This is a genomic window from uncultured Dechloromonas sp. (assembly GCF_945957265.1).
GTDB lineage: Bacteria > Pseudomonadota > Gammaproteobacteria > Burkholderiales > Rhodocyclaceae > Azonexus.
In genome coordinates this window covers 1-51,384 of the sequence record NZ_CAMFKO010000031.1, presented here as the reverse complement: position 1 = coordinate 51,384, position 51,384 = coordinate 1, and the positions used below count along the sequence as shown (strand labels likewise).

At 63.2% G+C, this 51,384-nt stretch carries 49 protein-coding genes, 1 tRNA gene and 1 riboswitch; of the genes, 38 read left to right on the top strand and 12 right to left on the bottom strand.

All coding sequences use genetic code 11. The features are described from left to right. The 6 genes from Q0P59_RS15140 to flgB all read left to right on the top strand — a co-directional run. The coding region (locus Q0P59_RS15140) for a CusA/CzcA family heavy metal efflux RND transporter (protein ID WP_295007740.1) at positions 1-2,009 on the top strand (2,009 nt) is incomplete at its 5' end. Positions 2,010-2,096: 87 nt separating this feature from the next. Beyond that, positions 2,097-2,402, top strand: a complete 306-nt coding sequence (locus Q0P59_RS19695) for a zinc ribbon domain-containing protein (protein ID WP_366090903.1) — start codon at positions 2,097-2,099, stop codon at positions 2,400-2,402. An 18-nt stretch (positions 2,403-2,420) separates the two neighbouring features. Then, on the top strand, positions 2,421-2,639 hold the full coding sequence (locus Q0P59_RS15135) for a hypothetical protein (protein ID WP_027456347.1): 219 nt from the start codon (positions 2,421-2,423) through the stop codon (positions 2,637-2,639). Next, positions 2,636-3,580, top strand: coding sequence for a cation diffusion facilitator family transporter (locus Q0P59_RS15130; RefSeq protein ID WP_027456346.1), 945 nt, complete (start codon positions 2,636-2,638; stop codon positions 3,578-3,580). Before Q0P59_RS15135 ends, Q0P59_RS15130 begins: the two co-directional genes overlap by 4 nt. A gap of 28 nt (positions 3,581-3,608) precedes the next feature. Beyond that, entirely contained in the window at positions 3,609-4,034 is a 426-nt protein-coding gene (locus tag Q0P59_RS15125; RefSeq protein ID WP_295007736.1) for a hypothetical protein, read from the top strand. Positions 4,035-4,170: 136 nt separating this feature from the next. Next, the gene (gene flgB, locus Q0P59_RS15120; RefSeq protein WP_084019511.1) at positions 4,171-4,800 is read left to right on the top strand and encodes a flagellar basal body rod protein FlgB; all 630 of its coding nucleotides are present in this window, start codon (positions 4,171-4,173) and stop codon (positions 4,798-4,800) included. 195 nt (positions 4,801-4,995) lie between these two features. On the opposite strand, the gene Q0P59_RS15115 is transcribed toward flgB, so the two are convergent. The 4 genes from Q0P59_RS15115 to Q0P59_RS15100 all read right to left on the bottom strand — a co-directional run bounded on the left by Q0P59_RS15115 (position 4,996) and on the right by Q0P59_RS15100 (position 9,583). Then, positions 4,996-5,571: a hypothetical protein gene (locus tag Q0P59_RS15115; protein WP_295007733.1), complete on the bottom strand. Its 576-nt coding sequence runs from the start codon at positions 5,569-5,571 to the stop codon at positions 4,996-4,998. Positions 5,572-5,623: 52 nt separating this feature from the next. Beyond that, positions 5,624-6,787 carry an inovirus-type Gp2 protein gene (locus Q0P59_RS15110; protein WP_295007731.1) on the bottom strand — a complete coding sequence of 388 codons (1,164 nt, stop codon included), beginning with the start codon at positions 6,785-6,787 and terminating at the stop codon, positions 5,624-5,626. Positions 6,788-7,065: 278 nt separating this feature from the next. Continuing rightward, a complete protein-coding gene (locus tag Q0P59_RS15105) occupies positions 7,066-8,640 on the bottom strand; it encodes an AAA family ATPase (RefSeq protein WP_295007729.1) in 1,575 nt (524 codons plus the stop codon). Positions 8,641-9,019: 379 nt separating this feature from the next. Next, positions 9,020-9,583 (bottom strand): hypothetical protein, encoded by a 564-nt coding sequence (locus Q0P59_RS15100; RefSeq protein WP_295007727.1) that lies wholly within the window; start codon positions 9,581-9,583, stop codon positions 9,020-9,022. Positions 9,584-10,042: 459 nt separating this feature from the next. Here Q0P59_RS15100 and Q0P59_RS15095 point away from each other — a divergent pair, with 459 nt between their 5' ends. The 11 genes from Q0P59_RS15095 to Q0P59_RS15045 all read left to right on the top strand — a co-directional run bounded on the left by Q0P59_RS15095 (position 10,043) and on the right by Q0P59_RS15045 (position 22,991). After that, complete coding sequence (locus Q0P59_RS15095) at positions 10,043-12,622, top strand: response regulator (RefSeq protein ID WP_295007725.1); 2,580 nt, start codon at positions 10,043-10,045, stop codon at positions 12,620-12,622. A 42-nt stretch (positions 12,623-12,664) separates the two neighbouring features. Continuing rightward, entirely contained in the window at positions 12,665-13,273 is a 609-nt protein-coding gene (gene gmk, locus Q0P59_RS15090; protein WP_295007723.1) for a guanylate kinase, read from the top strand. 15 nt (positions 13,274-13,288) lie between these two features. Beyond that, positions 13,289-13,495, top strand: coding sequence for a DNA-directed RNA polymerase subunit omega (rpoZ, locus tag Q0P59_RS15085; protein WP_295007721.1), 207 nt, complete (start codon positions 13,289-13,291; stop codon positions 13,493-13,495). Between the two features lie 21 nt (positions 13,496-13,516). Then, complete coding sequence (locus Q0P59_RS15080; RefSeq protein WP_295007719.1) at positions 13,517-15,658, top strand: bifunctional (p)ppGpp synthetase/guanosine-3',5'-bis(diphosphate) 3'-pyrophosphohydrolase; 2,142 nt, start codon at positions 13,517-13,519, stop codon at positions 15,656-15,658. Continuing rightward, entirely contained in the window at positions 15,655-16,905 is a 1,251-nt protein-coding gene (locus tag Q0P59_RS15075; RefSeq protein ID WP_295007717.1) for a D-amino acid dehydrogenase, read from the top strand. Before Q0P59_RS15080 ends, Q0P59_RS15075 begins: the two co-directional genes overlap by 4 nt. Continuing rightward, positions 16,902-17,663 carry a TatD family hydrolase gene (locus Q0P59_RS15070; protein WP_295007744.1) on the top strand — a complete coding sequence of 254 codons (762 nt, stop codon included), beginning with the start codon at positions 16,902-16,904 and terminating at the stop codon, positions 17,661-17,663. The genes Q0P59_RS15075 and Q0P59_RS15070 overlap by 4 nt, the downstream gene beginning before the upstream one ends. Before the next feature lie 126 nt (positions 17,664-17,789). After that, on the top strand, positions 17,790-18,056 hold the full coding sequence (locus Q0P59_RS15065) for a chaperone NapD (protein ID WP_295007715.1): 267 nt from the start codon (positions 17,790-17,792) through the stop codon (positions 18,054-18,056). A gap of 10 nt (positions 18,057-18,066) precedes the next feature. Continuing rightward, positions 18,067-20,607, top strand: coding sequence for a nitrate reductase catalytic subunit NapA (gene napA / locus Q0P59_RS15060; protein ID WP_295007742.1), 2,541 nt, complete (start codon positions 18,067-18,069; stop codon positions 20,605-20,607). 87 nt (positions 20,608-20,694) lie between these two features. Further along, the gene (gene napG / locus Q0P59_RS15055) at positions 20,695-21,567 is read left to right on the top strand and encodes a ferredoxin-type protein NapG (protein WP_295007713.1); all 873 of its coding nucleotides are present in this window, start codon (positions 20,695-20,697) and stop codon (positions 21,565-21,567) included. Beyond that, the gene (napH, locus tag Q0P59_RS15050) at positions 21,564-22,469 is read left to right on the top strand and encodes a quinol dehydrogenase ferredoxin subunit NapH (RefSeq protein WP_295007711.1); all 906 of its coding nucleotides are present in this window, start codon (positions 21,564-21,566) and stop codon (positions 22,467-22,469) included. Before napG ends, napH begins: the two co-directional genes overlap by 4 nt. A gap of 30 nt (positions 22,470-22,499) precedes the next feature. Further along, positions 22,500-22,991: a nitrate reductase cytochrome c-type subunit gene (locus tag Q0P59_RS15045; protein ID WP_295007709.1), complete on the top strand. Its 492-nt coding sequence runs from the start codon at positions 22,500-22,502 to the stop codon at positions 22,989-22,991. A gap of 58 nt (positions 22,992-23,049) precedes the next feature. Here the strand turns inward: Q0P59_RS15045 and rpoH are convergent, their stop codons facing one another. The 3 genes from rpoH to Q0P59_RS15030 all read right to left on the bottom strand — a co-directional run bounded on the left by rpoH (position 23,050) and on the right by Q0P59_RS15030 (position 25,663). After that, entirely contained in the window at positions 23,050-23,910 is an 861-nt protein-coding gene (gene rpoH, locus Q0P59_RS15040; RefSeq protein WP_295007707.1) for an RNA polymerase sigma factor RpoH, read from the bottom strand. A gap of 145 nt (positions 23,911-24,055) precedes the next feature. After that, positions 24,056-25,102: a methyltransferase gene (locus Q0P59_RS15035; RefSeq protein WP_295007705.1), complete on the bottom strand. Its 1,047-nt coding sequence runs from the start codon at positions 25,100-25,102 to the stop codon at positions 24,056-24,058. A 6-nt stretch (positions 25,103-25,108) separates the two neighbouring features. Continuing rightward, positions 25,109-25,663, bottom strand: a complete 555-nt coding sequence (locus Q0P59_RS15030) for a glutathione peroxidase (protein WP_295007703.1) — start codon at positions 25,661-25,663, stop codon at positions 25,109-25,111. 140 nt (positions 25,664-25,803) lie between these two features. Between Q0P59_RS15030 and Q0P59_RS15025 the strand changes: the two genes are divergently transcribed. From Q0P59_RS15025 to Q0P59_RS14995, 7 genes are all read left to right on the top strand, one after another. After that, a complete protein-coding gene (locus tag Q0P59_RS15025; protein ID WP_295007701.1) occupies positions 25,804-26,565 on the top strand; it encodes a hypothetical protein in 762 nt (253 codons plus the stop codon). Positions 26,566-26,605: 40 nt separating this feature from the next. After that, on the top strand, positions 26,606-27,496 hold the full coding sequence (ubiA, locus tag Q0P59_RS15020; protein WP_295007699.1) for a 4-hydroxybenzoate octaprenyltransferase: 891 nt from the start codon (positions 26,606-26,608) through the stop codon (positions 27,494-27,496). Next, positions 27,493-28,956, top strand: coding sequence for a 4-hydroxy-3-polyprenylbenzoate decarboxylase (gene ubiD / locus Q0P59_RS15015; RefSeq protein WP_295007697.1), 1,464 nt, complete (start codon positions 27,493-27,495; stop codon positions 28,954-28,956). The genes ubiA and ubiD overlap by 4 nt, the downstream gene beginning before the upstream one ends. Positions 28,957-28,987: 31 nt before the next feature. Then, a riboswitch (cobalamin riboswitch) is annotated at positions 28,988-29,177 on the top strand. Between the two features lie 84 nt (positions 29,178-29,261). Further along, on the top strand, positions 29,262-29,429 hold the full coding sequence (gene cbpA / locus Q0P59_RS15010; protein ID WP_295007696.1) for a modified peptide precursor CbpA: 168 nt from the start codon (positions 29,262-29,264) through the stop codon (positions 29,427-29,429). Next, positions 29,426-30,796: a peptide-modifying radical SAM enzyme CbpB gene (cbpB, locus tag Q0P59_RS15005; protein WP_295007694.1), complete on the top strand. Its 1,371-nt coding sequence runs from the start codon at positions 29,426-29,428 to the stop codon at positions 30,794-30,796. Before cbpA ends, cbpB begins: the two co-directional genes overlap by 4 nt. Before the next feature lie 59 nt (positions 30,797-30,855). Next, a complete protein-coding gene (locus Q0P59_RS15000; protein ID WP_295007692.1) occupies positions 30,856-31,359 on the top strand; it encodes a GNAT family N-acetyltransferase in 504 nt (167 codons plus the stop codon). Beyond that, entirely contained in the window at positions 31,356-31,760 is a 405-nt protein-coding gene (locus Q0P59_RS14995) for a hypothetical protein (RefSeq protein ID WP_295007689.1), read from the top strand. The genes Q0P59_RS15000 and Q0P59_RS14995 overlap by 4 nt, the downstream gene beginning before the upstream one ends. A 26-nt stretch (positions 31,761-31,786) precedes the next feature. Here the strand turns inward: Q0P59_RS14995 and Q0P59_RS14990 are convergent, their stop codons facing one another. From Q0P59_RS14990 to dacB, 3 genes are read right to left on the bottom strand one after another with little or no spacing between them, the layout of a single operon-like run. Next, the gene (locus tag Q0P59_RS14990; protein ID WP_295007687.1) at positions 31,787-32,395 is read right to left on the bottom strand and encodes a YitT family protein; all 609 of its coding nucleotides are present in this window, start codon (positions 32,393-32,395) and stop codon (positions 31,787-31,789) included. Then, positions 32,392-33,114: a hypothetical protein gene (locus Q0P59_RS14985; protein WP_295007685.1), complete on the bottom strand. Its 723-nt coding sequence runs from the start codon at positions 33,112-33,114 to the stop codon at positions 32,392-32,394. Before Q0P59_RS14985 ends, Q0P59_RS14990 begins: the two co-directional genes overlap by 4 nt. Further along, complete coding sequence (dacB, locus tag Q0P59_RS14980; protein ID WP_295007683.1) at positions 33,107-34,546, bottom strand: D-alanyl-D-alanine carboxypeptidase/D-alanyl-D-alanine-endopeptidase; 1,440 nt, start codon at positions 34,544-34,546, stop codon at positions 33,107-33,109. Before dacB ends, Q0P59_RS14985 begins: the two co-directional genes overlap by 8 nt. A gap of 142 nt (positions 34,547-34,688) precedes the next feature. Between dacB and Q0P59_RS14975 the strand changes: the two genes are divergently transcribed. From Q0P59_RS14975 to ppk2, 14 genes are all read left to right on the top strand, one after another. Beyond that, entirely contained in the window at positions 34,689-36,836 is a 2,148-nt protein-coding gene (locus Q0P59_RS14975; protein WP_295007680.1) for a diguanylate cyclase, read from the top strand. A gap of 197 nt (positions 36,837-37,033) precedes the next feature. Next, a complete protein-coding gene (gene groES, locus Q0P59_RS14970; RefSeq protein ID WP_295007678.1) occupies positions 37,034-37,324 on the top strand; it encodes a co-chaperone GroES in 291 nt (96 codons plus the stop codon). Between the two features lie 46 nt (positions 37,325-37,370). After that, entirely contained in the window at positions 37,371-39,023 is a 1,653-nt protein-coding gene (gene groL, locus Q0P59_RS14965) for a chaperonin GroEL (protein WP_295007677.1), read from the top strand. Positions 39,024-39,237: 214 nt separating this feature from the next. After that, a complete protein-coding gene (locus tag Q0P59_RS14960; RefSeq protein WP_295007675.1) occupies positions 39,238-39,543 on the top strand; it encodes a DUF485 domain-containing protein in 306 nt (101 codons plus the stop codon). A gap of 1 nt (position 39,544) precedes the next feature. After that, positions 39,545-41,221, top strand: a complete 1,677-nt coding sequence (locus Q0P59_RS14955; protein ID WP_295007673.1) for a cation acetate symporter — start codon at positions 39,545-39,547, stop codon at positions 41,219-41,221. A 323-nt stretch (positions 41,222-41,544) separates the two neighbouring features. After that, positions 41,545-42,216: a response regulator transcription factor gene (locus Q0P59_RS14950; protein WP_295007671.1), complete on the top strand. Its 672-nt coding sequence runs from the start codon at positions 41,545-41,547 to the stop codon at positions 42,214-42,216. Then, a complete protein-coding gene (locus Q0P59_RS14945; protein WP_295007669.1) occupies positions 42,176-43,699 on the top strand; it encodes a sensor histidine kinase N-terminal domain-containing protein in 1,524 nt (507 codons plus the stop codon). Before Q0P59_RS14950 ends, Q0P59_RS14945 begins: the two co-directional genes overlap by 41 nt. An 81-nt stretch (positions 43,700-43,780) precedes the next feature. Then, positions 43,781-43,856 (top strand) — tRNA-Phe (locus Q0P59_RS14940). A gap of 130 nt (positions 43,857-43,986) precedes the next feature. Then, complete coding sequence (locus tag Q0P59_RS14935; protein WP_295007667.1) at positions 43,987-44,598, top strand: paraquat-inducible protein A; 612 nt, start codon at positions 43,987-43,989, stop codon at positions 44,596-44,598. Continuing rightward, positions 44,595-45,251: a paraquat-inducible protein A gene (locus tag Q0P59_RS14930; RefSeq protein ID WP_295007664.1), complete on the top strand. Its 657-nt coding sequence runs from the start codon at positions 44,595-44,597 to the stop codon at positions 45,249-45,251. Before Q0P59_RS14935 ends, Q0P59_RS14930 begins: the two co-directional genes overlap by 4 nt. After that, on the top strand, positions 45,223-46,743 hold the full coding sequence (locus Q0P59_RS14925) for an MlaD family protein (protein ID WP_295007662.1): 1,521 nt from the start codon (positions 45,223-45,225) through the stop codon (positions 46,741-46,743). Before Q0P59_RS14930 ends, Q0P59_RS14925 begins: the two co-directional genes overlap by 29 nt. Before the next feature lie 2 nt (positions 46,744-46,745). Continuing rightward, positions 46,746-47,336: a PqiC family protein gene (locus Q0P59_RS14920; protein WP_295007660.1), complete on the top strand. Its 591-nt coding sequence runs from the start codon at positions 46,746-46,748 to the stop codon at positions 47,334-47,336. Positions 47,337-47,418: 82 nt separating this feature from the next. Beyond that, the gene (locus Q0P59_RS14915) at positions 47,419-47,874 is read left to right on the top strand and encodes a histidine phosphatase family protein (protein WP_295007658.1); all 456 of its coding nucleotides are present in this window, start codon (positions 47,419-47,421) and stop codon (positions 47,872-47,874) included. Positions 47,875-48,012: 138 nt separating this feature from the next. Beyond that, complete coding sequence (gene ppk2, locus Q0P59_RS14910; RefSeq protein WP_295007656.1) at positions 48,013-49,131, top strand: polyphosphate kinase 2; 1,119 nt, start codon at positions 48,013-48,015, stop codon at positions 49,129-49,131. An 81-nt stretch (positions 49,132-49,212) separates the two neighbouring features. Here ppk2 and Q0P59_RS14905 read toward each other — a convergent pair whose 3' ends face one another. Both Q0P59_RS14905 and lpdA read right to left on the bottom strand, forming a co-directional pair. Beyond that, a complete protein-coding gene (locus Q0P59_RS14905; RefSeq protein WP_295007654.1) occupies positions 49,213-49,704 on the bottom strand; it encodes a thioesterase family protein in 492 nt (163 codons plus the stop codon). 168 nt (positions 49,705-49,872) lie between these two features. Next, positions 49,873-51,384 (bottom strand): dihydrolipoyl dehydrogenase (lpdA, locus tag Q0P59_RS14900; RefSeq protein WP_295007652.1); only part of this gene is annotated, 1,512 nt, incomplete at its 5' end.

Genomic DNA, 51,384 nt, shown 5'->3' with positions numbered 1-51,384 from the left:
CCAACCTGATGAGCCTCGGCGCTCTTGACTTCGGGATCATCATCGATGGTGCAGTTGTCATTGTAGAGAACTGTGTTCGCCGTTTGGCCCATGCCCAGGCACATCACGGGCGACCGTTGACCCGGACCGAGCGCTTCCACGAAGTCTTTACCGCTTCGAAAGAGGCTCGCCGAGCGCTGCTATTCGGTCAGCTCATCATCATGATCGTCTATCTGCCGATCTTCGCGCTGACCGGGGTCGAAGGAAAAATGTTCCATCCCATGGCCTTCACCGTAGTCACCGCGCTCGTAGGTGCCATGATCCTCTCCGTCACCTTCATTCCCGCTGGCGTTGCACTGTTCATTGGTGAAAAGGTGGATGAAAAGGAAAATTTCCTGATGCGGGCAGCCAAGCGCTGGTATGAGCCAGTTCTGGCTGGCGTCATGGCGAACAAGCCGGTGGTGCTGGTCTTCACGGCGGTCATGGTTCTTCTCTCAGGCTTGGTCGCTACGCGCATGGGGAGCGAATTCGTACCGAGCCTGAATGAAGGCGACTTCGCGATTCAGGCACTGCGTATTCCGGGAACCAGCCTTTCGCAGTCAGTGGCCATGCAGCAACAGTTGGAAAAGCGGCTCAAGGCGGAGTATCCGGAAATCGACAGGATTTTCGCGAGAACCGGGACGGCCGAAATCGCCTCAGATCCGATGCCACCCAATATTTCGGATGGCTACATCATGTTGAAACCTGAAGCGCAATGGCCAGAGCCACGGAAATCTCGGGACGAACTGCTGGCCGCTATCCAAAAAACCGTTGGAAAACTGCCGGGGAATACCTATGAGTTTTCCCAACCGATCCAATTGCGTTTCAATGAGTTGATCTCCGGTGTACGCAGCGATGTTGCCATCAAAATATTCGGTGATGACATGGATGTTATGAACGATACGGCCAGCAAGATTTCCGCTGTATTGGAGAAAATCCCAGGCGCTTCCGAGGTCAAGATCGAGCAGACGACGGGCTTGCCTATGCTGACCGTGAATATTGACCGGGACAAAACGGCGCGCTACGGACTCAATATTGGTGATGTCCAGGATGCGATCTCGACAGCGATTGGTGGTCGAGAGGCTGGAACCATGTTTGAAGGTGACCGACGCTTCGATATTGTCGTACGTTTGCCGGATAGCCTGCGTTCGGATCTCGAATCGTTAAAGCGTTTGCCGATTGCTTTGCCGAAGGGGGCTTCCGCTGGCAACGGGGTTGATGTACGTACGACCTACATCCCATTGGGGGAAGTCGCCAGTCTCGAGCTCGCACCGGGTCCGAACCAAGTTAGCCGGGAAAACGGCAAGCGTCGCGTTGTTGTTAGTGCCAATGTTCGGGGACGAGATATCGGCTCCTTTGTTGGCGAGGCGCAGAGCCGTCTAGCCGAGGTCAAGATTCCGAGCGGCTACTGGACGGCCTGGGGTGGAACTTTTGAACAACTGGAGTCTGCCTCGAAACGTCTCAAAATTGTGGTGCCCGTGGCCTTGCTGTTGGTATTCACGCTGCTGTTCGCGATGTTCGGGAACGTGAAAGATGGGCTGCTGGTGTTTACCGGCATTCCGTTTGCGCTGACAGGCGGCATTGTCGCACTCTGGCTAAGGGACATTCCGCTCTCGATCTCGGCAGGCATCGGTTTTATCGCCTTGTCCGGTGTGGCGGTACTGAACGGCTTGGTGATGATTTCCTTCATCCGTAATTTACGTGAAGAGGGGCGCTCTTTGGATGATGCCATTCACGAAGGGGCGCTGACTCGATTGCGCCCCGTGCTGATGACGGCATTGGTCGCCTCGCTCGGTTTTGTCCCCATGGCGATTGCAACAGGTACCGGTGCGGAAGTCCAACGCCCGCTTGCCACCGTGGTGATTGGTGGAATCCTGTCGTCGACGGCGCTGACGCTTCTCGTGTTGCCGCTTCTATATCGCCTTGCTCACGGCAAAGATGCCGATGAGGAGGACTTCACGAAATCGATAGACGAGCCATCTGAGGCCTAGCGTTTTCTGTTCGTGACCGGGGGCTCCGTGCCAGATTCGGCATAAACCGTCGGTCACCCATTCTTCCACTCAACTACGGAGGCTGTTATGGGATTCTTTGAAAAACTCTTGCGAGGAGTCGCCGGTTCGCATGGCGGAGATCATCATGGCCGTGAACGGAATAGCGGACATCATGGCTGGGGGAATAGTTACCCCTCAAATTCAGCGCCGCCCACCAATAGCGCTGCCGGTGGCCCCTCATGCCCGAAGTGCGGCTCCGCGACCAACCCTGGGGGACGCTACTGCGCCCAATGCGGCACAGCCTTGGTGCCCGGCAATTGTGCGGACTGCAATGCGAACCTCGCCCCGGGCACTAAGTTTTGCCCGAATTGCGGCAAGGCGCAGCAGTCCTGAGCTTGGTGCCGTCTCCTCATGTTTAAGCATTTGATCCACAGCCACCTTGAATTCCAGCTTCTCATGCTCGGCCTGGGGATGATGCTGACTTTTCTGGTGCTTTACGGATGGTTTTGCTGGCGGGAAGAGCGGCGCCAAAAGACACCAAAGTATTCAAAAAACCTTCAGTTCCGTCTCCAGGCGATGAAACAAAAATTGAAGCGCTGCCACCACAACGATAAAGGGCGGGTCCCATGAGTACAAGCCACACACACGGCATCCCGAGCACTGAGAATGAGCGCGCCCTGCGCTTTGCCCTGGCGCTGACCGGCTGTTTTCTAATTGCCGAAGTTATTGGCGGCGTATTGACTGGCAGTTTGGCCCTCATCTCGGATGCCGCTCACATGCTGACCGATACTGCCGCGCTCGCTATCGCATTGGCGGCCATTCGTGTTGCCCGTCGCCCGGCCGATCGTCGCCGAACCTATGGCTATCACCGCTTTGAGATTCTGGCGGCAGCCTTCAATGCCATGCTGCTGTTTGCCGTGGCGCTCTACATCCTGGTTGAGGCATACCGGCGATTCACCTCTCCGCCCGAAATCCATTCGGTTGGGATGCTCGTCGTCGCCAGTATTGGCCTCATCGTCAATCTGATCAGCATCCGCCTGCTGAGCGGGGGACAGTCAAATAGCCTCAACGTAAAGGGAGCCTATCTCGAAGTGTGGAGTGACCTTCTGGGGTCGGTCGGCGTGATCGTGGGCGCGGTGGTGATTCAGCTAACCGGCTGGTCCTGGGTAGATCCACTTGTGGCTGTAGCCATTGGCCTCTGGGTTTTGCCACGCACCTGGATCCTACTGAAGGACAGTCTGAACATCCTGCTCGAAGGTGTGCCCGAGGGCATCGATTTAGGAGAGGTGGAGCAGGCCATGCTGGCTGTGCCAGGCGTACTCGGCATCCATGACCTGCATCTCTGGGCGCTGACGACCGGCAAGACCAGCCTGACCGCGCATGTGGTTTACGACCAGACCTACTCCCCCGAGAAAACTTTGATGCCCGCCTTGCAGACGGTGTTAGCTAACCGCTTCAAGGTGGTCCACACGACGCTGCAGTGCGAAACAAAACCCTGTGCGCACCAACCGGAAGGTTGCACCTACGTCGGCAGCACATCCGAGCACGACGATAACCCAAATTTTCATTAACCGATTTATCAACTGACATGGAGCTCCCATGAAACCTTCCACGGTACTCTCTGCTTTACTCTTTGCTTGCTTCGTCAATCTGGCATCCGCTGCGGACGACCATAAGGGCCATGCCCATACCGAGAAACCGGGCCAGTCCCACGCCCATGACGCAAAGCCACAGCATGGTGGCGTCGTATCGGTCATCAAGGACATCAACTACGAGTTGGTGGCGAAGGCTGACTCCCTCACGCTCTACGTGACCGATCACGACCAGCCTGTCGATACCCGGAATGCGTCAGCTACCATAACGCTGCTGTCTGCATCAGACAAGACCGAAGCCAAATTGCTGCCAGCAGGAAGTAACCAGTTGCGTGCCCAAGGAGCCTTCAAGATCCAAGCCGGCACAAAGGCTGTCGCCATAGTCAAACTCGGCGACAAGCCTGGCCAGAGTGTACGTTTCGTCTTGAATTAGGCGAGATGCTCACCTTACCGTCCATTTGTTCACTGACAGCCCAGGCAAAGGGGCAGCGCAATGCGTGGGCGGTACCCCTTAGGAAATCGGACACAGCCAATAGCTCCCACGGCCGCATTTCATCCAACGAGTTTCTATGTCTGAGATTTCAGCTTTGTTCCCGGTAAGGCCGGGGGGATTTATTGGAAATGCAGCGCCTCGCATCTCCGACGCAGGTGAAACTCAAAGCTCGGCAACATTTTCAAGCATCCTTGAAAACGCCGTCGCACGTTCGGCGGCTGCCAATGTTGCCTTAAGCGACAATCTCGACCCCGCCGGGAAATTGACTCTTGGCACAACCCATTCATCTCACTTACCAGCGAACGAGAACGGCTTAGGCAAGAAAAACGAGGATTTCCAACAAAAAATGCTCGGAATAAGGGCCTATAGGCAGCAAATTCTTGCGTCTAATATCGCCAACGCTGACACCCCTGGCTACAAAGCGATGGATATTGATATTGCTGAGGCCGCTGGTGGCGAGCAATCTCCTCCTCTTCAATTGAACGCCTCCTCGCCGGGACATTCGAAGGGCAATTCTTCTTGGCAGTCGCCACCCGTAAGCCTGAAATATCACGTTCCTTCTCAGGCTGCGGCTGACGGAAATACCGTTGAAATGGATGTTGAGCGCCAGAAATTCGCAGAGAACTCATTGATGTATCAATTCTCCCTTGACCGGGTTGGTGGTGAGTTCAAGCACATGAAAGAGCTATTTCAATCACTGAAATAACAGGGGGGCTTTTGTGTGTCGGTCTCGTTTCATTTTTCAACCCCGGGGCATTACCTAACGGAACGACGAACCCCTGAGTCACGTTTTTGAAAGCCTTTGGGCAGAAATTGTCAGGAAGAAAATCTTCCATTTCGTACCATCCTTACATGGTTGTTCCGCTCCGGCGCTTACTGTCCCCTGTCTTACCCCTCAGCATTAGCGGTAAATCACCTGTTCTATGCTCCGACTTGTCCATGGCGCAATCGCTGCACGCCAATTTGCCAGCGAAACAGCCTGCGCCTTCTCGTAAGCAGCGATTGCATCTTCTACCGAAAGCCCTCCATAAATCATCGAGAGAATCGGCACTGCGCTATCGTCAATTGCCTTGCAAATACGATTGAACGTTGTCTCGATCTCTGATTCCTGCAATTCAGTATCTGTCAGCTCGATTTGTAACATCGTCCAAACTGCGTTGTCAGAAGGATCCAACTCCAGTTGCGGCAGGCGGCGAACCACTGCAGCATCCAACAATTGCTTGATCTCCGACAGTTTGGCGGCTGGAGTCGCAATCCCGTTTGATGCGCTCAGAAAGAACGAGTCAAATGATCGGTTGTAGCTAATCGTTACCCAGCAATTGCTCTGCGCCAGGCGTTGATAGTTCATCAGGATTGGGTTTTCGCAACTCGATGACAGTAATGTGGGTGAGCCAAAGCGCAGCACCCATTTGTAGATCTTGGTGTAAGCCGCCTTCGGGTTGTGGCGATTGGCTACAGGGGAAAATGGTGTATTCATGTTCAGTCTCCAGCAGTGAAAGGTGGTGTGTGCTTCAAAGCATCTGGCCTGGCTATAAAAAATAACCAGATGGATGCCCACCTCTTCGAACCGAGACTTTTTCTCCCTGAATCATGAGTTGCCGAGGACGTCCCCGCGTTTCCAATGCACGGGGCTTGTATTGCCCCTTCGTCAGTGCCCTTGTTCCTGGTGGTACGTCATCACCCAAGGCCTGAGAATGCTTCGTCAGGTAGATCAACGCAGAAATCAAGTGCCAGCGCTTCAACTCATCTGAGTGCTGCACCATGCCGATGCCGTCATGCCGATATCCTGCGGTTCGTGCCTTGTGGTTACAGTTGAAGTACCAAATCTTGGTCTGCTCATCTGCCGGAGTACGCGACGAATTGACGATTCGGTTCTTCCAGTAATCGATGATTTGTTTAGCCAGTTCGACGTCATTCTTCACCTTCTGCCCATCAAACAGGATGAAGCAGTGGAAGTGATAGCCTCGTCCATTGCCACCGTTCTCAGCAGTTGAGCTAGTACCCCGTTCTCGACCGATCACGTAGCCGATGCTGTGCTTAAAACAGGCCTGCCACTGCCGATGGTTAATGAAACGCTGAATGTCACCATGGGCCCGTTCAAAGCTGATCTTGTCTGCCTCATCGGCTTGGTAACCGAGATCTACACGCACCACCAGGATCTTCGAGTAATCCATGAACAGATCATCAAAGTAGGAAACGACACTCTTCAGTTCATCGAGATCGTAGTCGTCTGCGAAATTCAGGTGGTTCTTGCAGCGTCTATCGCTCCGAGCACGTTTACGGATCAGTTCCAACAGGACATTGAATAGCTCAGCCCCGCTCATGTCCTTTCCGTCAGCACCTGGACGATGGTAATCACCGGCTTTGCCAAACGGGTTGTAGTACAGCTTCAACTCGATGCAGCAATCACGGAATAGACCGACAAACCCTGCGGGATCACTACCTTCAGGGATGCGAGCCATGAAGTTGTTCATCAGGCGATAGAACCGCTTACCCAGGGATAACGGTTCAATACGTTTGTCTCCGTTCTTCTTCACGAAGATTTGAAAGCCAGGAGATTCCTTGCCCAGTACCAGACGAACAAACTCATGAATATCCCAGAGAGGTTCACGGAATGATTGATCGGCAGATACGGAAGGCAGCTTAGATGCAGTCGGTAGTGACGCCATGTTATGAGTGTCGATAGCACTCATGATGGGATTGATCGGATCGGTAGGAGTAGGGATAGGTTGATTGTTAATTGTCATGGTTAATATATAAATAAGTATTGATTAATTAATCTAATAGGAAGTGCGCGCCTAAATACGAGGGGATCGAAACAAGCGGGAAGCAATCGATGGTCAATATCGATCTTCCCGCTGTGCCGATGGTTTTTATGTCCGGCTACACCTCATAGTTATTGGTGTTAGCGGTAAAAAAATACTTAGGAGAAGCAGGCGCGGATTTACTTGAGCGACTGCGCAAATCGAACTTAGATAACCGCTTTTGAAGGCAAGAGCATCCACCAGGTTGTCGCATGAAGCCTTGAACGAAGTTCGCCAAGCAAATCCGCATCGACCAGGTTCTCTGTGACGTCGTCCTCGATTTCAGAAATGAAATCTTCCCAGGGGATTTCGGCATTCCACTTGCGTGATGAGTATGCGTGCGCAGCTTCTTTTACCGCCAATTGCAGAGCAGTTGCCAAATAGCGGTCGTTGTCCCTTGGGGCAACTGGTGCATGTGACTCAACTGCTGCATGCGATTCATGTGGTGCAGTAAAGGCTGTTGATTGTGCCGTTGGCGCCATACCACCCCAAAAGTTGCCATTCGGAGCTGAATTGATCGGCTGATCGAATAGCGATCTGAGCTCTAGTGGGGAGTTGCTGATGTATGAATAGGCAGATGGATCCTGATCTCCTAGCGCTTCAGCGAGATACCAGTAGTGACAGGCCTGATTGGGGGGCTTGGCGGGCCTTTTCACGGCGAGGATGGGAAGTTCGGCCTTGGCTCGTTTCAGTGAGGCTACGGAAATTGTTGGGGTGAGCCTATTGGCCACGGAAACAATGGTTTGATAGGGGAGGCCGCCAGTAGCCAATAGTTTTTTCAGAAAGCTGCATGCCGTTGCCAATGCGTTGGTGTTTTCGACGTAATCACCACCATTGCATTCGACGTTGCGCAAAATTGCTTCCGGTGCGCCTTCTAGCTGAATTGGATTCCATACAAGGATCGAGGTATTGAACTGTTCGCCGTAGAGTTCGAATTGATGAGATTCGACTTGGTAGGCAAATCCTCCTTCAATTGGACCAATGTTGCTTTTTGCGCGAACTAAAACGCAGCTATGTGGTGCATTGTTACCTTCGGTTTTTGCGCCTTTCACCGCCAGTATGACGATACGCGCTACTGCGGTATATGCGAGGCTACCGGTGATTCGATCGATAAGATCTTTCCCCTTCGAACGCTTGTTAACGTGAGTGATCCCGAGAATTGCAATGCCGTGCTCTTCGGCAAAAGCCACCAAAGGCTCTAGTGCGCGGCGTACCTCAGCATTTTTATGTGAGTCTCCGCCGACAACCTGCAGAATCGGGTCAATGATGATCAAGCTAACATTGCCTATCTCCGCCACGCGCTGCATCAGACGTTCGATATCTTTTGCAGGATTGAATGCGCGCTCGTGACCGTTTTCTTCTGTTCCGGTGAGGACGAAGACACGTTCCATGTTTGCACCAGCGGCAATCAAGCGTGGAATGATTGTGTCCGCTAGCCCATCCTCGCAAGTCCAGAACACTACGTTCCCAGCCGGAGCCTCCGTGCCGTCAGGCCATCGACCACCTGAATCTCCGCGTGAAATTGTGGCCGCCATTACAACGGCAGCGCCAGTTTTTCCTGCACCTGGTTGGCCTGCAAGCATGTGGAGTTTTCCTGCCGCTAACCAGCCGAACCAAATCCATTTGATCGATTCAGGGGGAATGGTTGCGGCAGAAACGATTTTGACACGCGTGCCGAATGCTGAAGGCAGGACGTTGTTGGCATTTGGGAAGCGGCGTGAGGGCGGTGTCGTCGGAATCATTGCTCGCTCCCGATTGGCTTAGCCAACTCTTTTCGGAGATCGCCAACGCGCCAACGCGTTGTACGCAATCCAATGCGATGGGGCGATGCCAGTTGGCCTGCGCGAACTCGACGCCAAACCGTAGCGGGAGAGCAGCAGAACAATGCGCAAACAACGTGAAGTGAAACGAAGGCTGATTCCGGTAGGTCATCAAACACTGACAGCATTGGATGAACCAGAGCGCGAACTGAGGGGGGCGGCTCTGTTGAACGGGTGGTACTTGAGGACATGTTGTGCTCCTGGGTGAATCCGCTTGGCTGGTTAGCTGCGGAATGGAGCGCAAGTTATTGAATTTTTGTGCGATTGTGGGATAAGCGAGTGCTGTGCGCGAAAGCGAGTGCTATACGCGTGTATTACGAGGATTCTTGTCCATTTTTTTACGTTTGGATTTCCAGCGGTAGATGCGATCTTCTAGATTTTTGATAGTGCAATGTTGAAGTTCGCGATTGAATGGCTCCCATCTAAAACCATCGCCCATGTTTTCAGTGATGATTGACTCCTTAGCGCCACATTGTGCGAGTAGGCGCAACATAACTTCGGTTGGCGTGAGAGATGGGTTTTTACCTAAAATCTGATCAATCAGTATGGCCAGTTCGTCTTTCTTTTCGCGTTTTGGCTTGACTTGCTCTTGCGGCTTGATGATTTCTTCGTGGGCAATTGCGAGTTCAGTCCTCGGTTTGTCCTCTCTCTCAAAGGCAAACGGAATGCGCTCGTCCTTTAGGAATCTGGTCAAGTCGTCTTGGTAAACAGAGCCTGCTTTGACCCAATACTTGAGTTGATCGGGGGTGGCGGTCTTTTCCGTGTCGTGCGTTGGCAACGGCAACGCGTGTCGCCATTTGGGGTCCCATAGGCGCAGAACATTGTCTTTTGCGGCGAGGGCAACTTGTCTGGATAGATAGTGCATCTCCGCGCTTCTGTTTGCCATGACCGAGTCACAGTTGGGTACCGGCGATTTCCAAGATTTAGAGAATGCTTGGTATATTGGGCAGTTGCCACACGGTAGCTTCCGGTCGCAAGGAAATTTGTTTGCGGCAATAAGATGAAATACTTCTTCAACCTGATAGAGCTGGCGATCTGGTAGTAGTAGGTCAGGGATAGTCATCGCTTTGGTTTTGCGTTACTTTCGAACAGAACTTTGCTCCGGGTAGTTCTCTACCCTCTCTTCGCATAAAGGCGTGAGACAGTTTAGCGTTGATCTTGCTGGTAGACTTGCCGTGCAATGATTAACTTACTATCAAGGCAGGAAAGCGCATGAAATCTGTGTACCTAAGCGTGTACTTTTCTCAACGATCGAATAACGGCGAATCAGTAGTGGCGTGGGATCACCCACGCCACTACTGATTCAGATCCAAGACGCCGGACCATGCAAGCCGTCGGCGCCGCTACTACCCTGTCGCCGACGGCGCTGACGCAACGCTTCATCCTGGGCTGGCTGGCGGTGATCCTGTCGGCCATCGCCCTCGGCGCCTACCTGCTGACGACCAGCCTCAGTCAGCATCGCAGTCAGACCCAACAGACGACCGAAAACCTCTCCCTGCTGGTCGAGCGCGATGTGGCCGCGTCCCTGGAGAAGGTCGACCTGTTGCTGCGGGACGCCATCGATCATTACGTGGAGCGTGTGGTGAACGCCCGTGGCTCGCCCGAGGCCATGGAGGGTTTTCTCAGCCGCCAGCGAGAACGCCTGCCGCAACTGGGGGTGCTGCGCATTGCCGATGCCGCGGGCGTTTCCGTGGTCGGGTTTGGCGGTGGCGGCGGGGCCGGCCTGAAGGTTGATGACCGGGATTACTTTCGTCTCCTGCGCGATAACCCGGCGCTTGACCGGGTCATGTCCAAGCCGCTGGTGGGAAGGATCACCGGCAAGTCGCTGGTCGTCATCGCGCGGCGCCTGCCCGATGTGCGCGGGGCGTTTGCCGGGGTCGCTTACGCCGGTGTCGATCTGAATTATTTTCAGCAACGGTTTGCCGGGCTGCGGATCGGCGATGCCGGTTCGATCTCCTGGCGCGACCAGGATCTGACCCTGCTGGTCCGGGTGCCGACGAACGAAACGCTTTCCGAGCCCGGTTCGACGGGCGTGTCGCGGGAGTTCAGCACGGCGCTGGCGAGCAATCCGCGCGAAGGCGCCTACGTTTCCGGCGAAGCCGGCGGCGACGGCCCGCCTCGGCTGCATGCCTATCGCTTCAATCCGGATTACCGGTTCTACATCGACGTCGGCGTTCCCGAGGATCACTACCTGCAGCCCTGGCAGGGACAGCGTCGGGTCATCCTGACCATGCTGCTCCTGTTCATCGCCCTGAGCGGCGGCGCGCTGTTCATGATGCATCGCTATGCCAGCCGCCTCGGCGAGCGTGAGCGGATACTGCGGACGCTGTTCGATACCTCCGACGGCGCGATTTTCCTGGTCGATCCGCAAGGGCGCATCGTGATGGCCAACGAACGGATGTCGGCGATGTGGGGGATCCCCATGGCGGAGCTGATCGGCGACGAATACGTGGCGCTGGTCCATCCCGCCGAGCGGGAGGAGGGGCGCCAGAAAATGCTCAAGCTGATGGCTTCCGAGATTCCCTTCGTCCGGCTGGAGCGGGAATACATCCGCCGCGACGGCTCGATGTTCTGGGGCTTCCTGTGCGGGCGGCGCCTGCTCGACGAGCAAGGCAAATTCGTCGGCCTGGTCGGGCTCATCGCGGATATCGACGCGCCGAAACGCAACGCACAGGAGCTGGAAAACTATCGCCAGCATCTCGAGGTGCTGGTCCGGGACCGGACGGCGCAGCTCGAACAGGCCAAGGATGCCGCCGAGTCGGCCAACCGGGCGAAGAGCGCCTTCCTGGCCAACATGAGCCACGAAATCCGCACGCCGATGAACGCCATTGTCGGCCTGGCCCACCTGCTCAAGCGGGACGAGCTTGCGCCGCGTCAGGCCGACCGGCTCGACAAGGTCCTGGCCTCGGCCGATCACCTGCTGTCGATCATCAACGACGTCCTCGACATTTCCAAGATCGAATCGGGAAAGCTGGTGCTTGAACAGGCATCCTTCCGCGTCGCGGACGTGCTCGGGCGGGTCGTCGGGCTGAATATCGACAAGGCCGCGGCCAAGGGCGTGGCGTTCCGGACGGCGATGGACGGCCTGCCGCCCTGCATGGTCGGCGACAGCACGCGGCTCAGCCAGGCCTTGCTGAACTATGTCGGCAATGCGATCAAGTTCACCGAGTCGGGCAGCATCGTCCTGCGCGGCTCGGTGGTCGACGAGGACGAGCACAGCCTGCTCGTGCGCTTCGAGGTTCAGGACAGCGGTATCGGCATTCCCGAGGCGGTGCGTCAGCGGCTGTTCCGTCCCTTCGAGCAGGCCGACAACTCGACGACCCGGAAGTATGGCGGAACCGGGCTTGGCCTGGTCATTACCCAGCGCCTGGCCGAACTGATGGGCGGCCAGACCGGTGTCGACAGCACGCCGGGAGAGGGCAGCACCTTCTGGATGACCGCGCGTTTCGGCAAGGCGGCACCCGGCGCGGCCGCCGGGGACGAGGCGGGAGGCGGGCAGGACTATCCGCTGCGGCACAATCCGGCCGCACGCATCCTGCTCGTCGAGGACGAGCCCTTGAATCGCGAGGTGGCGAGCGAGCTGATCCGCGAAATCACCGGCCTGCCGCTCGATATGGCCGAGGATGGCGAACAGGCCGTTGCCAGGGCGCAGGCCGCCCGCTACGACCTGATCCTGATGGACCTGCAGATGCCGGGCATCGACGGGCTCGAGGTCACGCGCCGCATCCGGGGGATGCCGGATTACGCGGTGATCCCGATCATCGCCATGACGGCCAATGCCTTCGCCGAGGATCGCCAGCGCTGCCTGGCCGCCGGCATGAACGATCATCTCGCCAAGCCGGTCGATCCGGAGCGCCTGAATCAGATACTGCGGCGCTGGTTGCCGAAGCCGCCGCTACAATGACGTTTTTGGCGCTCGGCGCCAGCTAGCACGGGAAACATACGAATGGCCGGAAATCTCTTTGTCGTTGCCGCTCCGTCGGGGGCGGGCAAGACCACCTTGGTGCGCATGCTGCTGGAGCAGGAAAACTGCGTCCATCTGTCGATCTCCTTCACGACGCGCGGCCCGCGTCCGGGCGAGGAGAACGGGCGCGAGTACCATTTCGTCGACACGGTCGAGTTCCAGGCCATGATCGCCCGCCAGGAATTCCTGGAGTGGGCCGAGGTGCATGGCAACTTCTACGGCACCTCGAAAAAATGGATCGCCGACCAGCTGGCGGCCGGCCACGACGTGCTGCTGGAAATCGACTGGCAGGGAGCGCAACAGGTGCGCAAGCTCTTCCCCGAGGCGATCGGCATCTTCATCCTGCCGCCGTCGATGGCCGAGCTGACCAGCCGCCTGACCGGGCGCGGCACCGACAGCGCCGACGTCATCGCCCGTCGCCTGGCGGCGGCGCAGGCCGAGATGCGCCATGTCGGCGAATTCGACTATGTTATTATTAACGACCAGTTGGTTCAGGCACTGGAAGATTTGCGTGCCGTCGTGCGCGCCTCCCGCCTGAGCTTCGGGGCCCAGCGTGTCCGTCACGCCGCCCTGTTCGAAAGATTGATTTGAAATTAGAGGTTTAGCATGGCTCGCGTTACTGTTGATGATTGCCTGAAGAGAATTCCGAACCGTTTCCAGATGACCCTGGCCGCCGCCCATCGCGCCCGTCAGCTGGCCAATGGCGCCACGCCGCTGGTCGATGCCGAAAAGCACAAGCCGACGGTCGTCGCGCTCAAGGAAATGGGCTCTGGCAAAGTCGGTCTGGAAGTGCTGAACCGCGGTCAGGTCTGAGTCATGGGGCGGTGAAGACCTATGGATCCTGCACCGCCCGCCTGTGTGGAACCCGCCTACCGGGTTTTCCTCGATAGTCTCGACTATCTTCCTCCCGCCGATGTAACGAGAATCAAGGCCGCGTATGCCTTCGCGGCCAAGGCCCACGCGCACCAGAAGCGCATGTCGGGCGAGCCCTATATCACCCATCCGCTGGCTGTTGCCGGCGCCGTGGTCGAGTGGCGGATGGACGCCGATGCGATCTGCGCGGCGCTGATGCACGATGTGCTGGAGGATACCGGCACCACCAAGCACGAACTGGCCGAGAAATTCGGCAAGGAAGTCGCCGAGCTGGTCGACGGCCTGTCCAAGCTCGACAAGATGGAGTTCGCTTCCTACCAGGAGGCGCAGGCCGAGAACTTCCGCAAGATGCTGATGGCCATGGCGCGCGATCTGCGCGTCGTGCTCATCAAGCTGGCCGACCGCCAGCACAACCTGCAGACCATGTCGGCGATGCGCGCCGACAAGCGTGCCCGCATCGCCCGCGAGACGCTGGAAATCTACGCGCCGATCGCCCTGCGCCTGGGCCTGAACAAGCTCTATCGCGAACTGCAGGACCTGTCGTTTTCGCTGATCCACCCGCATCGCGCCGAGGTCCTGTCCAAGGCGCTCAACGCCGCGCGCGGCAACCGCAAGGAACTGCTCACCCGCATCCTCGACGGCATTCGCGACAAGCTGGCGAACGCCGGCCTGCGGGCGGAGGTCTTCGGGCGCGAAAAGAGCCTGTATTCCATCTTCCGCAAGATGAAGGACAAGCACCTGTCCTTCTCGCAGGTGCTCGATATCTACGGTTTTCGCGTGGTGGTCGACAACGTGCCGACCTGCTACCTCGCGCTTGGCGCCCTGCACAGCCTGTTCAAGCCGGTTCCCGGCAAGTTCAAGGACTACATCGCCATTCCCAAGGCCAACGGCTACCAGTCATTGCACACCACGCTGATCGGCCCCTACGGCACGCCGGTCGAGGTGCAGATCCGCACCCGCGAGATGCACCACGTTGCGCAGGAAGGCGTGGCGGCGCACTGGCTGTACAAGGACATGGACGAGTCGAGCGCCGACCTGCAGATCAAGACGCACAAATGGCTGCAGTCGCTGCTCGAGATGCAGACCAGCGATTCGTCGGAGTTCTTCGAGAACGTCAAGATCGATCTCTTCCCCGACGAGGTCTATGTCTTCACGCCGAAGGGCAAGATCCTGGCCATGCCGCGCGGCGCGACGGTGGTCGACTTCGCCTACGCCGTGCACACCGATGTCGGCCATCATTGTTCGGCGGCGCGGGTCAATCACGAACTGGCGCCGCTGCGCAGCGAACTGCGCAATGGCGATCTCGTCGAAATCATCACCTCGCCGCAGGCCAGCCCCAACCCGGTGTGGCTGACCTACGTCAAGACCGGCCGCGCGCGCAGCAAGATCCGCCATTTCCTGCGCACCATGCAGAACGAGGAATCGGCCCGTCTCGGCGAGCGCCTGCTGCGCCAGGAACTGCTGTCGCTGGGCGTGGTGCCCATTTCGATTCCGGCCGAGGCCTGGGATTCCCTGGTCAAGGCGGGTGGGCAGAAGTCGATGGAGGACGTCTATACCGAAATCGGCCTTGGCAAGCGCCTGCCCTCGGTCGTCGCCCGCCGCCTGCTGGCGCGCGAAGACCTGTCGGCCGACTCGCCGAGCAACATGACCCTGGCCATCCACGGCACCGAAGGCATGGCCATCCAGCTGGCCCGCTGCTGCCAGCCGATTCCCGGCGATCCGATCATCGGTTCGATCCGCAAGGGCAGCGGCCTGATCATCCATACCCACGACTGCCCGACCATCCGCAAGTCGCGTTCGGCCGAGCCGCAAAAATGGATCGACGTCGAATGGGAGCCGGAAGAGGGCAAACTGTTCGACATCCGCATCAACGTCGAAGTCAAGAATGCCCGCGGCGTGCTCGCCCAGGTGGCCTCCGCCATTGCCGAGGCCGGGTCCAATATCGAACATGTGTCGATGGATACCGATCCGGAGCGGCTGTACAACAGCCTGCGCTTCACCGTCCAGGTCGCCCATCGCAATCACCTGGCCGCCGTGATGCGCGGCATCCGCCACATTCCCGAGGTCACCCGGATCGCCCGTGAAAGGGGAGGGGAGGCTTGAGGATACTCGTGCTGGGCGCCGGCGTCGTCGGCACAACGAGTGCGTGGTACCTCGCCCGGGCAGGGCACCAGGTGACGGTCGTCGACCGTCAGCCGGTGGCCGGCAACGAAACCAGCTTTGCCAACGGCGGCCAGATTTCCGTTTCCCATGCCGAACCGTGGGCCAATCCGCACGTCCTGCCGCGCGTCCTGAAATGGCTGGGTCGCGAGGACGCTCCCTTGCTGTGGCGGTGGCGTGCCGATCCGGCGCAGCTCGCCTGGGGCCTGCGTTTTCTCGTCGAATGCCTGCCCGGCCGGACGCAGCAGAACATCGCCGCCATCGTCAGCCTCGCGCTGTACAGCCGGCGCTGCCTGCAGGCCCTGCGCGCCGAGCTCGACCTGCAGTACGACCACCTCGAGCGCGGCATCCTTCACGTTTATACCGACCGCCGGGATTTCGCCCAGGCGGCCGAAGCTTCCCGGCTGATGCGCCAGCTGGGGCTCGACCGCGACACGGTCGATGTCGCGCGTTGCCTGCAGCTGGAGCCGGCGCTCGCCGATGCCGGCCATTTGCTCGTCGGCGGCGACTACACGCGCTCGGACGAATCGGGCGATGCCCATCGCTTTACCCGAGCCCTGGCCGGGCATGCCCAAGCGGCGGGGGTCGCGTTCCACATGGACACGACGATCGAGCGGATTGCCACCCGCGCCGGCAAGGTGGCCGGCGTGGTGGTGCACAACGGCAAGGCGCCGGAGTTGCTGACGGCCGATGCCTACGTGGTGGCGCTGGGCAGTTATTCGCCGCTCCTGTTGCGCCCGATCGGCCTGCCAGTGCCGGTCTATCCGGCCAAGGGCTATTCGGCGACGCTGGCGCTGGCCGAAGACAGCCATGCGCCGACGGTCAGCGTGACCGACGACGAGCGCAAGCTGGTCTTCTCGCGGCTGGGCAATCGCTTGCGGGTGGCCGGTACGGCCGAATTCAACGGTTACAACCTCGAGCTCAATCCGGTGCGCTGCCAGGCCTTGATCGACCGCACGCGGCAGTTGTTCCCGCGCCTGCAGACCGTCGGCGAACCGGCGTTCTGGTGCGGCCTGCGCCCGGCAACGCCGTCGAACGTGCCGCTGATCGGCCGCACCCGTTTCGGCAACCTGTGGCTCAATACCGGCCACGGCACGCTGGGCTGGACGATGGCCTGCGGCTCGGGGGCGGCGCTGGCCGAGATGATGAGCGGCACGCTGCCCGACCCCGACTTCCCCTTCCTGCGCTGATGATCGACACCCACTGCCACCTCGACGCGGCCGAATTCGACGGCGACCGACGCGAGGTGCATGCGGCGGCGCTGGCGGCCGGCGTATCGACGCTGGTCGTGCCGGCGGTGGCCGTCGCCGGGTTCGCGAAGACGCAGCAGACGGTGGCGCAATACGCCGGTTGCGCGGCGGCCTACGGCATCCACCCCCTTTACGTGATGCAGGCGGTGCCAGGCGATCTGGCCACGCTGCGCCAGTGGCTGGCGGCAGAAAGCCCGGTCGCGGTCGGCGAGATCGGCCTCGATCATTACGTCAGCGGCCTCGATCCCCAACGCCAGGAATTTTTCTTTGTCGAACAGCTGAAACTGGCCCGCGACTTCGATTTGCCGGTCCTGCTCCATGTGCGGCGGGCCGTTGATCCGATACTCAAGCAGCTGCGCCGCTTCCGGGTGCGCGGCGGCATTGCCCATGCCTTCAACGGCAGCCGTCAGCAGGCCGACATTTTCATCGAACTCGGCTTCGCCCTCGGCTTTGGCGGCGCCATGACCTTCAGCGGCTCGACCCGCATCCGGGCGCTGGCCGCCGAGCTGCCGCTGGAATCCATCGTCCTCGAAACCGATGCCCCGGATATCCCGCCCGCCTGGCTGAACGGCGGCCGCAACGAGCCGGCCGAATTGCCGGCCATCGCCGACGTGCTGGCCGGTTTGCGCGGCATGACCCGCGCTGCCGTCGTTGCGGCGACCACGGCGAACGCGCGGCGCGTTTTGCCCGGTATTTGATCCCCGTCAACATTTCATTAGAAGTTGCAGGGGTATTTCGTCGGATTTGATCTGCGCTAAAGAAGCATGTCCTGATGAGCGTAGCCTGCGCGAGCTGACATCAAACTGACTGGGCGTAGCATGGACATGAAAGTCTCCCAAGGGGTCAATATTTCCAGCGTCATCATCGGCGCCTTGCCGGATGACGCCGCGCAGGTGGCCGCAGGCTTGCGGCTGCTCGAGGGTGTGGAAGTTCATGTCGTCAATGAGGATGGGCGCATCATCGTCTCCATCGAAAGCGCATCGGAAGGCGCCACGGTCACCACATTTGAAGCGATACACCGGATGCCGGGCGTGCTCTCGGCCTCGCTGGTGTACCACCAGTACGAATCCGATCCAGACGAGGAGGCCTGAGATGATGCAAGTGAAACTGACCCGGCGTGATTTCATCAAGAGCAACGCGGTGGCGGCGGCTGCCGCGACCGCCGGCATTACCGTTCCCGGCCTGGCTGCGGCCCAGCAGAAGGGCGGCGACGGGGTGCGCTGGGACAAGGGGGTCTGCCGTTACTGCGGTACCGGTTGCGGCGTGCTGGTCGGGGTCAAGGACGGCCGGGTCGTAGCCACCCAGGGCGATCCCGATGCGCCGGTGAATCGCGGCCTGAACTGCATCAAGGGTTATTTCCTGTCCAAGATCATGTACGGCAAGGACCGCCTGCAGACGCCGATGCTGCGCATGAAGGACGGCAAGTTCGACAAGAACGGCGACTTCAAGCCGATTTCCTGGAAGCAGGCCTTCGACATCATGGAAGAGAAGTGCAAGGCCGCGCTCAAGGAAGGCGGGCCGCGCAATATCGCCATGTTCGGCTCGGGGCAGTGGACGGTGTGGGAAGGCTATGCCGCCGCCAAGCTGTTCAAGGCCGGTTTCCGCTCCAACAACATCGACCCCAATGCCCGTCACTGCATGGCTTCGGCGGTGGCCGGCTTCATGCGCACCTTCGGCATCGACGAGCCGATGGGCTGCTACGACGACGCCGAGCATGCCGACGTCTTCGCGCTGTGGGGCTCGAACATGGCCGAGATGCACCCGATCCTGTGGTCGCGCATCACCGACCGCCGGCTGAGCGCCAAGAACGTCAAGGTGCACGTGCTGTCCACGTTCAGCCACCGCTCCTGCGAGCTGGCCGACAACACGCTGATCTTCAAGCCGCAGTCCGACCTGGCCATCCTCAACTACATCTGCAACCACATCATCACCACCGGTGCGGTGAACAAGGAGTTCGTCGCCAGGCACGTCAAGTTCGCCAAGGGCGTGACTGACATCGGCTACGGCCTGCGTCCGAACCACCCGCTGGAAAAGGTGGCGATGAACAACGGCTACCCTGGGGAGGACGGCAAGCCCAAGGGCAACCCGAACAACTCGACGCCGATGACTTTCGACGAGTTCGCCGCCTTCGTTTCCGAATACACGCTGGACAAGGCGCACGAGATTTCCGGCGTGCCGAAGGAAAACCTCGAAGCGCTGGCCAAGGCCTACGCCGACCCGAAGATCAAGGTCGTTTCCTACTGGACCATGGGCTTCAACCAGCACACCCGGGGCACCTGGGTGAACAACATGATCTACAACGTGCATCTGCTGGTCGGCAAGATTTCCGAGCCGGGCAACGGACCGTTCTCGCTGACCGGCCAGCCCTCGGCCTGCGGTACGGCGCGCGAGGTGGGCACCTTCGCCCACCGCCTGCCGGCCGACATGGTGGTGATGAATCCCAAGCACCGCGAGCTGTCGGAGAAGCTGTGGAAACTCCCGGCCGGCACCATTCCCGACTGGATCGGCCTGCACGCCGTCGCCCAGAGCCGCGCCCTGAAGGACGGCAAGCTCGGCTTCTACTGGACGTCGACGACCAACAACATGCAGGCCGGGCCGAACGTCAATGAAGAAATCTACCCGGGCTGGCGCAATCCCAAGGCCTTCGTCGTCGTTTCCGATGTCTATCCGACGGTGTCGGCGATGTCGGCCGACCTGATCCTGCCCTGTGCCATGTGGATGGAAAAGGAAGGCATGTACGGCAACGCCGAGCGGCGCGGCCAGATGTGGCGCCAGCAGGTCAAGGCGCCGGGCGAGGGCAGGTCCGACCTGTGGCAGTACATGGAGTTCTCGAAGCGCTTCAGGATCGAGGAAGTGTGGCCGGCCGAGCTGCTCGACAAGAATCCGGAATACAAGGGCAAGACCCTGTACGACGTGCTCTACGCCAACGGCCAGGTCAACAGGTTCGGCCTGGACGAGGTGGCCAAGGTCAACGCCCACGGCATCAAGGACTACATGAACGACGAGTCGCAGGCCTTCGGCTTCTACGTGCAGAAAGGCCTGTTCGAGGAATATGCCAGCTTCGGTCGCGGCAAGGCGCACGACCTGGCGCTGTTCGACGTCTATCACAAGGCACGCGGCCTGCGCTGGCCGGTGGTGGATGGCAAGGAAACGCTGTGGCGCTTCCGCGAGGGTTACGACACCTACGTGCCGAAGGGCGAGGGCGTGCGTTTCTACGGCTATCCCGACGGCAAGGCCATCGCCTTCGCGCTGCCCTACCAGCCGGCCGCCGAAATGCCGGATGCCGACTACGATCTGTGGCTGTGCACCGGGCGCGTGCTGGAACACTGGCACACCGGCTCGATGACCCGCCGCGTGCCGGAACTCTACAAGGCGATGCCGGACGCGGTGCTCTACATGCATCCGGAAGATGCCAAGAAGCGCGGCCTGGCCCGCAACGACGTGGTCAAGCTGGCCACCCGCCGCGGCGAAGTCCAGCTGCGCGTCGAAACCAAGGGGCGCAACAAGCCGCCGGTCGGGCTGGTGTTCGCTCCCTTCTTCGACGAGCATCGCCTGGTCAACAAGCTGACGCTGGATGCGACCTGTCCGATCTCGAAAGAGACGGACTACAAGAAGTGCGCCTGCAAGGTGGTGAAGGCGTAAAGGAACAACAAGGCAATCAGGGAGTGCCGGTACCGGATGGGAAAAGGGGCCCATCCGGCGCTGGCTGAACTGCAGAGTAGATGAGAGATGACAGCAACACCCCCAAAAAATAAGGCGGCACGCCGCCAGTTCCTGTTCGACTCCGCCAAGATGGTGTGCGGCGTCGGCATGCTCGGGCTGGGGCTCGGCCTCTATGCCAAGCAATCGAAGGCGCTGCCCGCCCTCGCCCTGCGCCCGCCCGGCGCCTTGCCGGAGGCCGATTTCCTCGGCGCCTGCATCCGTTGCGGCCTGTGCGTGCGCGACTGCCCGTACAACACCCTCGAACTGGCCAGGCCGGAAGCCCCGGTGGCGACCGGCACGCCGTATTTCACCGCGCGCAACATCCCGTGCGAGATGTGCGAGGACATTCCCTGCGTCAAGGCTTGCCCGACCCAGGCGCTGGACCATGGGCTGACCGACATCAACAAGGCGAAAATGGGCCTCGCGGTGCTGATCGACCACGAAACCTGCCTCAACTTCCTCGGCCTGCGCTGCGACGTCTGTTACCGCGTGTGCCCGGTCATCGACAAGGCGATCACGCTCGACATGCAGCCGAATACGCGCACCGGCCGGCATGCCATGTTCCTGCCCACCGTGCACTCCGAGCATTGCACCGGCTGCGGCAAATGCGAGAAATCCTGCGTGCTGGAAGAGGCCGCCATCCGCGTGCTGCCGGCCAAGCTGGCCAAGGGCGAACTTGGCAAGCACTACCGGCTGGGCTGGGAGGAGCAGAAGAAGGCCGGCCATTCGCTGATCGACGAATCGAAGATGGTCGACCTGCCCGACCGCCTGCCGGAAGGCGCGCGCCTGCCCGGCCACTACGATCCCGCATCGGGCCAGACCGAAGCCATGCGTGGCATGTCGGGCCAGGAGGCGGTGAGCATTCCCAGCCTGCCGCCCGGCCTGGGGGGCAAGCCATGAGCCAGGTTTCCCACAAGAAGCGCATCGGCGCCGAGGCGGTCGAGGAAAAAGGCTGGCTGGGCGCCCACAAGTGGCTGATCCTGCGCCGCCTGTCGCAGCTTTCTATCCTCGCGCTGTTCATGATCGGGCCCCTGGCCGGGATCTGGATCGTCAAGGGCAACCTCAATTACAGCCATACCCTGAACGTGCTGCCGCTGACCGATCCCTATGTCGCGCTGCAGTCGCTGATGGCCGGCCATGTGCCGGAAAAGCTGGGCCTGATCGGCGTCGCCATCGCCGTTGCCTTCTATTTCCTGGTCGGCGGCCGCGTCTATTGCAGCTGGGTGTGCCCGATCAACATGGTCACCGACACCGCCGGCTGGCTGCGCGACCGGCTCGGCATCAAGGGGGCGAGCAGCCTGTCGGCCAAGACGCGCTACTGGATTCTCGGCATGACCCTGGTCGCTTCGGCGCTGACCGGCGTGGTGGTGTGGGAGCTGGTCAATCCGGTGTCGATGCTGCATCGCGGCCTGATCTTCGGGCTCGGCAGCGCCTGGATGATCGTCCTCGCCATTTTCCTGTTCGACCTGTTCGTGATGACACGCGGCTGGTGCGGCCGGCTTTGCCCGGTGGGCGCCTTCTACGGCCTGCTCGGCAAGTGGAGCCCGGTGCGGATTTCGGCCAGCCGGCGCAGCGCCTGCAACGACTGCATGGACTGCTTCGAAGTCTGCCCGGAACCGCAGGTCATCCGTCCCGCCCTCAAGGGGGAGGGCAAGGGCGTCGGGCCGATGATCCTGGCCGCCAACTGCACCAATTGCGGACGTTGCATCGATGTCTGTTCGAAGGATGTATTCCACTTCGGACTACGCAGCAATAACCCGGCTTCAACTGCCACCATCGGGGTGCAGCCCGGAGCCAAGTGATGATCGAGTCTTAGAGGAGGAGCGCCCATCATGAAACACACCCTGAAGCTGTCCTGTGCCGTTCTGGCGTCCGTCGCCTGCTGGGCGTTCGCCTCGCCGGCCTTCGCCCAGGAGGCGCCGAAGCCGATGCGCGGCAGCGATGTCGCCGCCGTCGACCAGGCCCCCGAGGCCAAAAAGTACCTGGGCGGCAAGCCGGGCGGGCAGGAGAAGGTGGCGCGAACCTTCAAGGAGCAACCGCCGGTCATCCCCCATGCGGTGGAAAACTTCGACGAGATCACGCTCGAGGAAAACCAGTGCATGACCTGCCACGGCGCGGCCAATTACCAGAAGAAGAAAGCGCCGAAGATCGGCGACAGCCACTTCCGCGACCGTGAAGGCAAGGTCTTGCCGGAAGCCTCGGCCGCCCGCCACAACTGCGTCCAGTGCCACGTGCCGCAGGTCGATGCACCGCCGCTGGTCGACAACGACTTCAAGGGCAACCTCGCCGAAGGCAAGGGCAAGGCGGCCAAGAAAAAGAACTGATCGAGCGACGTAAAAAAAGGGAGCCGCGGCTCCCTTTTCGTTTTTTGGCGTCGGCGCGTCAGGCGGCAGCCAGCAAGCCGCGCATCTTCTGCAGCGCCTTGACCTCGATCTGGCGAATACGCTCGGCGGATACGTCGAACTCGGCCGCCAGTTCATGCAGGGTCGCCGCCTCGCCTTCGCTCAGCCAGCGCGCCTCGACGATGCGGCGGCTGCGCGGGTCCAGGCCTTCCAGCGCGGCATGCAGGCCTTCGTTCTGCTGGTAGGCCAGCGCCTTGTTTTCGAGAACCCGGGTCGGCTCGTAACGCGAGTCGGCCAGGTAGTCGATCGGCGCGAAGGCTTCATCGCCGTCGTCCGGATTGCCTTCCAGCGCCAGGTCGCGGCCGGAGAGGCGGGTTTCCATCTCGACCACCTCGTCGCGCTTGACGCCCAGGCGCGCGGCCACTTCGGCCGCCTGCGTGCCGGACAGGGTGTCGATACCCTCGTACTCGTTCTTCAGGCTGCGCAGGTTGAAGAACAGCTTGCGCTGCGCCTTGGTCGTGGCGACCTTGACCAGGCGCCAGTTCTTCAGGATGTACTCGTGAATCTCGGCCTTGATCCAGTGCATAGCGAAGGACACCAGGCGCACGCCGCGCGCCGGGTCGTAGCGCTTGACCGCCTTCATCAGGCCGATGTTGCCTTCCTGGATCAGGTCGGCGTGCGGCAGGCCATAGCCCAGATAGCCGCGGGCGATGGAGATGACGAGGCGCAGGTGGGAGAGCACGAGCTGCCGCGCCGGCTCCACATCGCCATCGTTGTGGAAACGCTCGGCCAGCCCGATTTCCTCCGCTTCGGACAGCATCGGGTAACGGTTCGCCGCCTGGATGTAGGCGTCGATGTTGCCGACGGTCGAGGGGATGGGAAGCGCCAAGGCATGGGTCATAGCGTTAAGTCCTCCTTCAAGGTTCACGATCATTTTAGCACTCGCTGTCTAAGAGTGCTAAGCCTTGGAAAAAGTTTCCGTGGGCGCTGCCGGCATCGCGCCGATCAGCGCCCGGGCGGGCGGCTCGAGGGGGCGCTCCGGCCGATCAGGCTTTCCGGGCGAGGATCAGCGAGCCTTTTTCCAGCGGGTCGAGGTCGATGCGCCTGATGCCCGAGAAACCGGCATCCTCGAGCCAGGTCTGGTATTGCTCGTGGCGGTAGGTCTGGGTGCCGGTCTCGTAGAGCAGGGTCAGCCGGAAGGCCGCCATGAAGGCGTTGCCGGGCGTGTCGGCGAGGTATTCGTGGATGACCAGCAGGCCGCCGGGGTTGAGCGCCTCGTGAATCTGCCGGATGGCCAGCGTGTTTTCGTCGGCGGTGTGGTTGTGGGCGACCGAGAGGTAGAGCACCACGTCGTGCTGCCCGTGCCAGTCGTGCACCAGCAGTTCGCCGGGGCTGACGTGGATGCGTTCGGAGAGGTCGTGACGGGCGATGGTGGTGGCGGTTTCGCTCAGCGCGCTGGGCAGGTCGACGATCAGGGCGTCGAGTTGCGGGTGGCGCTGGCAGAAGCGGATCGAGTGCATGCCGTGTGAGCCGCCGAGGTCGAGCAGGCGGCGGTGTCCGGGCGCAACGGGCACGTGGGCGAGCAGGTCGGGACCGAGGTCGCCGGCAAAGGCGTCCATGTAGGCGGAGAAGGTGGCGCCGAGCTGCGGCCTGTCCTCCATCGCCTGCCACAGGGTGGTTTGCGGGCCGCCGCGGCGGACGGCGGCGCTCAGGTCGCCCATCATCGGCCAGGCTTCGAGGGTCCAGCGCAGGCCGGGGGTGTAGTCGACGCGGCCGGCCGAGGTGAACCAGCGCTGCGTGCTGGCGGTGTTGGCAAATTGCTCGCCCTGCCTTTCCAGGTAGCCGATGGTGACCAGGAAGTCGGCCAGGTCAGCGGTGCCCCGGAGGCTGGATTGCAGCTTGTCGGCCAGGCTGGCGATGGCGAGCGGGCCGTCGGCGAGGGCTTCGAACAGGCCCAGCTTGCCGGCCGACAGGATGGCGGCCGACTTCATCATCGGCATGTAGACGTCGAGCATGGCCAGTTCGGCCGAGCCGGTCGGTTGGCAAACGTCGGGCCTGGCTGCCGGCGCCGGCGGGGTGTGGCGTGTGTTCATGCGGGTTCAGGCCTGGGCGAGGGCGGCTTCGATGGCGGCGACGAGCGCCTCGTCGTCCGGCCGGGTGTCGGGCGAAAAGCGTTGCAATACCGTGCCGTCGCGGCCGACCAGGAATTTCTCGAAATTCCACAGCACGTCGTCCGGCTGCTTGGGCAGCATGTCGTACTCGCCGAGCTTGTCGACGAAATCGCTGGCGGCCGGGAAGCTGATCTCGGGCCGGGCGGCGATCAGGTGAGCGTAGAGCGGATGGCGCGGCGCGCTGTTGATGGCGAGCTTCTCGAACATCGGGAAGCCGACGCCGTATTGCGCCGTGCAGAAGGCGGCGATTTCGTCGGCGCTGCCCGGCTCCTGGCCGGCGAAGTCGTTGCACGGAAAGCCGAGCACCTGCAGGCCGCGGCCGCGGTAGGTCTCGAACAGGGTTTCCAGGCCGGCGTACTGGGGCGTCAGTCCGCATTTCGAGGCGACGTTGACGATGAGCAGGGCCTGGCCCCGGTATTGGCCGAGGTCGGTGGCTTGGCCGCTCAAGGTCTTGAGCGGGATGGCGTATAGCGGTGCGTTCATGGGAGGGTTCTCTGTATGGGTCGATTTCGGCCCCTGGCGGGGCGTTTTTGTGGATGATACCTGCGATGCGATCCAGCTTAGGCAGCAGGCCGCCCGGTCGCCCGGTAAAATGGCGGTTTTTACGTTTGCCCGCCTTCGACATGACGACTGCCGCACAAATTCCCGCCGATCAACTGGCCGCCCTGGCCAACGCCGATACCCAGCGCCTGGCTGCGCGCATGGCGCAGGATGTCTTCGCCGGGGTTTTCCGGCAGGCCGCGTCGAACGATGGGGCTCCCGACGTCGGCGTGCTCGGCGAGGTGGCCTCGCAATGCGCCAACTGGTGCCGGGCCGGCGGCAGCGACGAGGCGCGCGCCTTGCGCCTGGCCTTGCTGATCGGCGGCCTCGACCAGTGGGGGCTGGCCTACACGCAGGCCTTCGGGCTGACCGCCATCCATCCGCTGACGGCCTTGATCGGCGGCCTGCGCACCCGTCTCGATGCCCGCGAGGAAAGCCGCTTCCAGAAATACTTCGAGCAGATCGACGCGGTCGAGGGCGATGTCGTCGACTTCAAGGTCGAGTTGCGGCGCAGCATCCACCTCGCCCTGTGGCACGCGATGGCGGCTTGCGAGTCGGCGGCGCAGGTGGAGACCATCGTGCAGACGCTGGGCAGCCTGATGGTGGCGCTCGACCGGAAAATGCCGGAGCTGGGCTGGCGGCTGGTGGCCGACGCGCTGGCCAACATCCAGATCTGCCTGCTGTCCGACCAGGCTCCCGCGTCGCCGCTGGCCCAGGATGGCACGCAGCAGCTCTTCGCCTCGCTGCGCCATGCCCTGCCCGAAGCTCGCTACCAGGCCATCCTCGCCCATTCCGGGCAGGCCGTGGTCGCCTGGCAGCAGGCGCGCCGCCAGGCGGTGCAATGAGCTCGCGGGACGCCGCCGGATGCCACGGTAGAATCCAACGATGAACTGGACCGCGCTCAAGGAAAAACTCGATCTGTACGAACGGCTGATGCGGCTCGACAAGCCGATCGGCATCATGCTGCTGCTCTGGCCGACGCTGTGGGCGCTGTGGCTCTCCGCGCAGGGGCGTCCTGAGATCGCGGTGCTTGGCGTCTTCGTGCTCGGCACCGTGCTGATGCGCTCGGCCGGTTGCGTCATCAACGACTTCGCCGACCGGGATTTCGACAAGCACGTCGAACGCACCCGGGAACGCCCGCTGACCGCCGGCAAGGTGACGACCCGCGAGGCGCTGTGGCTGTTCGCCGGGCTGTGCCTCGCCGCCTTCGCGCTGGTGCTCCTGCTCGGCAAGCCGCTGGTCGTCTGGCTGTCGGTGCCGGCGGTGTTTCTCGCCGCCAGCTACCCTTTCACCAAGCGTTTCTTCGCCATCCCCCAGGCCTACCTGGGCATTGCCTTCGGCTTCGGCATCCCGATGGCCTATGCCGCGCAGCAGGGCGGCGTGCCGGCCGAGGCGTGGTGGCTGCTGCTCGCCAACGTCTTCTGGGCGGTCGCCTACGACACCGAGTACGCCATGGTCGATCGCGACGACGACCTGAAGATCGGCATCAAGACCTCGGCCATCACCTTCGGCCGCTACGACGTGGCGGCGGTGATGGGGTGCTACGCGGCGACCCTGCTCATCATCGGCTGGATCGGCGCCACGCTGCGCCTGGGCTGGGCTTTCTACGCCGGACTGGCCGTCGCTGCCGGCATCATGGGCGTGCATTACACCTGGATCAGGGGCCGCGAGCGGATGCCGTGCTTCAAGGCCTTTCTGCACAACAACTGGGTCGGCGCCAGCATCTTCGCCGGCATCGTCGTCGACTTCCTGCTGGCCGGAAAGAACTTCGGATGAAATACCACGATCTGCGCGACTTCATGTCGCAACTGGAAAAGACCGGCGAGCTGAAGCGCGTCGGCGTCGAGGTCGATACCTGCCTCGAAATGACCGAAATCTGCGACCGCGTGCTGCGTGCCGAAGGCCCGGCCGTGCTGTTCGAGAAGCCCAAGGGGCACACGATTCCGGTGCTCGCCAACCTGTTCGGTACGCCGAAGCGCGTGGCGCTGGGCATGGGCGAGGAGTCGGTGCTGGCCCTGCGCGAGGTCGGCAAGCTGCTCGCCTACCTCAAGGAGCCGGAGCCGCCCAAGGGCCTGAAGGACGCCTGGGACAAGCTGCCCATCCTCAAGCAGGTGCTCAACATGGCGCCGAAGAAGGTGTCGAACGCGCCGTGCCAGGAAGTGGTGTGGGAGGGCAAGGACGTCGATCTGGCCAGGCTGCCGATCCAGCATTGCTGGCCGGGCGACATCGCGCCGCTGATCACCTGGGGGCTGGTCGTCACGAAGGGGCCGCACAAGAACCGGCAGAACCTCGGCATCTACCGCCAGCAGGTGCTCGGGCCGAACAAGGTGATCATGCGCTGGCTGGCCCATCGCGGCGGGGCGCTCGATTTCCGCGACCACCAGCTGGCCAACCCCGGTCAGCCCTTCCCGGTCGCCGTCGTGCTCGGCTGTGATCCGGCGACCATCCTCGGCGCCGTGACGCCGGTGCCCGATTCGCTGTCCGAATACCAGTTCGCCGGCCTGCTGCGCGGCGGCAAGACCGAGCTGACGCAATGCCTCGGTTCGACGCTGCAGGTGCCGGCCTCGGCCGAGATCGTGCTCGAAGGCGTCATCCATCCCGGCGAGATGGCGCTCGAAGGCCCCTACGGCGACCACACCGGCTACTACAACGAGCAGGCCGAATTCCCGGTGTTCACCATCGAGCGCATCACCATGCGCCGCAACCCGATCTACCACAGCACCTACACCGGCAAGCCGCCCGACGAGCCGGCCGTGCTCGGGGTAGCGCTCAACGAGGTGTTCGTGCCGCTGCTCCAGAAGCAGTACCCGGAAATCGTCGATTTCTACCTGCCGCCGGAAGGCTGCTCGTACCGCATGGCCATCGTTTCGATCAAGAAGCAGTACCCCGGCCACGCCAAGCGCATCATGTTCGGCATCTGGAGTTTCCTGCGCCAGTTCATGTACACCAAGACCATCATCGTCGTGGACGACGACATCGACATCCGCGACTGGAAGGAAGTGGTGTGGGCGATGACGACGCGCATGGACGCCACCCGCGACACGACCCTGGTCGACAACACGCCGATCGACTACCTCGATTTCGCCAGCCCGGTCGCCGGCCTCGGTTCCAAGATGGGGCTGGACGCCACCAACAAGTGGCCGGGCGAGACGAATCGCGAGTGGGGGCGGCCCATCGTGATGGATGGCGACGTGAAAAGAAAGGTCGATGCGATGTGGCAGGAACTAGGTCTTTAGGACGAATTGACCCGCGGCGCGGCGGTTTGAGAGAATCCGCCCTCCTGTTGGAATCGAAATACGGAACACGGTGCGAATCCGTGGCGGGCCCGCCGCTGTAACCGGGGACGAAGACTGCACGGTCGTCAGACCAGCCACTTGCGAGGTTCACCTCGCCGGGAAGGCGCAGCGCTTCGGCTGATCCGGAAGCCAGAAGACGATTCGATTCCTGACTGGAGCCAAGGCAAGGGCTCCGGCTGAGTGCATGCAAGCAGCGTGCGCTCAGCCGGGGCCCTTTTTGTTTTTGTCTTCCCGAGGAGTGGAAAATGTCCCAGATCGTTTCTCAAGCCGCCGCCGGCACCGTTGCAACCCAAGCCACCGTCGCGCCGCAGGCGCAGCCGGCCGCCCCGACCATCGCCAGCCGCAAGAGCTGCAACCCGGACGGCATCGGCCTGTCGCACTACGTGCTGATGGACCGGAAGGCGGCCAAATGACCGCGGCGCTGCCTCCGGAGGCGCTGCGCGACCCGCGTTTCCAGCCCGTGGATATCGGCCACGACCGCTATGCCGCGCTGACCGATCCGGATACCGCCTTCTGGGCGCTGGTCGACAAGAACAGGGTCGGCGAGGGGCTCGACCCGGCGACGCTGGCCGCCTACCACCAGAAGGCCGACGGCTTCCGCCAGGAACTGCACGCCCTGCGCTTCGGCCTGAAGCCCTCGGGCGTCTATCTGAACCCGACCGAGCGCTGCAATCTCGACTGCACCTACTGCTACCTGCCCGATACCCAGCGCAGCGGCGGCAAGCACATGCCGGTCGGTACCCTGCTCACCTCGCTGGGCAAGCTGCGCGACTACTTCCGTTCGGTGATGCCGGAAGGTCGCAAGCCGCGCGCCATCTTCCACGGCGCCGAGCCGCTGATGAACCAGGCCGCCGTTTTCGCGGCGATCGATGTCTTCGGCGACGATTTCGTCTTCGGCCTGCAGACCAACGGCACGCTGCTCGACGACGCGGCGCTCGATTTCCTGACCTCGCGTAACGTCAGCATCGGCCTGTCGCTCGACGGCCCGGTGGCGGGCATCACCGACGCCACCCGGCGGACCTGGGGCGGCAAGAGCGTGCACGACAAGGTGCTGCGGGCCATGGAAAAACTGCGCGGCTACGGCTCGTGGAGCGTGATTACCACGTGCACGACGGAAAACCTGCCCTACCTGACGCGCATGGTCGAGCTGTTCCACGCCCACGAGGTGCCGACCTGCATGCTCAACACCCTGCGCTGCACCCTGCCCGGGGCGCGCGGCGTCAAGCCGGCCGACGGCGACATGGACAAGGCCTTCTTCGCCGCTCTCGACCGCAGCCACGAGCTGTACCGGGAAACCGGGCGCAAGCTGATGGTCGCCAACTTCGCCAATATCCTGATCGGCATCCTGGCGCCGACGGCGCGCCGGCTGATGTGCGACATCTCGCCCTGCGGCGGCGGCCGCGCCTTCTTCGCGCTGGCCGCCGACGGCGGCCTCTACCCGTGCAGCGAGTTCATCGGCCTGCCGCGCTTCAACGGCGGCAGCCTGCTCACCGGCGGCGTCGAGGCGGCGCTGGATTCCGCCGCCTTCCGCGAGGTGACGACGCGCGATGTCGACCGCTTCAGCCCCTGCGGCGACTGCGCGATCCGCCACTTCTGCGGCTCGCCGTGCCCGGCCGAGGCTTTCGAAATGAACGGCGGCATGGAGAAGATCGGCGCCTTCTGCGATTTCTACAAGGAGCAGGTCAATTACGCCCTGCGCCTGATCGCCGACGGCAAGGCCGACGACTACCTGTGGGACGGCTGGGACGAGGGAACGGAAACCGTTTTCGCGCTGGGTTGAGCTGTGCCGGGAGGGCGCTTTAATATGGTGCCCTTCCTCCGCTTTCAGGCCTTGCCCGCATGCATTCCCGTCTTGTCATCAGCGCCGTCGATCTGGACGATCCGGCTCACGTCGAAGCCTTTCTCGATCTGCTCGAGCACTACGCCCGCGATCCGATGGGCGGCGGCGATGGTCTCTCGGACTACGCCAAGCTCCACCTGGTCGGCACCATGCGCCAGGTTCCCGGCTACCATGGCGCGCTGGCCTGGCTCGACGGCCAGGCGGTCGGCCTGATCGACTGCTTCGCCGGTTTTTCCACCTTCGCGGCCATGCCCCTGCTCAATGTCCACGACCTGATCGTGCGCGCCGGCCATCGCGGCTGTGGCATCGGCCAGGCCCTGCTGGCCTGGGCCGAAGCGCGCGCCCGGGCGCTCGGCTGCTGCAAGCTGACGCTGGAAGTCCTTTCCAGCAACGCGCGGGCGATGGCCTCCTATCGGCAGGCCGGCTTCGCGCCCTACACGCTCGACCCGGCAGCCGGCCATGCGCTGCTCATGCAGAAACATCTTCCGGAGGAAACGGCATGAACGAACCCATCCCGTCGCCCGACCTGCAGGGCGTTCGCCCGTCGCTGGTGCAGCTGACCCACGTCATCTACGGCCTGCACGCCGTGGCCGTGGTCATCGGCGTCACCTCGTCGGCCACGGTCGCCGGCGGCTTCGTCTTCGGCCTGCCGTCGCTGCTCGCCGTCTTCCTCAACTACCTGAAGCGCGGCGATGTGGCCGGCACCTGGCTGGAAAGCCACTTCGTCTGGCAGATCCGCACCTTCTGGTTCACGCTGCTCTGGCTGATGGTCTATGGCCTGCTGATCATCACCATCATCGGCATACCCCTCGCCTGGATACTGATCGTCCTGCTCGGCCTGTGGGTCGGCTATCGCGTCGTGCGCGGCTGGCTGGCGCTGTCGGGGGTGCGGCCGGTCGCCTGAGCGGAGCCCGGCAGCGCTCGCCGGGTTCAGGTGCCCATGTAGCGGCCGGCCTTGTGATTGACGGCAATTACAAGGTTCAGGGCGAGGGCGCCGACGATCGACAGGCCGACGCTGAGCGGGTCGCGAATGAAGGCGGCGGCGAGCAGGATGATGCAGTCGGCAGCCATTTGCAGCTTGCCGGCGCGCCAGCCGCGGGTGTTCTGCAGGTGGATCACCAGGATGCCGAGGCCGCCCAGGCTGGCCTTGTGGCGGATCAGCATGAGCAGGCTGATGCCGGCCAGGAAGCCGCCCATGACGGCGGCGAACCAGCGGTTGAGGCCCTGGATCTGGATCAGGCTGGGCAGGAATTCGGTATACAGCGCCAGCAGGCCGACCGCGAGGAAGGTCTTGATCGTGAAAGCCTTGCCCATGGCGCGCAGGGCTAGACCATAGAACGGCAGGTTGATGGCGATGAGCAGCGAGCCCATGGACCAGCCGCTCAGGTAGTGGGCGAGGAAGGCGACGCCGACCGTGCCGCCGGTGAGCAGGCCGGCCTCGCGAAAGAGCATGACGGCGAAGGCGAAGATCAGGGGCGCCACCAGAATGGCTTGCGCGTCTTCGAAGAGGTTGTGGTGGAGGAGCTTGGAGTGGGTCATCGCCGTTCGGGAGTGCGGTTTTCGGTGGCGTAGTACTGCCGGATGACGGCCAGCGAGCGGGCGTAGCTATGCCGGATCTGGGCGTCGTCGTAACGGTGTTCGCTGCCCGCCGGGCAGGCCTGTCGAGCCAGGCAGCCCTCGGCGCAGGGGGAGTCCGGCCTCAGGCGGTAGCGGCTGCAGGCCTCGAGATCGAAGCGTCCGCCCTGCAGCGCACCGGCTGGGCAGGCGCGGATGCAGGGGGCGTCGGGGCAGGTCGGGCACGGGCTGTGCCCGGCGTGGCGGGGTGAGGGGGCGAAATCGGTATCGGCGACGACGACGGCGCGGTAGGCGTACCAGCTGCCCCACTCGGCATCGACCCCGATCATCAGCGGCGAGGGCTGGTGCCAGCCGGCCAGCGCGCCCAGCGCCTGCAGGCCGATCGGGCGCGTTCCGGGGAACAGGATGCGGAAGCGGTGCTCCGGCAGTTCCCGGGCGAACCAGTGCCGGACGGTCCGGGTGCTGTAGTCGTCAATCGGGTCGTCACCCGTCATGCCGCTTGCCTGGAGGCGCTCCCACAGCCGCCGCCCGCCATGGCCGATCAGGATCAGCTGCCGCTCGCCGGGCTGGATGTCGAGCGCGGCGAGCACCGCCGCCGGGAGGCTGTCCAGGGCGAATACGTGTTGCCGGTTGAGCCCCGCCTCGTCGAGGAAACCGCCCGGCAAGGCCGCTCCCTTATTCATTGTCCAGCGGCGGCGCCTTTTCGCCGAGGCGCCGCTGGGCCACCCAGTCGATCAGCGCATCGATGGCCGCCGCGCCGGCCTGGGCCTTGGGGTGGTTGATGAAGAAAGTCACCGCGTAGCGCCGCCCCTGGGCATCCAGGGCGTAGCCGGCGGCCGTCTTGACGCCGTCCAGGGTGCCGGTCTTGATGTGCGCCCGGCCGGTTGCCGTCGCCTCCTTCAGGCGCTTCTTCATGGTGCCGTCGATGCCGACGATCGGCATGCTGGCGATAAATTCGGGCATGACGGGGCTTTTCCAGGCGTCCAGCAGCAGGCGGTTCATGCTGTCGGCGCTGATGCGCTCGCTGCGCGACAGGCCCGACCCGTTGTCGAGCACCAGTTCGCCGAAGCGCAGCCTGCGTCCGGCCAGCCACTCGGCGATTCGCTGTTTCGAGCGTTCGGCGGTGGCGGGGGCATCGTTGTTGCCCAGGGTCAGGAAAACCTGGCGGGCCATGACGTTGTTGCTGAACTTGTTGATGTCGCGTGCGGCGTCGGCCAGCGGCGCCGACTCGTGCTGGGTGAGCAGCCTGGCGCCGACCGGCACGGTGCCGGCGCGGACCTGGCCGTTGATGCTGCCGCCGAGTTCCTTCCACAGGGCGCGGATCAGTCCGCCGGCCTGGGCGTCGGCCGGCAGCGGGGCGAGGTTGAGCGATCGTTCTCCGCACAGCGCCGCGTAGCTGCCGGTGAATTCCAGGCGGTTGCCGTTGTTCTCGGGGACCAGGCGGACGCTGACCAGGTCTTTCCAGTTGCTGCCGCAGTCGCCGTTGCCGGCCCGCAACTGGTTGTCGACGCGCAGCCCTTCGCTCGGTGTTTCCATCAATACGCGCGGCTTGCCGTTGTCGGGCAGGAGCGTGAAGCGCATAGCGCGGAAATTGAGCAGCAGGCCATCGGGGCCGACGTTGTACGGGCGCATCGGCTTGTCGTCGAAGGCGCCGGGGTCGATGGCCGGTACGTTGAAGGCGCTGCGGTCGAGCACGACATCGCCGGCGATCTGCTGGATGCCACGCACGCGCAGCTGGCGCAGCAGGCTCCACAGGTGTTCGATGGCGAAGCGCGGGTCGCCGCTGCCGCGGATATAGACGTTGCCGTCGAGCACGCCATCCGTCGGCGCCTGCTCCGTCCAGACCGTGGTTTTCCAGGTGTAGGCCGGGCCCAGCAGGTCGAGCGCCGCATAGGTGGTGAGCAGCTTCATGACCGAGGCCGGGTTCATTGGCTGGCTGGCGTTGTGGGCGACCAGGGGCGGCGCGCCATCGACCGGCTGGACCACGACGGCAACCTGCGCGGCGGGAATCTGGGCGGCTTTCAGCGATTTCAGCACGTCGGGGGGCAGGCCGTCGGCGGCTGCGGGTAGCGCCAGGCCGATCAGGGCGAGCGCGGGGAGGAGCTTGGCGAACATCGAAGGAAACGGGGGGATGCGAGAGGGGGGAAGCGTACCATCGGAGACGACGTGCGGGATGCCGGCAATAGGACTGTTGCATTTGTGAATTTGATGATATTGTAAGTGTTGGCAATTTATTTTCGGTGTGCTACCTCCCTTCATGGGTCAATTCCAGGTGCCTCTTCGCGAGGCTCGATTCGGTTCGCTGGTTCATCTCGGTTACCGGGGCTGGGTCGCCACGGCCTATCTCCTGGTCGCCCTGCTGGCCGGCAGCTTGCTGTTCATCGAATTCAGGGGGATCGACGAGCAGATGAATACGCTGGCCCGCGAGCGCGGCGCCGTGCTGTTTCGCCTGGTCGAGCTGACCCGGGACTGGAATGCCCGGCATGGCGGCGTGTATGTGCCGATCACCGAGACGACCCAGCCCAACCCGTATCTGGCGCATCCTCAGCGCGACCTGGAAACACGCGACGGCATGCGGCTGACCATGATCAATCCGGCCTTCATGACCCGGCAGATCGCGGAGATCGCCGAGCAGGTGGATGGCGTGCGCTTCCATCTCACCAGCCTCAAGCCGATTCGCCCGGCCAACGCCGCGGATGCCTGGGAAACCGAGGCGCTGCACCGTTTCGAGCAGGGCCGGACGGAAATCCTCGACCTGGTTTTCGAGGAGCGCGGCCCGCAGCACCGCTACATGGCGCCGCTGATGATCAAGCAGGCCTGCCTGACCTGCCACGCCGAGCAAGGCTACAAGCTCGGGGATATCCGCGGCGGGATCAGCGTCACCATGCCGGCCGGGAACATACTGGAAATTCGCCAGGCGCAGCGTTTCCGCGCCGCCTCGGTGCTTGGCGGCGGCGCCCTGTGCCTCGCCCTGCTGATCCATTTCGTCATCTGGGTTTCGCGCCAGAACTTTCTGCGCCTGCAGGATATTTCGGCCGGCCAGGAGCGGCTGATCGAGGCGCGCACGGCGGACCTGTCGACGCTCAATACGCAGTTGCGCGAGGAAGTCGCCGAGCGCAAGCGCAAGGAAGTGCTGATCTCGGAGAGCGAGGCGCGCTATCGCTCGGTCCTGGAGACCAGCCAGGATGCGATCGTGATCATCGAGGCGCCTTGCTTCAAGATCGTCTACGCCAACGAGCAGACGGCGGCGCTGCTGGGCATGGAGTTGTCCGCGGTTCTCGGCGAGCCCCTGCCGAGCTTCGTCGTCGCGTCGGAGCGTTCGCAGGTCGAAGGCAACCTGGCGCGGCGCCTGCAGGGTGGGGCAGTCTCGGCCACGTCGCGGGTGCGCTTTGCACGACCGGATGGCAGCCATCTGCGCGTCGGCGACGTGCATGTCGCGCGTATCGACCGGGCGGCCCGGGACGGCCAGTGGGTCGTCAGCATCAAGGATGTGACCGAGCGCCTGGCCGACGAAAGGGCGCTCCAGATATCGGCGGCGGTGATGGAAAGCGCGTCCGAGGGGATCGTCGTGACCGACGCGAAAAACCACATCATGCAGATCAACCCCGCTTTCACCGCGATCACCGGCTACCGCCCCTGCGAGTTGCTGGGCAAGGATCCGCGCTGCCTGGGTTCCGGTCGCCATGACCCCGATTTCTTCCAGTCCCTGTGGCAGCAACTCGGTACCGACGGCCGCTGGGAGGGCGAGGTCTGGAATCGCCGTCCGGATGGCACGCTTTACGTCGTCTGGCTGTCCATTTCCGCCATCTGCGAAGAAGGCGTGGAAAGCGGCGGGCGCCATGTCGCCACCTTCATCGACATCACGCAGCGCAAGGAGGTCGAGGAACTGCTCCGCCACCGCGCCCAGAGCGACCCGCTGACCGACCTTCCCAACCGCAGCGTGTTCTACGACCGCTTGCAGATGGCGCTGGTCCAGGCGCGACGCTACGGCAACGAGTTCGCCCTGCTCTATATCGACCTCGACCACTTCAAGGAGGTCAACGACAGCATGGGCCATGCGGCCGGAGACGAGCTCCTGGTCGAGGCCGCCCGCCGCATGAAGCAGGTCGTGCGCGATTCGGATACCGTGGCGCGCCTGGGCGGCGACGAGTTTGCCGTCATCCTGCCGCAGTTGCGCGGCCGGGATGAGGTCGAGGAAGTCGCGCGGCGGATCGTTGCCGTCCTCCTCGAGCCGTTCGCCGTGTCCGGCGGTGAGGCGCGGGTGTCGGCCAGCGTCGGCGCGGCGATCTATCCCGAACATGGGGGCGACATGGAAAGCATCCGTGCCAGCGCCGATGCCGCCCTCTACGCGGCCAAGGATGCCGGCCGCAACGGCTATCGGCTGGCGACCCCGCGAGAGTCCTGACTGAAAGCGCCCGCCGGTGCGTTGCCGGCGCACGATGCTTTTTTCGGGGTGGCTCTTGAAATCCCCCTGCCTCGTCCTTATTATTAGCACTCACCCAAGGCGAGTGCTAACAGATTGCCCGCCGGGTTCCCGGGTCCGTGCATGGCGCGGCCGGCCAATTTCAGTTTTGTTGCAACTCATTTTCAGGAGTCTGTTTTATGAATATCCGTCCTTTGCACGACCGTGTGATCGTCAAGCGCGTCGAAGCCGAACGCACCACCGCTTCCGGCATCGTCCTTCCGGATTCCGCCGGCGAGAAGCCGGATCAGGGTGAAATCCTGGCGGTCGGCCCGGGCAAGCGCGACGACAACGGCAAGCAGATCGCCCTCGACGTCAAGGTCGGCGACCGCGTTCTGTTCGGCAAGTACGCCGGCCAGGCCGTCAAGGTCGATGGCCAGGAAGTCCTGGTCATGCGCGAAGAAGACATCATGGGCGTCATCCAGGCCTAAGCGCCTCGGTTGATTCTCCAAACAGATCAAAATTCAGGAGTTATAAATGGCAGCTAAAGAAGTCAAATTCGGCGATTCCGCCCGCGCCCGCATGGTCGAAGGCATCAACATCCTGGCCGATGCCGTCAAGGTCACCCTTGGTCCCAAGGGCCGCAACGTTGTGCTCGAGCGCTCCTTCGGCGGCCCGACCGTCACCAAGGACGGCGTTTCCGTCGCCAAGGAAATCGAACTGAAGGACAAGTTCGCCAACATGGGCGCCCAGATGGTCAAGGAAGTCGCTTCCAAGACCTCCGACATCGCCGGTGACGGCACCACCACCGCCACCGTGCTGGCCCAGGCCATCGTCCGCGAAGGCATGAAGTACGTTGCCGCCGGCATGAACCCGATGGATCTCAAGCGCGGCATCGACAAGGCCGTCGCCGCCACCATCGCCGAACTGAAGACCATTTCCAAGCCGTGCACCACGACCAAGGAAATCGCCCAGGTTGGTTCCATCTCCGCCAACTCCGACGCCGACATCGGCGACATCATCGCCAACGCGATGGAAAAGGTCGGCAAGGAAGGCGTCATCACCGTCGAAGACGGCAAGTCCCTGAACAACGAACTCGACGTCGTCGAAGGCATGCAGTTTGACCGCGGCTACCTGTCCCCGTACTTCATCAACAACCCGGACAAGCAGATCGCCCTGCTCGACAACCCGTTCGTCCTGCTCTTCGACAAGAAGATCTCCAACATCCGCGACCTGCTGCCGGTGCTGGAACAAGTCGCCAAGGCCGGCCGTCCGCTGCTGATCATCGCTGAAGACGTCGATGGCGAAGCCCTGGCTACCCTGGTCGTCAACAACATCCGCGGCATCCTGAAGACCGTTGCCGTCAAGGCCCCGGGCTTCGGCGACCGTCGCAAGGCCATGCTCGAAGACATCGCCATCCTGACCGGCGGCACCGTGATCTCCGAAGAGACCGGCCTGTCCCTGGAAAAGGCGACCCTGAAGGATCTGGGCCAAGCCAAGCGCGTCGAGATCGGCAAGGAAAACACCACCCTGATCGACGGTGCCGGCGAAGCCGTTTCCATCGAAGCTCGCGTCAAGCAGATCCGCATCCAGATCGAGGAAGCCACCTCCGACTACGACCGCGAAAAGCTGCAGGAGCGTGTTGCCAAGCTGGCTGGCGGCGTTGCCGTCATCAAGGTCGGCGCTGCCACCGAAGTCGAAATGAAGGAAAAGAAGGCCCGCGTCGAAGACGCGCTGCACGCCACCCGTGCCGCCGTTGAAGAAGGCATCGTCGCCGGCGGCGGCGTCGCCCTGCTGCGCGCCCGTGCCAACATCGCCAAGCTGAAGGGCGACAACCACGACCAGGACGCCGGCATCAAGCTGATCCTCAAGGCCATCGAAGCCCCGCTGCGCGAAATCGTCGGCAACGCCGGCGACGAGCCGTCCGTGGTGGTCGACAAGGTCGTTCGCGGCAAGGGCAACTACGGCTACAACGCCGCTACCGGCGAGTACGGCGACATGGTCGAAATGGGCGTGCTGGACCCGACCAAGGTCACCCGCACCGCGCTGCAGAACGCCGCTTCCGTGGCCGGCCTGATGCTGACCACCGAGTGCATGGTTGCCGAACTGGCTGAAGACAAGCCGGCCGGCGGCATGCCCGACATGGGCGGCATGGGCGGCATGGGTGGTATGGGCGGAATGGGCATGTAAAGCCCCGCCGAGCCTTTTCGCTCACCCCGAAAGCCCCGCCTCGTGCGGGGCTTTTTCTTGTTATGCCAGTGAAATCCCGAGATGCCTCAAGGCTTTCCGGTCCAGGATTAACTTTCGGGAAACGCGTTACGCCCTGTAAGTTAGCTGTAAGACGCCACGCCTAAATTACGCTCCGCAGCAATGCCTCTATAAACAAAATCTGAGGAGCAAATCAATGCAAGACGTACTTGATCGGATTACCAAGAATCCGAAGTTCCACGAGTTCATTGCCATGCGCAATCGATACTCGATCATCATGGCCATCGTCAGTGCGGCCGCCTACTATGGCTTCATCCTGCTGGTCGCTTTCGACAAGGAGCTGCTGAGCCAGAAGATCGGCGCCGGCGTGACCACCCTCGGCGTTCCGCTGGGCGTCGGCGTCATCGTTTTCACCATCATCCTGACCTGGATCTACGTCCGCCGCGCCAACACCGAGTTCGACGCGACCAACGAAGCCATCATCAAGGAGGCGCAGAAGTAACATGTCCATCAAGCACATCCTCTCCGCTGTAGCCGCCTTGGCTCTCGTCGGTGGCGCCTACGCCGCCGGTGCCGACCTCGGCCAGGCTCAGAAGCAGGCGACCAACTGGACGGCCATTGCCATGTTCGGCCTGTTCGTCGGTTTCACGCTGTACATCACCAAGCTGGCAGCTGCCCGCACCAAGTCGGCTGCCGACTTCTACACCGGCGGCGGCGGCATCACCGGCTTCCAGAACGGTCTGGCCATCGCCGGCGACTACATGTCCGCCGCGTCCTTCCTCGGTATTTCCGGCCTGGTGTTCGCCAACGGCTTCGACGGCCTGATCTTCTCGATCGGCTGGCTGGTCGGCTGGCCGGTCATCACCTTCCTGATGGCCGAGCGCCTGCGCAACCTGGGCAAGTTCACGTTCGCCGACGTGGCTTCCTACCGTTTCGCCCAGACCCCGGTTCGCGTCTTCGCGGCTTCCGCTTCCCTGGTCATCGTCGCTTTCTACATGATTGCGCAGATGGTCGGTGCCGGTCAGCTGATCAAGATCCTCTTCGGTCTCGAGTACCTCTACGCCGAAATCCTCGTCGGCTGCATCATGCTGGCCTACGTGCTGTTCGGCGGCATGACCGCGACGACCTGGGTGCAGATCATCAAGGCCGTCATGCTGCTCGCCGGCGCCACCTTCATGGCTGTCTCCGTGCTGCTGCAGTTCGGCTTCTCGCCGGAAGCGCTGTTCGCCAAGGCCACCGAAGTGCACGCCAAGAAGGAAGCCATCATGGCGCCGGGCGCCCTGATCAAGGATCCGATCTCCGCCATCTCCGTCGGTATGGCGCTGATGTTCGGTACCGCCGGCCTGCCGCACATCCTGATGCGCTTCTTTACCGTTCCGAACGCCAAGGAAGCCCGCAAGTCGGTTGCCTGGGCGACCACCTGGATCGGCTACTTCTACATCCTGACCTTCATCATCGGCTTCGGCGCCATCACCAACCTGATCCAGAACCCGGGCGACTTCTACGTCGGCGGCGAACTGGCCAAGGGCCTGAAGGGCGGCGGCAACATGGCTGCCGTGCATCTGTCCAAGGCAGTTGGCGGTGACCTGTTCCTCGGCTTCATCTCCGCCGTGGCCTTCGCCACCATCCTGGCCGTGGTTGCCGGTCTGACCCTGTCCGGCGCTTCCGCCGTGTCGCACGACCTGTACGCTTCCGTGTTCAACAAGGGCTGCTCGTCCGAACAGGAACTGCGCGTCTCCAAGATGGCTACCCTGGCTCTGGGCGCTCTCGCCATCGTTCTCGGCATCATGTTCGAGAAGGAAAACGTTGCCTACATGGTCATGCTGGCCTTCACCATCGCCTGTTCCTCCAATTTCCCGGTCCTCTTCATGTCCGTGCTGTGGAAGAACTGCACCACCCGTGGTGCCGTGGTCGGTGGCTTCGTCGGCCTGATCCTGGCCGCCGTGCTGACCATCGGCTCCGCCTCGGTCTGGGAAGCCGTGCTGAAGTACCCGAAGGGTTCCGCCTGGTTCCCGTACAACTCCGCTGCCATCTTCTCGATGACCGCTGCCTTCTTCACGATCTGGCTGGTGTCCATCCTGGACAACTCCGAACAGGCCAAGAAGGAACGTGCCCTGTATCCGTCGCAGCAGCTGCGTTCGGAAACCGGTCTGGGTGCTGCCGCTGCTTCGGCTCACTAAGCGGGACTGCAACAAACCAAAAAGCCCGGGGTTTCCCGGGCTTTTTTTCGTCCACATTTTGCGCGGCGCGACGATGCCGATGGGCAAGTTTCCAAATTGCGGACGTGCCGGTGCGCTGCCGAAATCGAAGGGCAGTTTCTTTGCTAGACTGTCGGTGTTTGCAGGGGAAAAAAACGGTAGGGGGTTGCCCAGTGCAGGATCGGGCGACCCCCTGAGCAGCGGTGAGACCGCATACTCCGAAGACCATAAAAGGAGAACAGCCCGATCAGGATAGGCGGGCTGCCTTACAGAAATCTTACGCCGGCAAGGGCGAATATCGAAAAATGCGCATTCTTATCGCTGAAGACGACACGATCATCGCCGATGGTCTTTCCCGCTCGTTGCGCCAGGGCGGCTATGCCGTCGATTGGGCGGCCAACGGGGTCGATGCCGATACCGCCCTGGTGACGGTCTCCTATGACCTGCTGATTCTCGATCTGGGCCTGCCCAAGCTCTCCGGGCTGGAGGTGCTCAAGCGCCTGCGTTCGCGCAACTCCCAGGTGCCGGTATTGATCCTGACGGCGCTCGACGGGACCGGCGACCGCGTCAAGGGGCTCGACCTGGGGGCCGATGACTACATGGTCAAGCCATTCGAACTGGCCGAGCTGGAAGCGCGGGTCAGGGCGCTGACCCGCCGTTCGGCCGGCACCTCGCCAACCATCCAGTGCGGCGCGCTGACCTACGATCAGGTCGGCCGGGTGGCGCAGATTCAGGGCCAGGCGCTCGATCTGTCGGCGCGCGAGGTCGGCCTGCTGGAAGTCCTGCTCAGCCGGATGGGCCGCCTGGTCAGCAAGGACCAGCTGGTCGACCATCTTTGCGGCTGGGGCGAGGAAGTCAGCCACAACGCGATCGAGGTCTACGTGCATCGTTTGCGCAAGAAGATCGAACCCGGTGGCGTGAAGATCGCAACCGTCCGTGGCCTGGGCTACTGCCTTGAGCGACCGCAAGGCGAGTAGCCCTTCGTCATCCACGTCGGAAACCGAGCGCTCGCTGTTTGGCGAGATTCTCGACTGGATGCTCGCCCCCCTGCTGTTTGTCTGGCCGTTGAGCATCGCGTTTACGCATTATTTCGCCAACAACGTCGCCAACTATCCGTACGACCAGGCCCTGCGCGAGCATGTGTCGGCGATTGCGCGCCAGGTCAAGCTGGTCGGCGGCAAGGCGCAATTGTCCTTGCCGGCCTCGGCGCGTGCGCTGTTGCGCGCCGACGAGACGGATAGCGTCTACTTCCGGGTCAGCACCATGGATGGCAAGCTGCTCGCCGGCGACAAGGACCTGCCGGCCATCGTCCCCGTGCCCTCCGGCGAGGCCGGCCACGGCGAGATTTTTCTGCGCGATGCGGATTACAAGGGGCAGGATTTGCGCCTGGCCTATACCTATCTGAGCGAGCCGGGCATGCCGGGTTCGCAGTGGGTCGTCGTCGAGGTCGGCGAGACCACCGAAAAACGCAGCCAGCTGGCCAACAAGATCGTCGCCAGCGTCATCCTGCCGCAATTCATCATCATTCCGCTGGCCGTGATGCTGGTCTGGTTCGGCCTCTCCCGCGGCCTGCGGCCGCTGACCCGCCTGCGCAAGACGATCGACGCCCGCGAGCCGGACGACCTGTCGCCGATCGCCACGCGCCGGGTGCCGGAAGAGCTGGAGCCGCTGGTCGAGGCGTTCAACGAAATGCTCGCCCGCATGCAGCGCAACGTCGAAGCCCAGCAGCGCTTCGTCGCCGATGCCGCGCACCAGATGCGCACGCCGCTCACCGGCCTGAAGACGCAGGCCCAGTTCGCCATCCGCGAGACCGATCCCGAGGCGCTGCGTCACGCCCTGCGCCAGATCGCCACCGGCGTCGATCGTGCCGGCCGGCTGGTCAACCAGCTGCTGACGCTGGCCAGAACCGAAGGCGGGGAACTGGCGCAACGCAAGCACGAAGTGCTCGACCTTTCCGCCCTGATCCGCGACGTGGTTGCCGACTGGGTGATGATCGCCATCGAGAAGAACATCGACCTGGGCTACGAGTCGCCCGGGCCGGCGATGATCATGGGCAACCCGTTCATGCTGCGCGAGCTGGCCAAGAACCTGATCGACAACGCGCTGCGCTACACCCACGCCGGCGGCCACGTCACCTGCCGCATCGTCGCCAATCCGACCATGGTGCTGCTCGAGGTCGAGGACGACGGGATCGGCATCAGCGAAGAGCAGGCGGAAATGGTCTTCGAGCGCTTCTATCGGGTCGACGACGCCGGAACGGAAGGGAGCGGCCTGGGCCTGGCCATCGTCCAGGAAATCGCCATGCAGCACGACGCCAAGGCCAGCCTGCGCCCCAACCCCACCGGCAAGGGCGCCATCGCCCGCGTTCCGTTCGCCGTCTGGCACCCGCCGGCCGCGCCGCCGCCGCTGCCGGACGACTTTTCCGAACTCTACCGCCAGTCGCCGCCCATCGGCACCTGAGCATTGCCGCCGGGCCTGTGCCGAAAAATGCGCAGAAGTGTTGCGGAAGCAGCATCTCCTCGCTATAATGCGCCCTCTCTTGGCCTGGTAGCTCAGTTGGTAGAGCAGCGGATTGAAAATCCGCGTGTCGGTGGTTCGATTCCGCCCCAGGCCACCAAGATTCAAGCAAAAAGCCCGGTTCTCGAGACCGGGCTTTTTGCTTTCCGCCTCCGCCGGGGGCGGCGCGTCCGCTCCATGCCTGTCTGCTGTTACACTGAGCCATGACGGTAAGGTATGGAGTCTGTCGGATGCACCCTGGCGTCATCTCCTGTCATGAGTGCGATTTGCTGCTGCGCGAGGCCGATTCTTCCGCCCGCGCCACCAGCGTTGCCTGTCCGCGTTGCGGTGCCGAGCTGTACCGGGTCGGGCGCAATGCGCTGGAGCGCAGCCTGGCGCTGACCTGTGCGGCGCTGGTGCTGTTGGTGGTGGCCAATCTTTTTCCCATCGTCGGCTTGAACCTCCAGGGGCATCAGGTCGAAACCACGGTCTTCGGCGCCGTCCGCCAGCTCTGGCTGGACGACATGCCGGTCGTCGCCGCGCTGTTGCTGGCGACGACGGTGCTGATGCCGCTGCTCGAGTTGTGCGCCCTCGGCTGGCTGCTCCTTCCGTTGTGGCGGGGGCGTCGTCCGCGCTGGTTCGCGCCGGTATTCCGGGCGTTTCAGCTGGCGCATCCATGGGCGATGGTGGAGGTATTCATCCTCGGCGTCCTGGTCTCGCTGGTCAAGCTGGCGCACCTGGCCGACGTGCTGCCCGGGCCGGCGATCGGGTGTTTCGGGGCCTTGATGCTGGTCCTCGCCATCCTCGCCTCGACCCTCGATCAGCGGGCCTTGTGGCAAGCCTGGGAGCTTGCCGAGGCATGAACGGGGTGATGGCAGCCGAGCGGGGAATAGCGCAATGCGGGGTCTGCGAGCACCTGGCCGAGGTGGCCGGAGATGCCCGTTGTCCGCGTTGCGGCGCGCGCTTGCACCTGCGCAAGCCGTACAGCATCGGTCGCGCCTGGGCCCTGCTGATCGCCGCCTATGCGCTGTACCTGCCCGCCAACCTGCTGCCGATCATGGAGACGCGCTCGCTGTTCGGCGTCCAGCGCGACACGATCATGAGCGGCGTGGTCTACCTGTGGCAATCCGGTTCCTGGGGGCTGGCGCTGATCGTTTTCGTTGCCAGCGTGGTGGTGCCACTGCTGAAGCTGCTCAGCCTGTCGGTGATCGTCCTGGCCGTCCAGCGCCGGCGGGTCGGTTCGCCGCTCCAGTACGCCCGGCTGTATCGTCTGCTGGAAGCGCTCGGCCGCTGGTCGATGCTCGATGTCTATGTCGTCGCCATCCTGGTGGCGCTGGTCCAGGCCCAGTCGCTGGCGACCATCGCGCCGGGGCCCGGGGTGGTGCCTTTCGGCGCGGTGGTCGTGCTCAGCATGATGGCGACGATGACTTTCGATCCCCGCCTGATCTGGGATGCCCGGATGGCCGGGCACAATGAGGAAACCGACCGTGACGCCAAACGAAATGCCCTTGCCTGACGACCTCCCTTCCGGCCAGGTCTCGCCGCCTCGCCAGCGGCTGGGCATGATCTGGATCGTTCCCCTGCTCGCCATCCTGGTCGGCATTGGGCTGGCGGTGCAGGCCATCCGCGCCCGCGGTCCGGAAATCGTGTTGCAGTTCGCGGCGGCGGAAGGGCTGGAAGCGAACAAGACGCGCGTCAAGTTCAAGGAGGTCGAGATCGGCGTGGTCAAGGGCATTTCCCTGAGCGCGGACCGCAACGCGGTGCGCGTCAGGGTGCAGATGGACAAGCAGGCAGAAGGCCTGCTCGTCGACGACACACGGTTCTGGGTGGTGCGCCCACGCGTCGCGGCGGGCGGCGTATCCGGGCTGGCGACGTTGCTCTCCGGCGCTTACATCGCGCTCGACCCCGGCAAATCCACGCAGGCGCGCGAGGAGTTCGTCGGCCTGGAGGTGCCGCCCCTGGTCACCAGTAACACGCCGGGGCGCCAGTTCCGCCTGAGCGCCAGCGACCTGGGTTCGCTCGATATCGGCACGCCGGTCTATTTCCGCCGCATCCAGGTCGGTCGCGTCGTCGGCTATGCGATGCAGAAGGAGGGGGCGGGCGTCGACGTGCAGATTTTCGTCGATGCTCCCTACGACGTTTTCGTGACCCGGGCCGCGCGCTTCTGGCACGCCAGCGGCATCGACCTGTCGCTCGGGGTCGATGGCGTGAAGTTCGACATGCAGTCCTTGCTCAGCGTGGCCCTCGGCGGTATCGCCTTTGCCTCGCCCGTCGGCAACGACGAGGAGCCGGCGCCGCGCGCCGAAGCGGGCGCCAGCTTCGTGCTGCATCCGGACCAGGCGACGGCCAGCCGCTTGCCGGAAACGCGGGTGCATAAGTACGTCCTCACCTTCCGCGAATCGGTGCGCGGCCTCGCCGTCGGCGCGCCGGTGGATTTCCGGGGCTTCGTCGCCGGCGAGGTGTCGCGCATCGACCTGAACTTCGACCGGCAGAAGACCGATTTCGCCATGCAGGTGGAAATCAGCCTCTACCCGGAGCGCCTGGCCCGGCATGCCCGGAGCTTCGCGGAAGGGGAGGTCTCGGACCAGGCCCTGCGCGAGACCATGGACCGGATGGTGGCCAAGGGCTTCCGCGCCCAGCTGCGTACCGGCAACCTGCTGACGGGGCAGTGCTACATCGCGCTCGATTTCTTCGCCAAGGCCCGCCCCGGCAAGATCGACTGGCGGAAACGGCGCCCGGACCTGCCCGTCCAGCCCGGCACGCTGGATTCGCTGCAGGACCAGCTGCTGGCCTTCGTCGAGTCGACGCGGCATACCTTGAACCACGTCGATCAACTGGTCGTCCGTCTCGACCAGCAGGTCGCTCCCGAACTCGTCGCCACCTTGCGCGATGCCCGCCGGACGCTGGACGGCGCCGAACGGATGCTGGCCTCCGCCGACGTCCGCAATCTGGCCGACCTGCTCGAACGCCAGCCTGAATCCCTGCTCACCGGAAAGAAAGGGGAATGACCATGAGGCACGGAAAATGGGTGCTTGCCCTGGGGGCGCTGGCGCTGCTCGGGGGCTGCGCCGGCACGCCGGCGCCGTCGTACTTCACGCTGGATACGGGGATGCCAGCCCGGCCGGCGGCGGGCCTGACGCCGAGCCTGGCGATTACCCGGATCGCCTTGCCGGAGTTGATCGATCGGCCGCAGCTCGTGGTCCGCAGCGCCGACAACGAAGTCCGCATCCACGAGTCCCTGCGCTGGGCGGAGCCCTTGCGGCGCCAGATTCCCCTGTTGCTGGCGGATGAGCTCGGGCGTCAGCTCGGCTCGGGCCGGGTGGTCGCGGCGCCGCTCGACGGGGCGGGCGGCGATGCCGATTTCCGCCTGCGCCTCGATGTCCAGCGCCTGGTGGCGCGGAGCGGAGGCGGCGCGGAAGTCGATATGCTGTGGCATCTCGAATCGCGTCAGGGCAAGACCGCCAGCGGCCGCAGCATGGTCTCCGAGGCTGCCGACGGGAGCGATCCGGCCGCCCTGGTCGCCGCCCAGCGCCGGGCGCTGATCCGGGTCGCCGCCGAGATCGCCGGGAGCGTGCGCGCGCTGCAGGCGGGCAAGCCGTGATGCCCGTAGCGTGCCGCCGGCCGGTGCAATGGGGCGGTAACATAGCAGGGTCATAATGGGCGCTTTCGAAAGGGATGCGAACATGGATCTGTTGCTGTGGCGCCATGCCGAGGCGGAAGAGGGGGAGGACGATCTGAAGCGCCGCCTGACCGACCGCGGCGAGAAGCAGGCGCGGGCGATGGGCGAGTGGATACGCGGGCATCAACCGAAGGATCTGCGGATCATCGTCAGCCCGGCCGTGCGCACCCAGCAGACGGCGGAAGCCCTGAAGCTGCCGTTCGAGACGATACGCAAGATCGGCCCCGAAGCCTGCGTGTCGGAATTGATCGCCGCCTCCGGCTGGCCGCATGCCAAGGGCAGCGTGCTGATCGTCGGCCACCAGCCTTCGCTGGGGAGGATGGCGTCGCTGCTGCTGGCCGGTCAGGAAGCGGAATGGAGCATCAAGAAGGGGGCGCTCTGGTGGCTGAGCAACCGCGTGCGCCGCAACGAGACGCAGACTGTCCTGCGCGCCATGATTCCGGCGGAATTGCTGGATTAGGCCGTATTCACAGCCAGTGGCGGGCTGCGCCCATTCCGTCCTGGCAAACGCAGCCCCCCGCTGGCCGCGAATACACCCTAGACAAGCCCCCCGCTTAGGCGTGAAATAGCTCTTTTCGCGTACGACGATGGAGAGAGCATGGTTACCAGAAAAAAAGCCAATTCCCCGCAGCCTCAGCCCGTCAAGCCGGCTGCTTCGACGACCCCGAGGAGCCGCCGGCGCAGCGTGGCCGCCGGCGATGTGCCGCCGGTGCTGACGCCGCCGGCGATCGAGGGATACAGCGTGCATGCCTCGGTCGATGCCGCCCAGGGGTCGAAGCTGGGTGCCCTGCACGACGTCGTTGCCGGCATGCCGATCGAGGAGTCGGTGGCGCTGCTGAAGGGGGTGCTCAAGCAGCAGCGGATGGCGGCCGGCCTGGCGGCGCCGAATCCCGACGACGAGCTGATGTCCGACTGGCGCGAGGGCGGCTACCCCTACAAGAACCTGATGCAGCGCCGCAACTACGAGCAGCAGAAGTATCGTCTGCAGGTCGAGTTGCTGAAGCTGCAGGCCTGGGTCAAGGAAACCGGGGCCAAGGTCGTCATCCTGTTCGAAGGGCGGGATGCGGCGGGCAAGGGAGGAACCATCAAGCGCTTCATGGAGCACCTCAACCCGCGGGGCGCGCGCGTCGTCGCGCTGGAAAAGCCGAGCGAAATCGAACGCGGGCAGTGGTATTTCCAGCGTTACGTGCAGCATCTGCCGACCAATGGCGAGATCGTGCTGTTCGACCGGTCCTGGTACAACCGCTCCGGCGTCGAGCGGGTGATGGGTTTCTGCACCGACCACGAGTACGCCGAGTTCGTCCGCCAGGCGCCGGAGTTCGAGCGCATGCTGGTGCGCAACGGCACGCATGTCATCAAGTTCTGGTTCTCGGTCAGCCGCGAGGAACAGCGCCGCCGTTTCCGCGAGCGCAAGGTGCACCCGCTCAAGCAGTGGAAGCTGTCGCCGATCGACATGGCTTCGCTCGACAAGTGGGACGACTACACTAAGGCCAAGGAAGCGATGTTCTTCCACACGGACACCGCCGACGCGCCATGGACGGTGATCAAGTCGAACTGCAAGAAGCGGGCGCGCCTCAATGCCATGCGCTACATCCTGCACAAGCTGCCGTATGCCAACAAGGACACCCAGCGCATCGGCAATCTCGACCCGCTCATCGTCGGCCGTGCCAACGTGGTCTACGAGCGCGGCGAGCACCAGGGGCTGCCTATCCTCTGAGCGCTTCGGCCGGCCCCGATTCAGGAAACGCGCCGCGGTCCGGGCGCGTTTTTCACGTCAGCCCCGGCCTGGCCGTCGCGCTCAGCTGACGACGTAGGCGGCGCTGCCGGTGGCGATCAACAGCCCGCTCTCGTTCTCCAGCGACATCTGGACCGAGGCGATGCGGCCGCCGAGTCGGGTAACCCGGCCGGTGGCCGTGAAAGTCTTGCCGATGCCCTGGTGCAGGAAATCGGTGCGCAGGTCGATGGTGCCGATGCGGCCGAAACGGTGGCCGACCTGTTCGGCGTTCTCGTTGCAGAATTTTTCGGCGATGCCGACGGTGACCGCAAAGCCGCCCACCGTGTCGAGCGCGGCGGCGATCACCCCGCCATGCAGGCGGCCGTGCAGGTAATGGCCGATCAGCTCCGGACGCATGGCGAAGCTGAGGCGCGCGGCCTCGGGGGAAAACGAGTCGACCTTCAGCCCGAGCACCTCGTTGAAGCGCAGCTTGTGTTCGAACACGTCGCGCAGCATGGCTTCGAGGCGGATTTGCTCCTCGTGGGAGCGGCGTGCGTATTCCGGGGTATGGGGCATGGATTTCTGCTCGTGTGGGGGCGAATCGGACAATGTGCCGATTCTAGGCCATACGGACCGGTATGGGAATTGCGCGGGGTTTTCCTGCGGTCGGGACAAAAAAATGGGCGACGGGGTTAACCGTCGCCCAAAACCGAACGCTAATTGCTTAGCGTAACGCAGAGGACTTTACTTCTTGCGCGGCGGCGGAACGTCCGTGCAAGTGCCGTGGGCGACTTCGGCGGTCATGCCGACGGTTTCGCCCAGGGTCGGGTGGGGGTGGATGGTCTTGCCGATATCGACCGAGTCGCAGCCCATCTCGATGGCCAGGCAGACTTCGCCGATCATGTCGCCGGCCGACGGGCCGACGATGGCGCCGCCGATGACGCGGTGCGTTTCGGCATCGAAGATCAGCTTGGTGAAGCCGTAGTCGGCGCCGTTGGCGATGGCGCGGCCGGAGGCGGCCCACGGGAACTTGGCGGTCTCGACCTTGCGGCCTTCCTTCTTGGCCTGTTCCTCGGTGTAGCCGACCCATGCCACTTCCGGATGGGTGTAGGCGACGCCCGGGATCACCTGCGCATCGAAGGCGGCCTTGTGGCCGGCGGCGACTTCGGCGGCGACGTGGGCTTCATGCACGGCCTTGTGGGCGAGCATCGGGTTGCCGACGAGGTCGCCGATGGCGAAGATGTGCGGCACGTTGGTGCGCATCTGGGCATCGACATTGATGAAACCGCGGTCGGTTACCGCGATGCCTGCCTTGTCGGCGCCGATCTTCTTGCCGTTCGGCGCGCGGCCGGCGGCTTGCAGGATCATGTCGTACTTGACCGGTTCCGGCGACACGCCTTCGCCCTCGAAGGTGACGTACAGGCCGTCTTCCTTGGCGTCGACGGCGACCGTCTTGGTCTTCAGCATGATCTTGTCGAAACGGCTGGCGTTCTGCTTTTCCCAGACCTTGACGGCGTCGCGGTCGGGGCCTTGCATCAGGCCGTCCATCATTTCCACGACATCGACGCGGGCGCCGAGGGTGGAATAGACGGTGGCCATTTCCAGGCCGATGATGCCGCCGCCGATGACCAGCATCTTCTCCGGCACGAAGCGCAGTTCGAGCGCGCCGGTCGAATCGACGATGCGCGGGTCGCGCGGGATGAAGGGCAGATGCACGGCGGCCGAGCCGGCGGCGATGATGCACTTCTGGAACTTGATGACCTTCTTGCTGCCGGTCTTGTCCTGGCCCGAACCTTCGGTGACTTCGACCTCGATGTGGTGCGGATCGAGGAAGGTGCCGTAGCCGCGCACGATGTCGACCTTGCGGCCCTTGGCCATGCCGGCCAGGCCGCCGGTCAGCTTGCCGACGACCTTGTCCTTGTGGGCGCGCAGCTTGTCGATATCGACTTGCGGTGCGGCGAAGGTGACGCCGAGGTCGGCTGCGTGCTGGGCTTCTTCCATGACTGCGGCAACGTGCAGCAGCGCCTTGGACGGGATGCAGCCGACGTTCAGGCAGACGCCGCCGAGGGTGGCATAACGCTCGACGATGATGGTCTTCATGCCGAGGTCGGCCGAGCGGAAGGCGGCCGAGTAGCCGCCGGGGCCGGCGCCGAGGACGAGCATTTCGCACTCGAGATCGGCCGTGCCGCCGTGGCTGGCGGCCGTCGGCGCGGCAACCGGGGCAGCGGCAGGCGCTGCGGCCGGAGCCGGTGCTGT

Excerpts from the sequence above, each read along its gene's own strand:
- Q0P59_RS14950 (WP_295007671.1), top strand. The coding sequence starts at position 41,545 with ATGCGCATTCTTATCGCTGAAGACGACACGATCATCGCCGATGGTCTT.
- Q0P59_RS14955 (WP_295007673.1), top strand. The coding sequence starts at position 39,545 with ATGTCCATCAAGCACATCCTCTCCGCTGTAGCCGCCTTGGCTCTCGTC.
- Q0P59_RS15045 (WP_295007709.1), top strand. The coding sequence starts at position 22,500 with ATGAAACACACCCTGAAGCTGTCCTGTGCCGTTCTGGCGTCCGTCGCC.
- Q0P59_RS15100 (WP_295007727.1), bottom strand. The coding sequence starts at position 9,583 with ATGCACTATCTATCCAGACAAGTTGCCCTCGCCGCAAAAGACAATGTT.
- Q0P59_RS14975 (WP_295007680.1), top strand. The coding sequence starts at position 34,689 with ATGGGTCAATTCCAGGTGCCTCTTCGCGAGGCTCGATTCGGTTCGCTG.
- groES (WP_295007678.1), top strand. The coding sequence starts at position 37,034 with ATGAATATCCGTCCTTTGCACGACCGTGTGATCGTCAAGCGCGTCGAA.
- Q0P59_RS14990 (WP_295007687.1), bottom strand. The coding sequence starts at position 32,395 with ATGACCCACTCCAAGCTCCTCCACCACAACCTCTTCGAAGACGCGCAA.
- Q0P59_RS14995 (WP_295007689.1), top strand. The coding sequence starts at position 31,356 with ATGAACGAACCCATCCCGTCGCCCGACCTGCAGGGCGTTCGCCCGTCG.
- flgB (WP_084019511.1), top strand. The coding sequence starts at position 4,171 with ATGTCTGAGATTTCAGCTTTGTTCCCGGTAAGGCCGGGGGGATTTATT.
- Q0P59_RS15000 (WP_295007692.1), top strand. The coding sequence starts at position 30,856 with ATGCATTCCCGTCTTGTCATCAGCGCCGTCGATCTGGACGATCCGGCT.
- Q0P59_RS15035 (WP_295007705.1), bottom strand. The coding sequence starts at position 25,102 with ATGAACACACGCCACACCCCGCCGGCGCCGGCAGCCAGGCCCGACGTT.
- Q0P59_RS15030 (WP_295007703.1), bottom strand. The coding sequence starts at position 25,663 with ATGAACGCACCGCTATACGCCATCCCGCTCAAGACCTTGAGCGGCCAA.
- Q0P59_RS15095 (WP_295007725.1), top strand. The coding sequence starts at position 10,043 with ATGCAAGCCGTCGGCGCCGCTACTACCCTGTCGCCGACGGCGCTGACG.
- Q0P59_RS15080 (WP_295007719.1), top strand. The coding sequence starts at position 13,517 with ATGGATCCTGCACCGCCCGCCTGTGTGGAACCCGCCTACCGGGTTTTC.
- ubiD (WP_295007697.1), top strand. The coding sequence starts at position 27,493 with ATGAAATACCACGATCTGCGCGACTTCATGTCGCAACTGGAAAAGACC.
- Q0P59_RS19695 (WP_366090903.1), top strand. The coding sequence starts at position 2,097 with ATGGGATTCTTTGAAAAACTCTTGCGAGGAGTCGCCGGTTCGCATGGC.
- Q0P59_RS14985 (WP_295007685.1), bottom strand. The coding sequence starts at position 33,114 with ATGAATAAGGGAGCGGCCTTGCCGGGCGGTTTCCTCGACGAGGCGGGG.
- gmk (WP_295007723.1), top strand. The coding sequence starts at position 12,665 with ATGGCCGGAAATCTCTTTGTCGTTGCCGCTCCGTCGGGGGCGGGCAAG.
- Q0P59_RS14905 (WP_295007654.1), bottom strand. The coding sequence starts at position 49,704 with ATGCCCCATACCCCGGAATACGCACGCCGCTCCCACGAGGAGCAAATC.
- Q0P59_RS14935 (WP_295007667.1), top strand. The coding sequence starts at position 43,987 with ATGCACCCTGGCGTCATCTCCTGTCATGAGTGCGATTTGCTGCTGCGC.
- cbpA (WP_295007696.1), top strand. The coding sequence starts at position 29,262 with ATGTCCCAGATCGTTTCTCAAGCCGCCGCCGGCACCGTTGCAACCCAA.
- napG (WP_295007713.1), top strand. The coding sequence starts at position 20,695 with ATGACAGCAACACCCCCAAAAAATAAGGCGGCACGCCGCCAGTTCCTG.
- Q0P59_RS15065 (WP_295007715.1), top strand. The coding sequence starts at position 17,790 with ATGAAAGTCTCCCAAGGGGTCAATATTTCCAGCGTCATCATCGGCGCC.
- Q0P59_RS15135 (WP_027456347.1), top strand. The coding sequence starts at position 2,421 with ATGTTTAAGCATTTGATCCACAGCCACCTTGAATTCCAGCTTCTCATG.
- groL (WP_295007677.1), top strand. The coding sequence starts at position 37,371 with ATGGCAGCTAAAGAAGTCAAATTCGGCGATTCCGCCCGCGCCCGCATG.
- Q0P59_RS15025 (WP_295007701.1), top strand. The coding sequence starts at position 25,804 with ATGACGACTGCCGCACAAATTCCCGCCGATCAACTGGCCGCCCTGGCC.
- Q0P59_RS14920 (WP_295007660.1), top strand. The coding sequence starts at position 46,746 with ATGAGGCACGGAAAATGGGTGCTTGCCCTGGGGGCGCTGGCGCTGCTC.
- Q0P59_RS15130 (WP_027456346.1), top strand. The coding sequence starts at position 2,636 with ATGAGTACAAGCCACACACACGGCATCCCGAGCACTGAGAATGAGCGC.
- ubiA (WP_295007699.1), top strand. The coding sequence starts at position 26,606 with ATGAACTGGACCGCGCTCAAGGAAAAACTCGATCTGTACGAACGGCTG.
- Q0P59_RS14915 (WP_295007658.1), top strand. The coding sequence starts at position 47,419 with ATGGATCTGTTGCTGTGGCGCCATGCCGAGGCGGAAGAGGGGGAGGAC.
- cbpB (WP_295007694.1), top strand. The coding sequence starts at position 29,426 with ATGACCGCGGCGCTGCCTCCGGAGGCGCTGCGCGACCCGCGTTTCCAG.
- napH (WP_295007711.1), top strand. The coding sequence starts at position 21,564 with ATGAGCCAGGTTTCCCACAAGAAGCGCATCGGCGCCGAGGCGGTCGAG.
- Q0P59_RS15110 (WP_295007731.1), bottom strand. The coding sequence starts at position 6,787 with ATGAGTGCTATCGACACTCATAACATGGCGTCACTACCGACTGCATCT.
- Q0P59_RS15115 (WP_295007733.1), bottom strand. The coding sequence starts at position 5,571 with ATGAATACACCATTTTCCCCTGTAGCCAATCGCCACAACCCGAAGGCG.
- Q0P59_RS14930 (WP_295007664.1), top strand. The coding sequence starts at position 44,595 with ATGAACGGGGTGATGGCAGCCGAGCGGGGAATAGCGCAATGCGGGGTC.
- ppk2 (WP_295007656.1), top strand. The coding sequence starts at position 48,013 with ATGGTTACCAGAAAAAAAGCCAATTCCCCGCAGCCTCAGCCCGTCAAG.
- dacB (WP_295007683.1), bottom strand. The coding sequence starts at position 34,546 with ATGTTCGCCAAGCTCCTCCCCGCGCTCGCCCTGATCGGCCTGGCGCTA.
- Q0P59_RS14960 (WP_295007675.1), top strand. The coding sequence starts at position 39,238 with ATGCAAGACGTACTTGATCGGATTACCAAGAATCCGAAGTTCCACGAG.
- rpoH (WP_295007707.1), bottom strand. The coding sequence starts at position 23,910 with ATGACCCATGCCTTGGCGCTTCCCATCCCCTCGACCGTCGGCAACATC.
- Q0P59_RS15125 (WP_295007736.1), top strand. The coding sequence starts at position 3,609 with ATGAAACCTTCCACGGTACTCTCTGCTTTACTCTTTGCTTGCTTCGTC.
- Q0P59_RS15105 (WP_295007729.1), bottom strand. The coding sequence starts at position 8,640 with ATGATTCCGACGACACCGCCCTCACGCCGCTTCCCAAATGCCAACAAC.
- rpoZ (WP_295007721.1), top strand. The coding sequence starts at position 13,289 with ATGGCTCGCGTTACTGTTGATGATTGCCTGAAGAGAATTCCGAACCGT.